The organism is Streptomyces sp. NPDC024687, from assembly GCF_055559055.1.
The window spans coordinates 1-55202 of record NZ_JBVHLJ010000016.1; the positions used below are offsets into that span (position 1 = coordinate 1).

Consider the following 55202-nt stretch of genomic DNA (forward strand, 5'->3'; position numbering starts at 1 on the left):
GCAGCCCCATCGCTTACGAGACAGCACTCGACACAACATCAACTACCCTGGCCCAAGCCGCATAGCCCGTGTCCAAGATTCCGGGTCAAGGCCCGTTCTGCCCGCATCAGGCCGGCACGTACCGCCACGCGCTGCGAGGCAGCGTTAGCTGGTCGGACTCGGGCGATCAGCGGGAGGTCGGGAACGTGGCGCGATACCCAGTCGGTCACTGCGGTCGCCGCCTCGCTGGCGAATCCCTGGCCCCATGCCGAGGCGGCGAAACGGTAGAAGAGGTTGAGAACGTTCATGCCATTCAGGTCCATGGGCTTGACCCCGCAGAACCCCAATTGCCGGGCAGAGTTGTGACGTCGGACGACCCAGTACCCGTATCCGCAGCTCCGCCATTGGTTGTTCCAGCGCTGATAGAGCTCCTCGGCCTCTTCAGACCGGGCGAGGGCGTCGGAGGGATTGTGCAGGCAGGTTGCGGGGTCACTGTGGATCGCGAAGATTGCATCGATGTCGGCTTCGGTCGGACGCCGCAGTGACAGTCGAGCGGTCGACAGCTCTTCGCCTGCCAGGTCCCATTCGCTCATACGAAGATCGTAGAGCCATGAAGATGGCGGCGATGTGGAGTCCGGCGAGGTAGATAGTGGCGGACTCGCTCTCGGCCTCAGTCGTTCAGTACAGCCCCCCACACACCCGCCCTCCGGGCCGCCCGGCACCGTCGGACGCTGGTCCAGCCTATAGGCACCAACGTCACCCAGAACCGGAGATATGGAACAGGCACTCATCAGGCAGGGAGCGCGTCTCTCGATAGCGGCGGAGATCGCCCAGGACAGCGGCAGGAGCCCCCGGCGAGTTCCTCGAACTCGCCGGGGGCTCTCCTGGCCCGGACGTCCTCGGGCGCCCGGGGCCGGGATCAGCACCTCGGCAGCGGGTTTGTCTCGTCGTACACGTCGCTGTCCTTCACGAAGCCCCAGCCACCGTGGCTATAGTGAGGCGTGTCGGCGAGCGTGTAAATCCAGCGGTTGGGGTGCGGGCCGCCGCCGCCGGTGGGGTCACCCTCGTACCGGCAGGTGAACCAGTTGACGGTCCCGTTAAGGTAGCCGACGGTCTGCCCGGCCCACTCCACGCGGATCCCCGGCCTGTTCCTGCAATACCAGTGGCCGTCGACGCCGTCAAAGTTGCAGGAGGCCGCCGCCTGGTTGCTCCCGGCGGGCTGCGCGACAGCGGCACTCGTCATGGTGCCGACGAGGGCGAACGCGCAAGCCAGGGCCCCCACGAGGCGCCTTGCGCGGGGTGAGGGCAAAGTGGACTTCTTCATGGGCACATCCCGGAAGTCGGTGACCTGTGGAGTGCTCCCAACCTCACAGACCCGAGGGCGAAACACCATCAATTCGAGCAGGGTCGAAAGGGGTGTCGTGTGTCTTGAGAGCCCCGTGCGCCCCCAGTTCACTCACGGCTGCCAAGGGGGAAGCTCCATGCGTTCCGTACGAAGAACCGCCCTGCTCGCCTCCGCCGCACTGCTGACGGCCCTGTTGCCCGTCCTGGACGCCTGCCTGGACCCGACGGGTCGCGTCCCGAGAACTCATCCGGCATCTCAGCCGCGCTGAAGCGGATCTCTGTTAGGACGTTCCAGAGCCTTCCCCGCTGCTTTCCTCACCGGACGCGGCTGCGGAGTGGGAGCAGCAGCAGGACCTCCTGCGGCTGCTGGCCAGACGCTCCGTTTGCCCCCTATTTCCGGGCCATTGGGCCCGGGCCGTCAGAAGGGCCTTGCCCCACCAGCACCACCTTGGCCAGATCGATCATTGCGTGGGTTCTGTCCGGGGCTGAGACTGCTGCTGGCGGACAGTGACGCGATGACGGGGTCTTGGTGAAGCGCATTCATTTCACGGCGGATGACCTGGCGCGGACCCGGGTGGCCACGACGATCGGTGTGGCGGCGGAGACGTTCGACAGTGTGCGGTTGTTGAGAGATCGCGACGCCGGTCTCGCCTTCCGCCGCTGGCAACTGTCGGTGCGTGGACGGCTGGACCATCAGGCTGGCCCACTAGCCGCGTTAACGCCCGCGCGTGGTCCGCTGCTCGACGCCATGAGCCTGATGGGAGACACCGCCTCCCTGGACGAGGCTGTCGACGACTTCCTGGCGGCACCTCGAACTCTGCTGCGCATTGAGTTAGAGGTTATCGACTTTCACCCTGCACACCGGTCCTGGGCCCGGAATCTGATCGACGGTGACCGGGAAGCCCGCCTCCAGGTGGCCGCCGCGCTCAGGGCCTGCCACGGTGTCACCGTCGCCCCCTACTGGAGCAGGGTGCGCTCTCACCTGAGCGAAGTCCGTGCCGCTTACGTGAGCACGATGGCCAACGGCGGGGTGGGACAACTCCTCACCACGCTCGGCGGGCCGCTGGCCCGCTGGCGACCGCCAGTACTCGAAGTGGTCCACCCTCACGATGCGGACATCCACCTGAGCGGGCGAGGTCTTGTCATCGCGCCCACGATGTTCTCCACACCGCAGATCGAACTACTGAATCCGCCACTGGACCCTGACCGGGCACCCACGCTTGCCGTCCCCGCCCTCAGTGGAACGTCCCTCGACACCGCGCTGTGGGAGGGCATCGGCGAGTCCCCCGCCCAGTCGCTCGACAGCCTGCTGGGACGTACCAGGGCGGCGGTGATGAGGGCAGTGGTCGACGGATGCGGCACGACGGAGCTGGCCCGTCGTCTAAACATCTCGCCGGCGACCGCGAGCCACCATGCGACGGTGCTGCGCAATGCCCGCCTGGTGACCACCCGGCAGGAAGGCAAGGCGGTCCTCCACACCATCACGTCACTGGGTATCGCACTGCTGGAGCAGAACCACCCCTTCGCCTGACGGGCGTGTCCCAAACTGGTTCGCCAACGTTTCGACCCCAGTCGAAGCGCGGCCGGACCCGCGCCAGCCCCGGCAAGCTCTCACGGCTGTGGCCCTGAACGGTAGGTCGGTCAGGGCCACAGCCGTATTGGTGAGAGCGAAGGGCGCCCGCCGGGCTTCAGCGCATGGATCGGCAGGGCGGACCGTCCGGACTACTCCTCTACGGCCTCGCCGTCACGTCATACCGCGGGCGAGAAGAGAGTGTTCAGTGGTGGTGGCCACCGTGGTGGTGGCGGCCGTGGTGGTGGCGGCCGCCCCAGGACGCGTCGTCGATGAAGCGGCCGTGCGCGTTGCGCAGGGTGGCGGTGTCCGAGTGGTTGTCCCACACGTAGTTGCGGCGGTCCATGTAGAGGTCGCTGTCGGTGTCGCGGCCCTCGCCGGTGTGGATACGGACCGTGGCGCGGCCCTCGATGCGGTAGTGGTCGAAGGTGTAGGTGTGGCCGTCCTCGTCCGTCAGGGTCCAGCTGTCGAGGTTGACCGTGCGGCGCGAGGTGTTGGTGAGTTCCACCCACTCCTTGTTCAGCGAGCGCCGCGAGCGGTCGTCACGGCCGGGTGAGTCGTACTGGACCGCGCTGATCTCCACCTTCGTGCGGTCGGACCGGGCGTGGTCGGCCGCCGACGCCGGCAGCGTCACCGCCCCGACGATCGCGGCGGCCGCGAGAGCTGCGGCGGACAGGCGACGGGCGGTCACCGTGGAAGAAGACACAAGGCCCCCAGGCTGTACAGCACCCGCCTCGTTCCCGGCCCCTCGTAGCGGGGCAGAGGAAACGGGCTGGTGCGGTGTGCGGGTGGCGGCCGGTCGGCCGCACAGCCACACCATGGCCGTGCTGTGCAGGTTGTGAACGCGATACGGGCGGTCCGTTACGTTTCATCCGCATTGCTATGACTGTCGCTTGTAACGTCCATTCATGCGGCGTATGCGCACAGTTGACGCCCCGCCATGCAGACGCCCCCGTACGGGCCTTGGCCGCCCCGCCTTCTCACCAGGACGCGCCGCCCCAGAAGCTGCGCGGCCGTCACCCGAAAGTGCGTAACAGCCCTCACCCTCTCCGCCGACGCCGGTGCCTACGAGTCGCTGGTCAGGACCCTGCCCTGGGTGGAACGGCGCGAGATCGGTGGGACTTGGGGAACGGCGTTGCCTGCCAGAAGAACAGAACGAGAAAGATCCAGACGAACCAACCGGGTATGCCCACGGCGCGCACAGGCGCCTCTACTGGATCGAGCCCGCCCTCCTGGAGGGCCTCAAGCGTGCCTTCGACCTCGCTGAAGCCCGCCCCGACCTGCTGCGCCGGGAGCCGGCCGACTCCTGAACAAAGGCGGCGGAGCTCACTCTCCAACAGCTGATCGCGGGCCGGGGCCTCGAGCGGCGTCCCGGCCCGGGTGGTCAACGGCGTACGGCGCGGCCGGCGCTTCATCCCGTACGGCGGGCGGTGCCGTGAGGGCGGCACGGATCGCGTTCTGCAGGGCGAGGCTGGCGACCCGGGCCCGCTCGTACCGGGACGATTCCCGGGGCGGCTTCCCATCGGCGCCCGCGATCCACCAGCGGATGGGCCCGGCGAAGTCCGCGGTGTAGGAGAGCTGATCCGGGGCCGGAATCCGCCGGCCCTTCTGCGGCACGGTGAGCTGACGGCCGTAGCGCTCCAGGGCCCGGTCGGCGATGTGACTGTCGATGCCGGGCACACAGGCGCGGCCGCGCAGAGTCTCCATCAGATGCCGTCGCGCTTCGGCCAGGACATGGCGACGGGAGAAGATGCCGCGCACGGTGAAGACGATGGCGGCAACGTCGACCGTGGCGAGCGCGGTGTCCACCAATGGGTGCCGAACGTCGCCCCGGACAGCAGGGTCTGTCCGGCACATACCAACGGCCCAACGGTGACAGCTTCCTTGAAGGTCGCCGACTGGAACCAGGCATCCCCCTCGAAGGTGGCCGAGGAGCCAGGACGCCGGTGGTTTAGGAGGGGCATTGCTCACGCCATTGAGTTGCCGCCGAAGCGGACAGTCGCAGATCGATGCTGCTCCGACCGGGTGGTGCAGACTACTGCCTGCGTCGGGCTCCCCTGGCGATGGACAAGATCAGGACTATGTTCCCCTGCTGACTGCATCGACTGAACACGGTGAAGCATTGCGGGGAGACGGCATGAGGTACAGCCCTGGCTTGATGGCCCGCGTGAGCATGTTTGCGGCGGTCCTCGGGCTCGTCGCAGCGTGCGGTTCGGGGGGAGGGGCCGACAACACCGAGGAGACCCCTACTCCTTCGCGACCAAGCCCCACCCTGACGTCGCTGTCCCCCTCGCCGTCGCCTTCCGGCAGTTCCTCTTCCTACAGTGGCGAGTCGATCTCTCCGCCCGCCCCCGTGCCGTCGAACACGGGCCCCTCGGATGACGGAGGCGCGGGCGTCACTCCGCCTGACGAGACTCTGCCTCCGGCCTGCCCCGGTGATCCGGCGTGCCCGCCGTCACCGGACGGTACGTGAATGAACCAGGGCCCCGTTCTTCAGCGGGGCTCGAACGTCCAGAGCCACCAGCGGGGACGCCCCCGACGGTGCTGATCAACATCGTGGTCGCGCAAGCGTCGTTCATCGCCGCGCTGATGTTCTACGTGGGGGTGATCTACACAGGCGCGTACTACGGTTACTTCCACCTCTCACCGTTTGCGCTCGGCTTCGGCTTCGGTGAATTCGTTCTGAACAGCCTGCACTTGGTGACGTTTCCGGTGCTTGTGGGCGCCGCCGCGCTCTGCTTCGTCGTAGCGGTCGTCGGACATCGGCCGCAAAAGGGACTCCACGGTGCCCTGATGCGCAGCGCCGGACGGGGGGCGTCGGCTCTGGCCCGCCACTATCTGGTCGTCGTGGCCGCAGGCTTGTTTCTGCTCGTGCTGTGGTGGCAGTGGCAGGTGCTTCTGCCATACCGCTGGGTGGGCCCCCTCCTCGTCGGTTTCGGCCTAGTGCTCGGAGTGGTACGGCAGGCTGGCCTGAGCCGCCCAGGGAACCCGTGGGAGACGGCTTTACTGGTTCTGGCCGCCGGACTGTTCCTACTCTGGGCAGTCACCCTTGTCTCCGGCCAACTCGGCGAACGGAACGCCAGGAACGACGCGCGCAACGTAACTCTGCGCACCGGTCTGGTGGTCCACAGCGCCCAGTCACTCAGCCTCTCGTCGTGGGCGCCCGGCCTGCGCCACCGGGATCTCGGTGCGGGCGTCCACCTTCGCCACCGCTACGAGGGCCTGCGGCTCATCGTCGAGCGCGCCGGGCGTTATTACGCCGTGCCCATCGGCTGGCAGGCGCGAACCGACCACGTCTTCATCCTCAGGGAGGGCGAGGGCGTGCGCATCGAGCTCACGCCCGGTGTGCAGTAAAGAAGAGCCCGATTCACAGCCAGGGTTTCACGATCACTACCCGACGCCGTCCGCCTCCCTGCGGACGCGTACCACGGTCGGGAGTACCACCCGTCGGAGCAGCACCCACAGCTCTTCCGGCACGAGCGGCTCCACGAGAGCCGTAATGCACGGTTCAACGAACGATCACGCCATGAGAAGCGACGTCTAGCCCGATGGCGGTACGGCAGTGCGGCGGGCCCCAGCAGGTGGCCGCCCTTGCAGCCCGCGCCCAGGCCGAGGGTGTACCGCGGTGGATCGCGCGGCGGCACGTGCCGGGGCCCGCGGGCCCGGTCACCGTCGCCCTCGACCGGCGTCTGGGGCGCGTGGACGTGTGGGGACCGCACGCACCCGTCGTACGAATCCGAGCGCCGCACGGTTTCCAGCCCGATGCCGCCAACTCGTCCAAAGGCCTGCGTCTGACCGTCGGCGATGTTCCGGCGCAGTTCAGCCTCAAAGGAAGCGGCGCAAATCCAAGAGTTCCGTGGAGGTACGGCTGCCCGAGCGGCACTGGGTGCTGCGGCGGGAGAGCGCGCTCACTTCGTGGCTGCTGTGCGGTGAGCGGCCGGTCGCCCTGCTGACGTGTCCCCCGCGCCGCCCGGTGCTCGCGCCGGGCACGCTGCTTCGCCCGCTGGCCGAGGTGCCGTACGAGAGCACCGACCCGCTGGATGCCGTTATGGCGCACGTCTTCGCCGTCGCTTTCGGATTCGGGGACGCGACGGGCATGGCGAGGTTGCGTCCGGAGCGGCGCCCGACGGTCGCCGGGGGCGAGCCGTTCGCCACCGACGCGGCGTGGGACCGCCCGTGGTTCAGCAATCTCGGCAGCGGCAGCAATGACAACGAGCCGGGTGGCGGCAACGGCTGGGGATGGCGGCGACGGCGTGGATTCCGGAGGGAGCGACAGCGGAGGCGGCGACGGCGGTGGAGGCGACTACGGTCCGTCTTCAAAGATCATCGGCTGGTGGAGCACGGTGGGGTGATACGCGTCATGAACTCACCGATCAGAAGTGGGAGTTGCTCGCGGCTGGTACGACGGTGCGGAGCCCGGGTGTCGGGGCAGCGTTGAGTGGACGCTGCTGTGGATCGAGAACACCGCTACCCAGCTGACCGAAGGCCGGCCGTAGGCCACGGCGCCCAGCGGGCTGACGGTCAGGGTGTGTCGCCGGAGTAGTAGTAGCGGGTTCAGCCGCTCTCCGGTGCCAGCCTCTCCGCGGCCGCCGTAGGCTGGGGCAGGCGCGGCGTAGGCCAGGCTGGTTCCCACGCCCAGGCTGCCCAGCGCTCCGCGTGCGCGAAGACACCGGCACGGTCGGCGAGCATCGCCAGCACCTGGGCGCGGGCGTCGTCGACGGCCTGGTGCTCGGTGTCGGAGATGATGCCGAGGCGGCGCACGTGCGCGTACTCGTCTTCGTCCTTCCACGCCCAGCCGGTGAGGTCGGGGTGGATGAGCAGGTCCACGGTGAGATCGAAGGTGTCGAACCCGGTCTCAGTACGGCGGGTGGGGTGCTCGAAGTTGACGTACCAGTTCCGCAGTCGCCGCCCGGCGCCGTCGGGGACGAAGAAGGCGTTGATGCTGAACCAGGCCGCTGGAGGCTTCCACAGCAGCAGGTCGGTCTCCTGCCACACCGCGTCCGCGAGCTCCCACCTGCCGGTCGCCATCGCCTCCGAACGCCTCTGTGCGAACCGAGCGGTCCCCGTCGTCACGGGCCTTCGCGTACAGGGCGGGCCAGCGGGCCTCCGCCCCGGGCGCACAGGCGGTCAGCAACGCCTCGTCGATGTCAGCGAGAACCCGCAGTGCCTGCTCGGTCCACACCCGGCCCGAGCGGTGCACGTCGCGCCGTACGACCGTCTCGCCCGTCTCGAAGCTTCGCACCACGTCCTCCTCCGCCGGCCAGGCCGGGATGTCCGGCCAGGCATGCCCACCTCAGCGCGCACCGGCCGGAGTGGGCAAGCCGCCGTCCGGGGCAGCCTGTCCAGGGTCCCCTCGGGCTCTCCCACTCCCCCAGAACACGCACTTCCGGCCGTACGTGCCGGGTAGCCTCCGGGCAGAGGCGGCTCGGGGGAAGCCGTCGCTGTCGGTGAGCCGGTTCGGCGCCGATGTCAGGCGGCCTTCCCGGGGCACGGTGAGTTGGCGGCTGTGGCATGCCAGGGTCTGGTCGGCCGGTCCGCTTTTCCTGCTGGGTATGCCTCCGGTGACCGATCATGACCACGGGGTGCAGCTTGTCGCGCCAGGACGGCGTTTGGTCCCGCTGCGCTGATGGGAGGGCGGGACCAAACGAGGTGGGTCAGCGTGCTTCGGACATCGACTCACCGGCGTAGGGGTGCACGGTCTTGTCGAACTGTGCCGGATCAAGCTCGTGCGCCATCGCAGCGAGCAGACGGAACAGTTCGAGAAAGGCTGGCTTGTCCATCTTCACTTTCAAGTGCATCGCGATGTGCACCGGATCGTCATACGGGAGCTTCGGGGGCTGCCTCTCCCCCGCAGCTTCCTCTACACCGGATTCCTCGCTGTCGCGGGGTTCGGGGACCGCCGCGTCGACTGTTGGGTGATCATCGAGCTGCTCGTCTGAGGCGGTGGAGCTGGCCGAGTTTTCCGGCTCGTCTATTACGTCGTAATGGCCGTTCGCCGTGCCAGCGTGGCTCTCGTCTGCCGGTGTCTCCGTCGTGCGCTGCTTCTTCTGCCGACGCGCTTGCTTCTCGGCTTCCTTGCGCTCGCGTTCGTCCTTCAGCTCCCTCAGGGCGTCTTGTTGCTGCTCAAGGGGCTTGTTGCCGACGGCGCGGAGCAGGTCGATGGGTTCCTGGCCGATACGGGCCTGAAGTTCGGGGGACAGGTTGAGCAGGGCAAGACGCTGAGATACCCAGCCCTGGGAGCGGTGAAGCCGCTTGGCCAGGGCGGTCTGGCTGCCGTAGATGGCCAGGAGCCGTTGGAGGGCGTGGGCTTCGTCCAGCTCTCCGAGGTCTTGGCGGTGGATGTTGGCGACGAGTGCGGACTCGAGAAGTTCCTCGGAGGTGCTTCCCTGGTCGTCGCTCACCATGATTTTGATGGTGGGGATGCCGGCTTCGCGGGCGGCAGCCAGGCGACTGCTGCCGTCGATGACGACGTGGGTGGTGTCCGTTTCGAGGTCTGCTGCGCGGTCCGGGTTGGCCTTGGCGTAGGCGTCGCGGTTCATGACCGTGATCGCTTGCTTCTGCCCGTGGGTCTTCAGGCTGCCGGCGAGGTCGGTGAGATCCCCGAGGGCAGAGCGGGGGTTGTCGGGATTGAGGCTGATGCGGTGGACGGGCAGTTCAGTCGGTGCAGCGATGCCCTCGGTGGGTACGCCTGTGGCAGCTGCGACGGCTTGGCGGCGCGCGCTGACGCCCTGAGCCTGGCCGCCGAAGCGTCCTGCACCCAGCTTGTCGGCCTTGCTCATGAGATCTCCCGGGCCAGGGCGCGCATGCCGATGGCCTGCTGTGACTTGGGGGCGTAGGACAGCAGGGGCTGCTTCATACGAACAGCCTCTTTCTGCTCCTTGAGGTCTCCGATGAGTCCGACGACCCGCGGGTCCTTTATGTCGACCCAGCCTTGGAGGGACGAGGTGGCGATGTAGCCGCGGCGGCCGTCGTAGAGGTTGACGACGATCCCCAGGTAGTCGATGTCGATCTTGAGGTCGCCGCGGAGGTCGTCAATCTGAGTGGTGAGGAGTTCGTAGGCGTCGGCGGAGCTGTCCTCTGCCTGGACGACGATCAGCGCGCCGGATTGGCCGGGTGTCTCGCCGTCGCGGCGGCGCCCATAGTAGGCGGCGGCGTCCATGCTAAGGCCCAGGCTGGGCGGACAGTCGACGAGGATGACGTCGTAGTCGGCTTCGAGGGGGGCGAGGGCACGTTCCAGGGCGGCTTCGCGGGCGCGCACTGCTGAGAGGCGTACGTCGAGCAGGAATGCGTCGTTGCAGGCGGGCAGGAGGTGAAGTCGGCCGCCGAAGTTTTCGTCGTCGATGGAGACGATGAGGTCGCGGAGGTCTCCCTTGGGATCGCCTGCCATGTGGTTGGTGAGGCTGTCCCCGTTCATCGGCAGGGGTTCGGCGCCCAGTTGGTTGGTGAGGTGGCACTGCGGGTCGAAGTCAACGAGCAGTACGCGCAGTCCGGGGCCGGGAAGGTTCTCGATATCGAGGGGGTCGTCTCCTGCCGGCTCGGAGTCGTCGGCTCTGGTTTCGCTTGCTCGGAGAGCCTTGGTGAGCGCTTTGGCGACGCGTACGGCGTGGAGCTTGTTGGGGTCCTCCGCCAGTGCTTCGCCGGTACCGGCGGTGATGGCGGTCTTTCCGACGCCGCCCTTCTGGTTGCAGACGACGATGCGCCGAGTGATTGCTGGGCGCTCGACGTGCGGGGCGGGGTTGGCGTCGAGCCACAACTGGACCGACTGGGCCAGACCCTGAATGAGGGAGACCCGGCGGTCTGCGGCGATACTCCGGAACGTCTCCCACTGGCCGTCGGGCAGGAAAGTGGAGAAGGAGTCGGCACCCGCCGTGTCGATCGTGGCGGGCGTTGAGGCCAGGCTGCACCAGTCGGTGATGCCCTGTTCGACGGCGGCCTGGATCTCGACGCCGTGCTGGGCGGCTCTGATTTTTAGGTTCTGCCGGAGCCATCCCGGCAGTTTGGAGACGACCTTCTCGCGGTCGCTGGAGGTGGCTGGAGAACTCATGGGGGACACCTTACTAACGCTCATGATCCTTTGCTGCATCGACACGTTAGCTATGCATATCTGTTGGTGCGTCAGCCACCGCCGCAGCTGCTGCCACCTGAGCCATTACGGCGTAATAGCCGGGCTGCGACCGCCAGGAGCGGCGCTCCCCTATTACGGCGTAATAGGGGAGCCGCCCGCACGCTTCCTGCCGACCGTCGCAGCGCTGGCAGGAAGCGGAGCGGCATGGAGGGAGGCGCGGGCGCACAGAGTTAGCCCGGCACGGCATCTGGTGGGGGAGTCCTCAACGAGGAAGGGATGATCACGGGTGCAGACGATTGGTCAGCTCTGGCTGGGGTGTCGTCAACGGTGCTGGCGCTGGCAGCGCCGACCGTCGCCGTGAGCGCGTTCCGGTTCGATCACCGCCGTGCACGCCTCGAAATTGCCCGGGCCCTGCATCATGACCTGCCACTGGTGAAGTGGCCGCAGCTCGCAAGACCGTGGGGAGCCTTCACTACGGCGAGTTCGGCGCTCCGTCCGCCTCTGCTGACTGGAGCCAGGCCCTGACGTCCTACTTCACCTTGCTCTGGTGCTTCGAACGGATTGAAGCAGGCCGTACTGCCTTGGTCGCGGGCAGTCCGTACCGGGAGGCGCGTGAGAAGGAAGCAATCGACTACCTCGATGCCCTGGTTGCCTGCCATGTGGCCGAGGCCGAGTACGCCTGTGGTTTCACGGTCGTACGTCGCAAGCTTGCTGAAGCCTCTGCAGAGGAGCTGTCTGATGCCGCATCGGCTGCTGGTTTCGGGAGGCTGCTGTTCGCTTGCAGGAACGTGGGTTAGTCGATCGCGCCTACCGCGCCGCTACATGTCTGGGTACTGGTTGTCCCTGCCCGTGCCATCGGCGGCCGCAGGGCTAGGAACACAGGCCGATCCTCGACTCACTGCTGTGACTGCCGGTTGGTGCAGGTCGCCTGCCCACCGTTCCATGTGGCTTGGCTCACGGCATCAGTGAATCGCGTCATGGGTGGGGGCGCCGCAGGCAGGCGGCAGGTCCCGGAGTGGCATCTGCTCTGCAGCGGACCTGTGGTTATCCCCAGGAGGAAGACTGAAGGTGGCAGGCTGCCCGGGACCTGCCGCCGATCGGCAGCCTTGATCCATGCCTGTATTTCTCAGACCACATCGATTGCATCGGTTACTTCTGTTCCTGCTGGCGCTGACGCTCGGGGTCGACACGTTGACGGTCGCCGCCCGGCCGGCGCACGCGAACGCGGTGGCCGCCACCGATCCGGTGCGCGAACTGGCGCGCGTCGCGGAGCCTCTGCGTTCCACGGAGGCCGGCGCCCCCGGTAGCGATCTGCGCCCGCTCGGCCGCATGATCGGCTCGGCGAAGATCGTCGGGCTGGGTGAGGCTACGCACGGCTCTCGGCAGTTCTTCACGATGAAGCACCGCGTCTTCCGTTACCTCGTCGAGGAGCAAGGTTTCACCGCCTTCGCGCTGGAGGCGCCTTGGTCCACCGGCCTGGTCTTCAACGAGTACGTGTTGTATGGGAAGGGCGACCCGCAGAAGCTCATGCGGGAGGAGTTCCAGAGCTCGTACCGGATATGGAACACCCGCGAGTATCTCGATCTGCTGAGGTGGATGCGCGCCCACAACGTTCGCCACCCCGACCGCCCCGTGCAGTTCATGGGTGAGGACAACGGCTACGCGGGACCTGAGCTCTTCGACGCGGTCACGGACTATGTGTCCGTGCACCACCCGGAGCTGCTGCCGGAGTTCCGCTGCCTTTACCGCGAGCTCCGGCCGACGGGGAGCGTGGAGCAGACCGTCAACGAGAACATGGCCAAGCCCGTCGCCGAGCGCGAGCGGACGGCCGCGGATGTGCGGCGCGCCTACGAGCTGCTTCAGGCGCAGGGGCCGGACGGGGACCGGCAGGCGTACGAGTGGATCCTCCAGCACGCCAGGGCGATCTCCCAGACCGGCACCCTCTATGCGTACTACGACTTCTCCGACCCAAAGAAGATCGCTCGGGCCATGTTCTACCGCGACCAGATCATGGCGGAGAACACTGTGTGGCGGCAGCGGCACACCGGCCACCGGATGCTGCTGTCGGCCCACAACGGCCATGTCTCCTACGAGTCCGACAACCCTGAGCAGTATCCGAAGACCCAGGGGGAGTTCATACGCCAGACGGTCGGGGCCGAGTACGTGAACATCGGTTACACCTTCGGGCAGGGCTCGTTCAACGCGATGGATCTGACAGATCCGGATGCGCCCTACCGTCGCTTCTCCGTGAAGCCGCTGGGCGCGGGCAGCAACGAGGAGGTGCTGGAGCGAGTCTCACGCCGGGACTACTACGTCGATCTGCGGGCCGTGCCCGAGGCGGCGCGAGACTGGCTGATGGCGAAGCGGCTGACCTGCTCCATCGGGAACGCCTGGCCGGAGGACCCCCACCAAACCTCGCTCGGGCGCCAGTTCGACGTGCTGATACACCTCCATCGCGTCACGGCCGCGAATCTCCTGTCAACGAACCGGGACTGAAAAGTCCCGGGCTTGCACCACCGATCGACTGTGATCGTTCGCCGGTGCTGAGTCCGCCAAGTCGCAACGGCGACAGCTCAGGAGGGTCGGGGACTGGCAACGGCGCCTGGACGTGCCGTCGTCTCAAGAAGGGAGTAGTTCGGCCGCCGCGGCGTAGGCGAGCTGGGCGTCGACGGTAGTGGCCGCCGGCCGTGCCGTCGTGCGCTCGATCTTCCTCAGTGCCCGTACGGTGGCCAGCACGTAGGTTTCGAGGCTGACGAACTGGGTGGGCGTCTCGCAGTGGGGGAGTACCGCATCAATCTGGTCGAGCCAGAACGTCACGTCGTCGTCATCGTCCAGGGCTGCACGGTGTTCGAGAAGCCGACGTGCTACCGGCGCCAGAAGCACATGCCGTCGTGACGCCTCCTCCTCCGCCCGGCGCTCGGCGGCGGCTCGGGCCGCTGCCTGCCGCTCTGCGAGGAGAACCGCCTCAGGAGTGCGGCGCACTGGCAAGGACGGGTTCGCCGGATCGGTAAGCGCTGCGGCGCGCAGTCGCAGAGCCTTGTTGTACGCAGCGCTCGGTGCGTTGACTGCCAGTGCGGAAGCGAGCTCAGCCCATTCCGCCTGCGCCGCCCGTGCGTCCTCGATCGCCCTGGATTGGTGCACGTCCGCTTGCTGGCGTAGGTATTCCCACAGGCGGACGCGTGCGATCGCGGACGCGCGGCGGGCTTCCACGCTCTTCAGGGCGTCCGCGTGAGCCTCGAGATACAGCAAGGCCCCGAACAGTTCTTCATCCGCCGGCATGCGGTCGAGATCCCCGTCTTCGGCCTGCTCTTGGAGCTGTCGAAGCTGGCCGATGACGGCTCCGGTGTCGAGATGCCCGACCCGTACCGGGGCTTTGAGCAGCGGTTTCGTCGGGCCTTGAGCTGAACGAGACATACATCGGAGTGTGCCCCATCGGGGGATTCACATTCTGTGAAACCAGAATGTGGTGACCCTTTTGCGTCTTTTGTTACTGAGGACTTCCGTTGCCCAGGCAGCACTCGAGTTGGCCAAAGTCTCAAGGCGATGACATCGCTGTGACTCGCGGCCGCCCGATTCGGGTGGACCCTGCGAGGCCCACCCGAATCAGCAGAACGGTCGGAACTCCTTGAAGTGGGGCGTCGGGCGGGGGTCGGGCAGCCGGTAGGCGCCGGTCCTTGGTCGACCGCTGGCCGGGTCGGTGGTCCCGTCGGCCAGAGCGCCCGGCATCGGACGCCACCCCAGATTGGTCTCGAAGTACGCCACGGCAGCACCGACCGATGGCCACCAGACATCGTCGAGCAGCACGATGCCGCCAGGTCGGACGATCTCGCCCAGGAAGTGGAGGTCGACGAACACGTTGTGGAAGTGGTGGCTGCCGTCGACGAACGCCGCGTCCGCGACGAAACCCGCGTCGGCCAACCGGGCAAGGAAGCGCTGCGATGGTTCGGTCACCAGCTCGGCGATGTCGTCCAGGCCGGCGCTGCGCAGCAGCTCCCACCCGACACCGTCGTACGCCGTGTACTGGAACGGGTCGATCACCACATGCCGAGGCTTCGGTGAACCGGTCCGCAGCAGCGCCTCGCCGATCGCCAGCGCCGAGCTGGCGTAGGCGAGCCCGATCTCGACGACCGTGCCGACTCGCTCTTCCATCAGAAGGTCACGTACTTGATCACAGTCGCTCTCCGGCAGCGTGACGGAGGCGAAGTCCAGACCGCCATCGGGCCGTCGCGGCGGCCCGTGCTTGGTGAGCTCGCGACGTACGGCGGCCACTCGGTCCGGCCACTCGCCTCCGGCTCCGCCCGGTTGCACGGTCGAGTTCACCAGCCACACTCCTTCTGGCTGAAGGCACAGGACGTGGTCAACAGTGACACTCAGAGCGGCCAACTGAAGCGCCCCGTCACACCTTTTGCGGCTGAGTGCATCAGAGTCGCGGGGGCTTCTGCTTCGAAACGCTGCGGTCACCACGTGGCCGTTGGAGCGGAAGGGCATCGCGCAGAAGGACGCCTACGGAGATGGCGGTTGCGCGTTCAATTGATCATCTGAGGTGAGCCGTTGTGCGCTGGCGGGAGTAGAAGTGTGTGCGGCGCCGTGTGTCGCAGACTGGCGAGAGCGAACCGCTCGCAAGACCCAGGTTCCTGCGGCCACGGTGGTGGTAGCGGCCAGGCCTCCGAGGAATTCTGGCAGTGCGGCGGCGAGGAGACTCATCGGCCGTTCCACCCGGACTTGTACGCCGCTGAGGCTGCAGTGCGTTCGGCCTGTAGCTTCCCGAGCCGCTTGAGTTTGCGTCGGACTCGTTCGCCCAGAGCTACCGCATCGGTCTCCGTGACGGCTGCGGCTGCCTCCGCCCAGGTGGCCACTTCCGGGCGTGTCCAGGCCACGGCGACCTTCCGCTCCTCTAGGGAGAGAGCGTTGAGGACAGCGCTCAACCGAGAGTCGTCTGGTTCGGCTCCAAGTGCCAACTCCTGAGGCGATGGACTTCCGGTGATCAGGTCGTACAGCGTTATCCCGTCTCCGAGGGGAGTATCCAAGAGCAGTACTCGCGAGCCGCCGGTCCTTCGTCGCCACAGCGGCGTCAGCTGTCGGTGAAGCGCCAGGGCCTCAGTGCGCAGTTCGGCGACTGCCGACTCGTAGGGAAGGCCATCGGGGGTGTCCAGCGCGAGTGCCCAATTCCCCAGGAGGGCCGTGGATACAGCCTCCCGCCACCGGCCGCCCTGCCGCAGAACCAGCACCCGGGAAGCGAAGCGGTCTATGGCGTTGCTGTCGCCCGTCACCGCTGCCTCCCGTGCCCAGACGGCTTGCATCACGTCAGGTGCCGGGCCGTCGTAGCCCGGGGACCGACCTGTGAACTCGGCAGGAAGGCTGGCGATGCTCAGCTTGTAGAGCCGTCCGTTGGCGCAAATCTTGAAGCGGTGGGCAGCTGGCGAAGCGGTGGCAGGCCCGTCCTCTGGGCCCTTGGAATGAGTGTGCGGGGTTGATGACTGCTCGGAGGCCATGCTGGGCTCCCTCCACTGACGGCATCAGCATCACCCTTCGGTCCCCGGAGGACAGCCCAACGGCAATAAATCTTGTCTGCGGTCGCTGAACCTGGGCCGCTTTGGGGTCCTGGGGTTCTAGCGCCGTCTATTTGGGTCGCCGTTCGACGAACGGGACTGCCACTGTGGTCCGTATGAAACCTCCTCCCGACATCGTGCTCATCTTCGATCGCGACGGGGATCTGCTGGTCTTCGAATCCTTCGTCCACGCTACGAACTGGATTGAGGCGATTGACGTCGATGAGGGGGAGTACACAGCGGCGTACTCACCGGATGGTGGTGTGTTGGCGCTGACTGCCCCCGAGGGCCCGGAGGGATCGGTTGTTCTGGCTAGGACCGGCAGCGTGGACCTGGGCGATCTGGAGCAGAGGGTGGCCGGCTACTGGCGCCGCCACCAGGTAGGTCAGCCCACACGTGACCCGCTCCAGACAGCGTGGTTCTTGATCGAGAGGGACCATATGCCGCGCAGCGGATGGCTGGGTCGGGTCATCGCCCTGCTGCGACGCGGAACAGCTGGGACCGATCCCACTCCATCGCCCCATAGGGACTTCACCGCGCAAGGCGACGGTAGCCGATGAGGGCTACGGCTATGCCGACGAAGCCGAGGAAGTACTCGGCCTTGCGCTCGTAGCGGTGGCGCAGGCGGCGGCTGGCGTTGGTGTTCTCATTCGTCGGGCGCCAGAGCCATCTGGAGATTCCGTCGGGCGTCCAGAGCTTCAGCCTGGGTCGGTGCGCGGTGGGCGCAGGTGGAGGCAGCCGGGGCAGCTGGGCAGTGGCTGCCCCCGGCGTCTTGGGGTTCTGGTCAGACTGTGCGTGTGGATCCCGCGCTGCTCGGTCAGGTCCGGCGGAGCCAGCTCCGCACCAGGCCGGCCAGCCGTCGTCTGCTGGATGCCCGCGCGGGCGAAGCGGTACTGCGCTGGACCATCCCGCCATACGAGCCTGACCGGTGAACCGCACTACGACTGGAAGCGCGCCAGAAGAACACAGTTGAGGGGGATGGTTCGGCGCGGCACACTCGCCCGATGAGCCACAGCACGCAGCCGGGCCGCTGGGACAGGCCCTGGTCCCGGGCCGACCTCGCCGAGCTCTTCTCCGTCAGCCGCGCCACCGTCTGCCGCGTCCTTGGACGCCACCAGAACGCAGCCACGCCGTCGACCTCCGGCGGGCAGTGACGTGCTGCCCTACGTCTATCAGGTCACCAAGTACGACCCCGCCGACCGCGACCAGTCCGGGCGCTACGCCGGAACTGAGCCCGCAACCAGCGACCATGGACCGGTCGAAGGCGCCTACGTGCAGGCCGTCGCCGCCTTCGCAGAGGACTCGGGCGTCGACCAGTTGGCCGTCCGCGAGCCGGAGATCGGTGGCTTCGCTCACTTCGGCCTGGAGCCGCCGGTAGACGGCTACGGTCTGGCAGGTCTCTTTCCGGCCAGCCTCGCCGGGTTCCACGACGGTGCGCTGGTGCCAACCGCGGTCGGCCTGGAACTCGTCCGGGCCATGCTCCGCGGCAACGGCGCCTGGTGCCGCCTGGAGGCGGAGGGAGCGTTCGCGGTGCACGTCGGCTGGGACCAGTACCTCTACGTCGGCAGCAGCCGGCCCTGCGAAGAGGCGCTGGCCCACACCCGCTCGCTCGGGCTGCTCCCCGAACGCCTTGACGCATCGCCGTACGACTTTGCCCCCGACGACCCCGCGTACGTGCAGCGTCCGGCGGACGCCGACTTCTGGGCCCGCCTGCACTGGACCGTCAGCGCCCACCGCGCCACGTACTTGGAGGAGACCTACGCCGCCAACGCCTCCCGATGGCACCGCCTCACCCGCGACAACATCGAGATCGTGCGCTCCCAGCTGGCCCCACGCTCCCAGTTGGCGGTCTGGCCGGACCTGCTCACCGACGTCGACACGGCCTTGGCCGCTCTGCCCGACGAAGGCCTCGTGGAGGTCGTCTGGGAGGACAAGGACGGACAGATCACGAGCACGGTCGTGGACGAGACGCAGTTCGAGGCAGTGACCTCCCAGCTCGCCAGCGCGCGTGCTGCCGGCGTCGTATCCATGTATGCCGGGGAAGATCTCCCCCTGTTCACCGCTGTACTGCCGGACAGCGACGGTGTCCTGCGCGCACGCTGGCAGACTGATCCGACGCCAAGCGACCGGGACTGGGCCTTCATGAAGACCCTGCGGCGCGGCCAGGTCGTCACGGGCACGGTGACGACCATCGCAAGCTTTGGCGTCACCTTCGTGGATCTCGGCGGCTTCACAGCGATGATCAATATTCCGGAACTGTCCTGGCGTCCGATCAGCCACCCGTCCGACGTCGTCAGCGTCGGTCAGGAGATCACAGCCGAAGTCCTCGATGTCGACATGATTCGGGAACGAGTGCCGCTGTCACTCCGAGCAGTGCAGAAAGACCCGTGGCCGCAGCTAGTACAGAGGATCGGCCAGGTGATCACCGGACCGGTCACCAAGATCATGCCCTTCGGCGTCTTCGTACGCATCGAAGACAGAGAGGACGGCTTCCAGGGCCTCGTACACACCAGCGAGTTGGCTGCACCGTCCGGAGACGTCGTCGAGGTCGGCGACGCCCTGACGGTGAAGATCATTGACGTCGATCTCGTGCGCCGTCGTATTGCCCTGTCACATGTCCAGGCCCTTGCCTCCTCTGCAGAAGGTCAGCCGCGCGACTGACGACGAGAGGAAGCCGATGCAGGCCGAGTTAGGCTCAGGTCCCGCAGAGAGCGGCGCAATCCGCGGCCGAACAGCCGGGCCAACTGGCGTACGGCGATGCGATCTCGGTCGTCAGGCTGCACCGGCGGATTCCAGTGGTCGTCGCAACACGTGATCTCTGACGTGTTGCACAGCAGGTTAAGCAGTCGTCCGGTCGCGATCACACGTCCGCGACACCGCGGTGCGCAATCCGCGGCTGCCGGCCCGCGTCCTGGCCGGGCTGCTGCACGAGCGCGACACGGCATGCACAGCGGTCACCAACCCGGTGATCCCGGTCCCCGTCCTGCACCGCATCCTTACCGCAGCCGCGGCAGCCCGGCGCTGACACTGATACCCCGCACGAGGGCCGTGGCGGTCCGGCACTGAACCCGGCACGCCGAGCCAACCACCCCTCCGCTCCAACTCCGCGATCACCCGCCGCGCCCGGCTGGGCCGTGCGAATTGGCTGGTCGGCAGTAGGGCCGGTACGGGATGCTGCACGCGTGATCGAGCGAGAAGCCGCCGTTCGGGCAGTCGAAGAACAGCTGGAGCGTGACTATCAGCAGTGGCGGACAGTGAGTGTGGACGCGATGCGGATGGTTGTGGTCCATGTCGAGGAGCACGAGCTGGTGTGGATCGTCTACTGGCAATCCGAGGAGTTCGTACGCACTCTGGATCAGGGGCACATGCTGGTCGGCAATGGGCCGTACCTGGTCGACCGCGTCGACGGGGGACTGCACCGGATCGGCGTCGTCTCCGCAAATACTGGGGAGTGGGAGAGCGACTACCGGGCCCGGATACGTGGGCTGCCGGTGCGCACCACGGTAGACGACCTACACGATGCGCTCCATGGAGTCGCCGCTACGCACGGACGCATGCACGCGGTGCGGACACTGCGCCAAAGGCTGCCGATGCTCTCGCCCGCGGAGGCCATCGAGTACGTGAGCGAACTGCTGACCAACAATGCGCCCGCGCGCCTCGTGGCCGTCGCCACCAAGGAACTCGTCGAGCCCCTCAACCCGGTACTTGCGGTGAAGACCATTCTGAACGGGGCGGTGGTCCGAGCGGGTCAGAGACCCGACGGGTGACTGGAAAGCCAGTCGGCATGCCGATCGCGCATCCGGTCCCGTTCCTCGGACGTGGCGAGGAAGACGTCGGCGCCACCGTCGTAGGGGGCGCCGATTCCGGGGGCGGGCCATCACCTGCTCCAAGTACCGGGGAGCCGGGCGGGACGCTGCGGGTAGCGGGGGCCGGGGCGTGCGGGCGGGGCCGGCCGATCCGGCGGCGCGGGCGAGGGATGAGCACGACAGTTCCTCCAGTCGTCGGTGGACAGCGCGGCGCCTCGCCGACGTCGTGCTGGTGTCGGCGGGGCGCCTCAGGTGGTGCGTTCGGCCACGCGGCCTGTCCGGTCCTCGCCCGGCCCCCGGCGTACGCGGGTAGAGCGAGGGTCAGGGCCAGGCAGGGCGTCAGGTCAGCGGCAGGTAACCGCCGTGCTCGGGAAGCCCTTCGCCTCGGCCGCGCCGTGCTCTCTCGCAGAGCGCCTTGGCTGGGCCATGGACGCAGGTGATGTAGGTCCCGGGGTAGATGTCGGGATCATGGCGCTTCATGATTCGCAGTAGTCGGTTCTTGGAGAGCGCAAGCTGTCCTTGGAACTGGGCGCGTTCGCCGGAGTCCTGGAGCCGTGCTGGGTTGACCAGGTTCCAAGCCGCAACTCTCGCGGACCGTAGGCCATCGCAGCCAATGACACGGCACGCAAAAGTCAGAACCGTCGGACAGAGTCGATGCCCGGCGGGCGGGCAGCAGCTCACGCCAGGGTGACGTGCATGCCGCCCTGGGCCAGGACATCGAGGACCACGCCGAACAGGTCGTAGGGCTGGCCGTCCGGTGTCAGGGCCTGGGACAGGTGCTCGCGTGCTGTCGCGGCTTCGCGCCAGAGCAGGGTTGCGGGGGCGGTGTAGCCGAAGGTGCCGCGCAGGCAGTCGTCGAGGGCGGCCAGACAGCCGCCGAAGTAGCCGCCCGGACCGTTCACCGCCTCGCCAAGCGCCAGGTAGAGGCCCGGTTCGTCGGTGACGTGTCGGCCGTCGAGTTCGTAGGCGTGACCGGCCGGCCGGTCACGGTGGGTGCGACGGCAGGCCCGCTCCCGGACGAGGTCGAGCCAGGCTCCGCGGCGCCGGGTGTCGAGGCCGGCCCAGGCACCCTGCGTGTCCGGCGGGCTGGCGAACCACCGCTCCCAGATGGGCCGGGCGTATTCGGGAACGGGCGTGAAGAGCTCTCCGTCGAGCTCCAGGTCGATCCGATCCGTGCCGTAGGAGGATGGGCGCCAGGCGCTGACTCTGGCCCAGAGCGGGCGTTCGGTGAGCGGCTCGCCCTGGTCGTCCTGTATCTCCAGGGCGGCCTGTTCCAGGTCCAGCGCCCGTCGGGTGCCCTTCATCAGTGCCGCCCGCAGCTGATCACCCTGGGCGAGCCCCCGCAGGACGAGCGGGGGCGCCGACTGTTTGGCCGGCAGGACGCGGCCGAATTCACGGCAGGAGCCCAGCCAGCGGTGCCCGTCGTGCACGCGAACTCGGCCCCTGTGTCCCTCGGGTGGGCCTTCGTAGTCGTCCAGGCCGGTGAGTACGAGACTGTCTGTCCCCAGGGGCTGGCCTACGCTCTCCGCGTCCTCCAGCATCCAGGGATCGAGCGTCTCATCGTCCGGCACCAGCCACACTCGGTCGCCGACCCAACCGCGCACTTCTGCCTGTGGAACCCAGCCGAACAGCTCGTAGGTCCCCCGCTGGGGCTCCCCGAAAAGCCCTTCCACCTCGGCGCAGACGCCCCAGGCATGCCCGTGCTCCTCCTCAGCCAGCGTGTACCGCCCGCGCCCGCGATGGCCCTCGTCTTCATGCACGGTGGGAATCATGCCGGGACCAGGTTTCCACGGCGAAGGCATTTCTCGCGTAGTCGGTCGCGATGCCTCAAGGCAGCTGGTCATTGACCACCCGTACACAAGGGTGCGGGTGGCCTGACCCCAGGCGCTCGAGAGGCCCCTGCTGCCCGGCTTCGGCCCGGGCAGCAGGGGCCTCTCCCGTTTGCCCAGAGAGGGAGAGGTCTACTTGCCGCTACAAGACCGTCCCCACTTCCAGCGTGTCCAGCCCGCGCCCCACTCGGCCCATGGGCGAGAGCAGCTTGGCCGCCCGATGTACCTACCAGGCTCCGGCAGTTGGCGAGCGGCCTGAGACGTCGCTCACCCTCGGTGTTGTTGTCCGCGGACAACAACACCGAGGAGTGGCCGCTGCCACTCGCCCCGTTGTCGCCCTATCCGAGTCGTCCAAGGCACGACTGCGGGTTGACGCTGTCCTGAGGGCTGGTCATGGCGTCGACAGGGGCCTGTGTAGAGGTGACCGAGTCGACCTGCGCCCACGCCTGCTCGGGGCGATAGTCGATCTCGGCCAGCAGCAGTCGTGATCGCGTCAAGTCCGGCGTGTCGCCCGTGCCTACGATCGCCAGACGGATAGACCTTCTCTCGACCACATGTTCGGATCATTGATTCGATTCGCATGAGTTCGGGGGTTTTGATGCACATACCGTGGCTCAGGCGCGCTGGCAGACAGGCGCTCACCATGGCGACCGCGGTCGCCCTGCTGTCGGCCGTGCCGTCTATGGCGCAGGCAGACGCATCGGCTGATCTTGAGGTCGAGTCACACGTTCTACCGATTGGCACGGCGACGCCATCGCTCGAGGAGTTGCAGAGCGAGGAAGGCATGGAACGTCTGCGGGGCATTGCCCGCAATGCGGAGCCGATCGCGCAGTTGCCGCACGAGACGGTGGGCCCTGCGGCCTCGTACGCGCGGCGCGCGACCCAGCCATCCCGCACCACACCTGTCGTTTCAACCGCCTCACCGACGCCCATGATCGCGGCTCCGGAACCGGCCCGCACGATGACGCTCGACGAGTGCAAGAAGGGCCTGGGCACCGACAAGAAGTTCTACTTCACGTCCCGGTTCGCGGCCTGTTCGGGTGCTTCGTTCGTGCAGACCTGGCTCGTCAACGGCAGGCCTTCCGGGGTGAGCATGTTCAACGTGCGGGTCGTGGGAACGATCGCCAAGAACAGCCGCACGATCAACTTCAAGTACTACTTCACCGAGATGGAATCGCAGGGCACCACCGAGGCACCTGCGATGAAGATCGACACCAAGGGAAAGATCCCCAACAGCTGGCCCTCCACGGTCCGCTACACCAGGGGAGGCAGCATGCCCGGAACGAAGACCTTCGCCGAACTCAAGGTGCTGCCCCCGTTCAGCGAAACCGTCAACGCCAAGCCCGGCCAGGGCAGTCAAGGAACCACGGATCTGATCGCTGCCATCTACCAGCCGTCCATCACCATCACACCGCCACCCAACGCCCAGCTCACCGGTGACCTCAAGGGCGATCTGTTCTTCCTGCCGCCGCGCTGGGACGCCGCCAAGTACCTGGCCAACTCCACCGGCGGCGGCAACCCTGATAAGCGGGGCGCGGCCTCGTTCGCCTACATCGGGATGCTGAACTACAGCGCGAAGGCCGGCGCCAAGGAGCGGGCTGTGGCTCAGCACGTCAAGACGGCGTTCACGAAACCACAGGACACCAAGCCGTACATGTCGGCGAAGAAGGTGCCCGGTCAGACGCCCGACAAGCCGTTGCACCGAACGGTCAGCAAGACGCGCAAGGACGACAACCGCAAGGCGGCGGTCAAGCAGTGCAAGCGGTACTGGGGCGCCAACTACACGCACGGCGGCACGCGCGAGTGCGACGAGTACCCCTTCGCCACCACGTATGAGGGCGCCGCGGAGCACGACTACGACGCGGACGCGAAGAAGTTCAACTTCTCCGTGAAGCCCATAGCCAAGGAAGACAACGGTGCGGGCGGCAGCCTGTTGCTCAGCTTCTACGCCAAGAACCGGGTCATCGACGGAATGGAGGACGGCTTCATCGTGAAGATTGTCTCCTGACGTGCCGGGGGCGGGGGCGTCGAACTGTCGGCGCCCCCGCCCCCGGGTCGCGTTCAGGCCGTTGCGGGCCAGAACTGCACGAGGTACTTCTCCACGCCTTCGCCCGTACCCTCCTGCTCCGACAGTGCCGCAGCTTCCCTGCGCCCGGCACAGCTCACCCGGACTCGCCAGGAGCCTCCTGAATCGGCAAGCGTGATCACATCGTCGGCGCGTCCCAAGTCCATGGACCAGACAGCCACTTCGCCGCTGGTGGACTCGAAGGGAGCCTCGGCCTGCTCGTCCCACCCGGAAGGATCCTGCTCGGGCGGTTGTCCGTCCCAGACCTCTACGGTGACCGCAGCGGTATGGGTGTGGCCGCCACTGTAGATGTCGAGACGCCCCGGGAAGTCGTTAAGGAACACGCCCTGCTCGAAGTCGTCAGGGAAGGGGAAGGGCAGGTCACCGTCATCGGACTCCTGAAGCCCGAAGCCGTGATGCCCCACATCCGCATCAAGGTGTTGCTGCCGGACAAGCTCAGCCATGAGGGCTCCTTGAGCATGACAAACGACTGGTCATCCCGTGATCCTAAGTCGGCCCCTCCTGAGAGCACAGTGGCATCGCCTTCCGGGCGATAGGCAGCCGTTCTGACGGCCAAGATGGCTGATCTCGGCAGAAGGCGGACTGCGTTTCCCCACCCCACGTGGGTGCAGGATTCACGGTACGAGGTCTGATGCGCTGGAACGCATCAGGTGGTCGAGGTCCAGAACACACGAGGCCCCCGGCCACCCCTCACGCCCGGAGGGGCGGCCGGGGGCCTCGTGTGTGGGGCGTGTCTTAAGGATCTTGCCCCCAGCATGTCCGGGCGGTGGTCCCGCAGCATGTCCGGGCGGTGGTCCCGACTTCCGTGCTGCAAAGCCCCGCGTGCTGCCCGCGGTCTCTAGTGTTGTGACCGGATGGGTTCGCCGGGTTGGTGGACGAGGAGCGGCCCCTGGTTGGCACGGGAGGCGGGCGATGAGTGACAACTACCCGCACCTGCTGTCTGCACCCAGGAGGACGGGCAGGCTCCGCTGTCGCGTCGACCGTTAACGTCGTTAATACTGCTGCAAAAGCTGAGCCAGCAGGAGCAGCAGCCGGCCTGTCCTGCCAGCAACCGCGCGGTCCGTCCACCCTGGTGTCCGAGGACGACGAACCTGTCCGGGTAAAGGACATCGTCGTTCGGAGCTCCGATGCCGGCGACGTACAGCCCGCCGTAGGCGATGAACCCGTTGTCGGCCGCATCCTCTCAGGAAGCCGACCGCACGTTCCTCGCTCTGGTTCCTCAGGACGGCGCCGACGTGCTCGGCCGACGTGCGTTTTTCCAAGCGTGCGGATTGACACTGATCGAACCCGAGACGCCTGGAGCTGCCTGGGGATGTCCAGTCACCGACGTCTTGCCCAGAGGCATCCCAGAAGCCCGGCCCAGCTGACTGGCCGGCCTCAAAACGGCGGCTTGGCTGGAGTGCCGGAGCCCCCGGAGGACGATCCTCCTGGGCCTCCACATGTTCATCCGGCCGTCGCTCTCACGTCGGGCCCTGTGGTTGTGCCAACTGGCACAGCCCCTCTCTCTATCTCAGATGCCGGTCCTCCTGGCGCGGGCAGCCAGAGCGTCGCACAGGATGCTGTCGGGCGTGCGTGCCATGCGGAGCAGTTCCCGGATCACTTCGGCCTTGTCCCAGCGGATGCCCGTCTGTTCCCGCAGGTCCAAAATCCAGTGGTCGATCTCCCGGGACTCGCCCGGGTCGAAGCGGACTGTCGTCGGGATGGCGCCTTCCGCCTTCGGAGCGGGCCGCGGAGCCGTGTCGTACGTCGTCGTCATACCTGACCCAACGAGAGTCGGCACAACAGGGATTCTCATCTCACCCTGCAAGGGGCAGGCCTTGCCGGATCATCCACGGTTCCGGCGCCGCTGTCCGCAGCTCGGCTAGTAGACCTTCCGAGTGAGCGAGCGCGGCGACTGCGGTGTCCGGGGATGCGGCGCCTCTACCGTGCGGACCATGGACGACACCAAGATGCCTGAGCCCTTGCGGCAGGCAGTTCACCAGCTTGTCTCCGAAGTGGTCATGAACTGCCAGGAGGTGCTGCGCTACACCGAGCCGGACATCGCACGCGACTGGAAGCGCATGACGATGATCCGGGCCACGGACGCCTCCGACACGATGGACATGGCGTCCATGCTGATCGCCGCCTACTGTCAGCGCACCGGCATGGCCATGGACACCCTCGCGTCGCACCTCCAGACCCGCCAGCAGCGCAGCCGGGCCGCAGGCCCCAGGGACGCGGACCGGCAGGAAGTCGCCGGAATGCTCGGCACGCCGCGTCCCCACGATGACGACCAGGACGCACAGATGTGGTTCTCGGTGGACCAGGGTTATGCAGGAGACGGGCTGATGTCCGAGCCCGATGAGCAGCGGCTGTTCACCGAGGCGTGTCTGCACGGACTGCGGGCCCGGTTGTGTGACGACGTCGAAGCGCTGGACGGCTACCTGCCGCCGCACGTCGCGGCGCTCGCGCGGAAGGTCGCTGGGGTGCTGGAGGTGCAGCAGCCGGCACCCGCGTGACGGCGGGGTCGCGGCGTCGTTGGACGGTGCGACCCCCGAGCCGGGCCCCGGGATGTCATGGCTGATCCCCCAGGGCCCGCGGTGTCCGAGGCGGGTCAGATCTCTCCGGCCGCCGTGGCGGTGAGCCAGTCGGCGGCTTCGGTGTCGGTCAGGATGAGCACCCGCGTCTGGTGGGCGGTGCCGTCCTGCATGGACGCGGCCCGGGCCCGCCGCGTGCTTCGTGGAATTGCGGTATCAGGCGGAAGGCAGGCCCGGTAGGACGATCCCCGTGTATGCGGCGAGCACGCTGCCCAGTGCTCCACTGACGACGGGAGAGTTGAGGATGCCCAGGATGGAAGTCCCCCACCGCTGGAGCCTGCCGGGGTCGGGCGAGCCGCTGGCGGCCTCGGTTTCGATACGTGTGGCGAGCTGGGTGAACTCGATGACGTCGTCTTCCGGCAAGTCGAGGATCGGTGCGGCTTGACGCAGGGCGCGGGCGAGCATGACGACCGCCGCGGGGTCGATCCCGTCCTTGTTGGTTGTGGCGTTCATGGTGAAGTCGCGGCTGTTCGCGGCGATGTTGCCGGTGTTCTCGCCGATGTGGAAGGTGATGTTGTCGCCAGGTTTTGGCTGGTTGACGTGGTCTTGCACGCTTCCTCCTGCCAGGGCGCAGCTGGCGCCCTGGGGTGTGATGGCGACCGTGGCGGGGTCGGTTTCGATGGCTTCGATGAGATCGTGCTCTGCCAGGTAGGAGAGCACTTGGTGCAGTTCCGTGCCGGTGATCTCGGCTCCGGCGAAGTACGAGCCCGGCGTCGCGAGGAACAAGGTCGGGTTGATGGGACTCTGGTCGCCTGCGGTGTCGTAGAGCCACCGCAGGAAGGCGTCCATCGTGTGGCGCAGTCGGGCAGCGCGGTCCTTCTGAAGGTTCTTCAGCCGTTGTACGGCGACGACGCCTTCATCGGTGAGGTGGACGTCGGTGGCTCCAGTCATGTCGCGGGCGATGTTCACCAGGCCGTGTTGCTCGAGTTGGAGAGCGAGGACGGTGGGATCTTCGTCTTCGAGCTGGTGTTCTTCGACGAACCGGGTCACGTCGACGTACTCGGCTGGGCGCTGTTGGTGGTTGGTGTCCAACCAGATCAGCAGTTGTGCCAGGTAGGCGCTGCTCTCGATCGCCCCGCTGTGGCTCAATGCGCCTCCAGATGTGCTGCTTTCGGCCTGGATCTGCACACGAGGAGGGTTGCGCCGCGCGGCCTGCTCCAAGCTCTTTTTCAAGCCTCCGACGTATGCCTTCGAGAACTTGTCGAAGTCACGGGAGCTGATGCCACGGGCCACGTTGCCCTCCTGTCTCAGGTGTCTCACAGCAAGCGTACGGAAAGGGTCTGACAGTGAGCCGTCCGCTTGTGTGTCTCCCGTTCCGCTCGCGTACTGGAAGAATCTTCGTCAGGGCTCTTGGTTCTGGATCCCTTGCTCTACCGCTTCCAGGGCAAGACGTTGGACGTCGGGTGAGTGGGTGAGGCTACGGATCGTGGACAAGACTGCGTCCGTGATACGCCGCACTGCCACGCGGTCCGCTGCGGGGGCCTCGGCAGCCGCCTGAAGCTCACTCGTCTGTGCCAGCAGCGCCTGCTGTTCCCTGGCCTCCGGGGTCAATGCCGGGGTCAGCTGCCGGATCAGGCTGACCACTGCCAGGATCTGTGCTGAGTCGGAGGCGGCCTGGGTTGCGGCGTTCTGGGTGACACTGGTGCTGTTCGCCGCGATGTTGCCGTTGTTCGTGGCGATGTGGAACGTCACGGGGCCATTGTCCCTGCGGCGGATGTATGCAGCGACGTCGCCGCTGTAGCCCTCCACGCAGTCCTCACCGGCCGCAGTGATCTCGGCCAGGACCGGGCCGGCCATCTGATCGAATGTGCCGCCGCCGCAGATCAGTCCGTGCTGCTCCAGGTATGCAGATGCTCGGTCGATCTCGTCCTCGGTGAACCGCACGCCCTGGTCCACAGACAGGCCGTCGTCCGCGAGCACGTCCATCACGTTCGGCATGGGCTCGCCTGGACTTCGTTGCTGTTTCTGGTGCCACAGCCACATCAGCAGAGCCCTGCGGGACGCGTTCAGGTGAAGCACCGCGTCGGGGGACGGTGTGGGCGTCAGCAGCCTCCCGCTGGTGGAATCCCGGTCTGCCTCCTGCAGAACTTGGTGCACCTGTCTGCAGGTCTCACTCACGTAGCCGTGCAGGTCAGTGGCGTGCTCATAGAGCATGACGTGCCGTGGGACGTCCATTCTCCAGCTGCCGTCCTGGGCTGTGCCATACGAGCCAGACATGAACGGTTCGTTGAAAAGGGAATCCGGGACCAGGCGGAGGATGCGGGGATCCATCTGCGGGAGCGCCCGCTGAAGGTCCTCGGATGTAAGGGACACCCGGGTGACCTCGTTCGGCGAGCGAGGAGCGTTCCGCCACAACGTGATCATGTGGTGGAGCGCCTGGAGGAAGGGCTCCCCCAGGAAGTAGCGCGCTTCGTCCAATGCCCAGGCCGCAGCGACCGTCAGCTTGATCCGGGTGTCCTCCGTGAGGATGCGGGGCACTGCCGTGGTGAAGCCGTAGGAGAGCCCCACCGATCCGGAAGCCCCGATCCGCGGAAGCGAGTCGAGCACGGCCCGGGGATCCGTTATGCCAAAGGATTTCGCCCTGTGCTCCACCCATTCCCACATCGGCCAATGGCCATCAGGATCTTCCCCCTGCTGGGTGCCGATCATGGCGAGCAGCATGAGTTGGTGCCGCTCAAGTTGTACTTCCGTCAAGTCGCGCACGGACATGTTCTCGATGTCCCCCGATGAGGCGATGTGGTGGTACTGAGGGACGCTAGCGGACGAAGCCACAGCCCCTCGCCATCAGGGCACGCGGGTCACCGCACCAGAGGTGAACCACTGCTGCCCGTCGGTGCCGACGCCGATCACTGCCATCGAGGCGGGCAAGGCGTCCAGCGTCTCGTGCAGGTTGGGGTCGGTGAGGCGGAGCAGATCCGGGAGCATCGGTAGAGCGTGACGGTGTCGAAGCCCCCTGCAATGCTCTCCAGCGGGAGGGCTGGACCCGGCGGTCGTCGAGTGCCTGACAGGGACGGAGTCGGGCGCGGCAGGACGGCTAATGTGTGCGCAGTCGCTTGAGGAACGTCCTGACCAGGGCGTCCAACTCGGAGTCCTTGGCGGTTTCTTCCACCAAGATCCGCTCGATGTGAACGAACCCGCTGTTCCGCCAGTGCCGATCTCTGGTGCCGTCAGCCGCCAACCGGCCGCGGTGATGTGGTCCGTCGACCTCGATCAGGCCTGCCTTGCCTTCGCGGACGACCAGGAAGTCGGGTGTCCATGTGTTGCCGACCCCTACGCGTCCCAGTGGCAGAGGAAAGATCGCGATAGTGGCGTCGGCGGGGAGGGCGGCTTGGGCGCGCTTGAGCGCCTCATAGACCCGTACTTCCTCGCGGGAGTCAAAAACGAATCCGTCGCGTCGCAGTTCGGGTTTCGGATCGGTGACGCGCGCGGCATGGTTCGTGGCGGTGTCGGAAGTGAGCCGCCCCTGAAGGGCTGACCTCCAGTCTGGGGCCACGTCTGGAAGCGCAGGCCCGACGTAGACGGAATGCGCTTCGACGCCGTTCCGCTCGGCAATCGGCAAGAGAGCGTCCCGGATCCGCACAAGCAAGTCCTCGGTGAAGCGGTCCATCAGCCATCCGGGAACCAGAAGGCGGGCATCCATCCAGTCGCCGAACCTGTTGCCAGGAGACCACTCAATGCCTTCAACATCCAGTAGAAGGGCTGCCGCCTGAACGTCTCCTTGATCGTGAAGGAACCAGGCCGTCTGCCCGAGGACGGTCTCCTCTACAGAAAGCGCCGCCTCTTCGCCTGAGGCCTTACCGACGTCTGAAGTCACCGCTCAACACTAAAACCCCGGCCTGACATTCGAACCCAGTTGCCGGAAGTGCCGATGGTGATGCGGCACTTCCGGCGCGCGCGCCACTTACCGTGGGGCCGTGACGACGTCTCCCGACAACGATGCCGAGCCGGTGCCGGTGCGGGTCGTGCTGCCCGCCGATCCGGTGCTGGGGCAGGAGCCGCAGGAGGTCGTCGCGCGGCTGTGGAGGCGGCGGCAGCGACCGGGACGGGCGTCAGCCTCCTTCAGGGCTACGTGCTCAACGTGTACGGCCCTGACGGGACCAGATTGCACCATTACCAGGGAGAACTCCTCTTGAGACCGAGACTCTTTACGTCCATCCTCTAAGGCCGCCCGCTGAGGAAACCCTCAACCCTTCCTCTGGAAATCGCCGACCCCGCGTACCGTGATCCCGGCCGGGACATCATGCACGACATGAACCCCGCACCCGCCGCCGACTGGGCCCAGAGGCACCTTCCCGCCCTAGGCCTCGCCCTCGCGGCCCTCGTCCTCGTCGGCGTCCTCCTGTCCATCCTGAAGGACGCCGGCGAGACCACCCCGGATGGCGACGACCAACGCCCGAAGCCCACCCGCTGGCAAGTTTTCCGCGCCGCGCTCGGCGGCCTCGCCGGCGCCACCATCTTCGTCCTCCTCTTCTGGCAAGGGCCCTGGTGGTTCGACAGCCTCCACATCCGCAAAACCAACCTCGGCCCCGCCGATGGCGTCGTCATCACCGGCTTCCGCACAGGCCTCGTCGCCCTCGCCGCCGGCCTCATCGCAGGCGCAGGGCTCTACTACACCCACAAAAAACACCAACTCGAACAACGACAGTTCAAACACACCCAGAAACAGTTCGACGAAAGCCAGAAGCAGTTCGAGAAAACCGTGCTCGAAGCCCAAAGGCGCGACGCACAGCAGGCCGAACTCACTCGAGAAGGGCAAGTCACAGGCCGCTACGTCGAAGCCATCAAGCTTCTGGCAGCCGACGGCGTTCATGAAAAACTGGGCGGAATCTACAGCCTCGAACGCATCATGAACGACTCCGAGAGAGACCGAAACACCATCGTCGAAGTACTAGCCGCCTTCGTCCGGCAGCGACTGAACGGAGACGCAGCCGAAATTGAGCACCTCCGTGACAGGGCAAACGCCCGGGCAATTGCAGAAGAACGCGGCGACCCCATCGACCCCGAAGAGCCGCCTATCCCCCTCGTTCCTCTTGCAGAAGACATTCGAGCAGCCCTCAGCGTTCTCAGCCGCAACTGGACCGAAGGAACCTCGACTCCAGACCTACGCAGCCTGGACCTGTTCCACTGGGACGCCAGCGAGGCGCAACTCAGAGGTGCCTACATGTTTCAAGCGCACCTTATGGGCGCGAAGCTAAAAGGTGCATCACTAGAAAATTCTCAACTACGGGATGCCCAGCTATACAAAACAAACCTGGAAGGAGCGAACCTCTCCGATGCCGTATTGGAGGAGGCCACTTTGAGCTATAGCACCCTGAACAAAGCCCGGCTCGAGCGCACAAAACTTCGCGACGCTCATCTACAGTTTTCCAAGGCGCGCCAAGCCCACTTCGTGGACGCTGACCTCACAGAAGCGTATTTGCAAGGTTCCGTGCTTGTGGGCGCAACGTTCGAGGGGGCGACCCTCACTGGAGCCCGCCTACGGGACGCCGATCTGGCTGAGGCAGACCTAACCACCTCGACCGGCCTGACGGTTGACCAGATTTGCCGAGCGCGCATCTACAACGACACCAAACTGCCTGCTGGCATCGCCGACCACCAATGGGTCAAAGATCGCATTGCGGTATGCGATGCAGCCAAAGCAGACCGCAAGCGTCCACGGGAGTGGGAGAGGCCGACCGAGCCCGAAGAACGCCAGACCGCAACAGGGCAGTCAGGTGACAGCACCTGACCGTCCATCACCGCGCCAGGTGCGAGGTGACGGGTTGGTGTCAGTGGGTGGCAGTGACGGCTCGTCAGGCTGGGATGCTGTCGCTGGTGGGGCATTGAGCGGGGGCGTGGTCATTGTCGTGGGGCTGGTACACCCCGCTCCGCTCCACTGTCTTGAGAGCGGCACTTCTGACCAGTACGGCGTCGGCCGACCCGGCGCCACGCGTACCGGCAAGGTCAGCGGCCGGCCCCGACCAGAAGGGCGACCATGATGGACCGCGTTCGCCTCCGCCACCTGGTCCCCGACGTCTCGGACCATTGGCGTCCGAGAGGCCTCGCTGGCATGTCGAGTCACGAGACGATCCACTCGCTCCGAGGACCGCAGATGGTTGGCCACGATTCTTCGAGCCACCCCATACAGCCAAGGCAGCGCCTTGGGTGGGATGTCATCCTCCGCCGCCACGCGACGGCGAAGACCTCCGCAGTGATGTCCGGTGCATCATCCGCGCCTACACGCCGATTCGCGTACTGCAGTACAGAGCCATAGTGGTTCGCATACAGCACGCTGAACGCCTGCGGGTTCTGCACCGGCACTCCTCTAAACGAGGCATGTCCTCTTCTTGTCCGCCTGGCTCCTGCTTCTTACAGGCGACTCGGACGAAGTTCGTTGCTGAGTGCCGGGACTCGGTCGCGTTGCCGCCGTTGTCAGTGGCGGCCACTACGGTCCGCACCATGACGTCGACTCCCAACCCCAACCCCGCGCGGTGGCTGCTGGAGGTCACCGCTGCCGCGGCCTCCGCGGCCCCGGCCTCCTTCGAGCAGCAGCGGCAACTCCTTCGGTCCGTCGCTCAGTTCGACCAGCCTTCACGGACCTGGTGGGCGTATATAGGTGCGCTCGACGTCCGTGCGCTCCGCATCCTGGAGCGCCTGTTCGAAGCCGCCCGGCGTTTCGGCACCGAGGTCCGTGTGCAGGTCATCGCCGCACCTGACGGCTGGGCGGGGCCTTCTTTCAGTGACGCTGGCGAGCTTGCGGACCTGGTGACGGCCCGGGCCGACTGCGGCCGGCTGCTGGGGCAGCTCCACCTTTCCTGACACATGGGAGGAACTGCGGAGTCCAACGGCCACGTCGCTCAGTCATCGGCCGGAGCGCGTCGTGTCCTGCCCTTAGTGGTCGGGTACCGCTTCGGCAACTGGCCGCGGCGGCGGGGGAGGCTGTCGGGTGGGCAAGGTGAGCCGGAACAAGAAGGAGCGCAGCAGGGACGAGTCCCAGCAGCGGATGGCCACGGGCGCCGCCCGGGCCGCACACCGCCTGCATAAGCAGACCAGGCGCTCTCTGGCCGGTAACCCGTGGGTGCAGACCATGCTCGCCTCATCGAGACTGTGGGGTACTCCACTAGCCTTCTCCCACCAAGGGCTGCATGGCGCCCTGGGACTGGAGGGGAGAAGAGGCGCATGCCCAGCTGGGGAAAATCGATCATGGTGACCGAACCGGCGAACGCAGTCGTTCGGCTGGCACGCTACCTCGCTCCCAAGCCGTACGGAGGGTGGCGCCTGGGGGAAGATCCCATGGCTCCGCTGTACTTCGTGCTGGGGGCAGGATTGGTGTTCGGCCTGGGCGGCCGTGGTGTGGGGGTGCTTGCGAGTGATGTCACGGGGCACGGCGTAACGACTGAGGCGTGGATCGGCTTTGATCTGCTGCTCATCTGCGCCGTGATGGCGGCCTACGGTCTGACAGAGCGATACGGCATCCGGTTCCCCCCTGGTGACGACACACGTACGGCCGCCGTCCGGATTATCGTCACTCAGGGCAACGCCGCTTGGAGAGCCCTGTCGCGCAAGAGGCGGAGACAGCACAAGCAGACCGTGCGTGCGCTGAATGCGGCGGCACGTCTCCTGCTGATCGATTCAGGTGATGAGCGGTCGAAGCTGATGCTGACTCAGCACGCGCAGACACTCAGGGAGCAAGCTACAGCCGCCGACTAGCTCCGTGACGCTGTGATGGAGGAAAGACAGCCAATGGGAGCGCCCGCTAGCCCGTTGGGCGCCCCCATCTGTGGAACTGCAGACGAACGCGTACGTCTCAACCTGCTCGCCCGTGGCATCGTGGTGAGGCAGTGCTTCGGTTGCATGGCCTTTGCTGGCGTGTCAGAACAGCAAAAGCTGCCGCATGTCGCCGTTCTTGGAGCGGATAAGCACCTGGTTCCCGCCGGCCGTCTCTCGCTCGACAAGTTCCATGAGGGCGACTGCGCGGCGGATCGACTCCGTCAGTGAGATGCCTCGCTCGTCCTTGTGCTTCTTGAGGAACGCGGCAGTCTCAGGGTTGATGTTCACGCTCAGCCTGGTGGTGGTGACTGTGGTGTCTGTCGAGTTCTCCCTAGGCATGCCAGGCTCCTTCATCAAGTCGAAGATGCCGGCTCAACAGCGCAGTGAGCGCCGGTGCCGGCTGCAGGCGAGTGAGATGTGTTGATCCTCAGCCCTCACTCCGGCTCGGACGTGTGCGTGCTAGCGGGGTGTCGCCTGCCCATGCCAAATCACCCCTCTGCGGTGAACCGCCAACTTCAGCAATCAGTGCATCGATGCCTTGACGGTGAACCGTCAAGGCCAGTGCTATCAGTGCGTCGGTGCGCTCTGCGGTGAACCGCCAAGTTCAGTGCAACCAGCACATCGATGACTCGATGATGCCTTCTTGCACATCGGATGTCAAGTAAAAACCGGGTTTCTGCTACATGAAATGTACCCTCGATGTACATCCGATACACATGTAGAGCGGTGATCATGCGCACTAGAGGTTAATAAGATCCACACAGGGTGTGATATCCTTGCCCCCAAGCGCCGCTTGGGGGCTACCGAGTCCGCTACGTCCAGGGGCCCGGCCGGGCACTCATCGAAGGGACAGCCGCATATGACGATCGATCAAGGTCCGTCACGCGAAGCGGTTTTCTGTCCGTTCCTGCGCCTGCGCCCTTCGGGCTCCCGCGTCCTGGTGAGTGTGGAGACGGACTTCACCTGCCCCCGGTTCCGCGCCCCCGACTACGTAATGTGCAACGCGCTGGGGCTGTCCGAAGTGCCCGGCGTCTCGGAGGAGTCCCTCGAGGAGATTTCCGTACAAGATCTCTGCGACGATGGCGACGAGTGGTCCGAGACCGACGTGCCGAATCTGCCCAGCAGGGAGCTGACGGACTACCAGCTCGGCCCGGCGGAGCGTGGACCCGAGTGCAAGCCCGGGGAGGGGTGCCGTGAGCACGGCTGAAGGAACGAGCCAAAATGGAAACGACGGCGTCGAGGAACTCACTGAGACCGTCATCCCGTTGCCGAAAAACACTACCGACGACTTCCTCCGGCTCGCCGACTACGAGGAGCGCAAGGACAAGCAGCTAACCAGACGCAAACTCGCCTTTGGGCTACTCCAGCTTGTAGCGGTGCTTGCGGTGTTTCCGACATTGGCTCTGATCTTTAAGCACTGGACCAAGTTCACCGCTGAAGACTTCCGGGAGCTCAGCCTGATCTTCACTCCGGTGGTGGCGCTTGCCAGCGCGGCCTTCGGCTTCTTCTTCGCCTCCGATAGTCAAAAGTAGCCGTGACCTGTGTGAACGTCCGTAGCCGGTGCGCAGAGCACCGGCTCTTTTGATCCTCAGATGCGGGACATCACGAGTGTGTTCAGCGTTGGGGTCTGGCGGTAGGGCTTCAGACCTGCTCGGTACCGTCCAGGCAGGGCCACGGTGCGGCGACGCTCTGTGCGACTCGGGTGTGTGCCGACCTCCCTGAGCTGACGATGCTCAGGGAGGGCTCTGGCCCGTTCAGTCTCACAGGGGGGTGACGTTGCGTAGGTGGTCGACGAGGGCGGGCTGGGGGAGCGGGATGGTGCCGATTTCGGAGTGGTGCAGGCGAGTGATGTGGAGGTGGATCTGTTCCATGCAGGGTGGACCGAGCAGGGGGGCGGTGGAGCGGTCGCCGCACAGGAAGGCGGGTTCGAAGGGCTGGCGCAGGAGCTGAGTACGCCAGTAGTCGGCGTCGTGGTACTCGCCGCTGTGAGCGTGTTCGAGGAAGAGGCAGTATTCGGCGACCTGGTGACCGGCGCCGGCGGCGAAGCGCCACCAGAAGCGGGCGCCGCTGCTGTCGTCGGCGAGGTGGAGCAGGCAGGCGAAGGCGAGTGCCCCGGCTTTGTCGGCGTACTGGCTGGTGATGAAGTCGTTGAGGTGTGCTCTCCGACTGCGTCGTCTACCCAAGCCCCCGCGACAGCCCGCTCGACTTCCTCCCGTACGCAGCGTCCGGCAAGCCCCAGCCCGGAGGGTTCCGCCTCGGACCGACGCCGGGCCTGGCGAAGCTGGAGGGCGTCCAGTCGATGCTGTGGGCGGTCGACCTGGTGGAGAAGGGCCTCAACCCGGCCCGCCACATCAAGGGCGGCGACGCCGTCCTGGACGAAGGAGAGTAAGGCCGTGGGGGAGATCGACGACGCGATCGAGCGGGCCGACCGGGAGAGCTTCACCCGCCAGCCGCCGAAGACGCTGAAGGGCCAGATCGGCTACCTGATCCGGCAGTTGGGCAGCGCGAAGGCCGTCGCGCAGGAGAGCCGTCGGCTGCGTGAGCGTGGCATCGTCCCCAAGATCGCCCGGCGCGGGCAGCCACACGGCTCGGGCCTGGGCCGGGTGCGGTGGGTTGCCGAGTCCGCCATCGCCTGGCTCCACGGCCCACGCCGTCTACGGATCCGGTGGGAAGCCCGAGACGACATGCACGACGCCTTCCTCCAACTCGCCCACTGCATGACCCTCGCCCGCAGCAATCCAGCATGGTGAAAGGCCCTCTCAGGCGATCGCGTAGTCATTGATGGCTGGTTCGAGAAGGTCGAAGGCGCGTGCCGCTTCCTTCGCGATTATCTTGGCGATCTCGTCGTTGGTGTGCCCGGCCAGGGTCAGGTCCTGGATGCGTTGGAACAGGACGCGGTGCACGGCGCCGAGCAGCCCGGCGACCGTGCGGACGGTGATGTCGTCCGGCTGCGCACCGACAGCCTCGGCGAGGGCCTCGGCCAGCGCCTGCTCGCGCTGGTCGTGCAGGTTACGCAGGCACGCCGACAAGGTGGGGCTGTCGGTGATCATGCGGGAGAAGTCCGGGCCGGCGAATCCGGCGACCGGGTCCTGCGCCGCGACGGCGGCCTCGAAAGCACGACGAAGCGCCGCGAGGGCGGACTCCCCAGGGTGGCGGGAGGTCACGGCGCGCGCCAGCGTGGCGCTGAACTCGTCCTGGTGGTCGAGGGCCAAGTCCTCTTTGCGCGCGAAGTAGTTGGTCACCGTCTTCTTCGCGACGCGAGAGGCCGCGGCGATCTCGGCGATGGTGGTGTTTTCGAAGCCCTGCTCGATGAAGAGCCGTGTCGCATGGTCGGAGATCAGCTGTCGCGTCTCCTGCTTCTTCGCCTCCCGCAGGCCCAGCGGGGCGGTGACGCCGGCTGTGGTGGCACCCGCTGCGGCGCTCGTCGTCGTCTCCATGAGTGAATCTTACCTCCGTAGTAAAAATATGTTTACAGCGTTGATCTCATAGAAGTAATATTACCACCGACGTAAGATCAGCCCGAGGGGCGCGTTCCCGCGGCAGTGCACGGCATGACATCCGCTGACGACCACCCCGAGCTCTGCACACCTGCACACCTGCACACCTCGACATCGCCCCAACCCCGCAGCCTGGAAAAGGAACCCCTCTTGAGGATCACCGCCTCCACCGTCTCCCTCACGGTCGAAGACATCGCGGCCTCCCGCAGTTTCTTCACCGAGCACCTCGGCTACCGGGAACAGGCCGCGGCCGAAGGATTCGCCTCCCTTACCCGTGACGATGCCGCCGTCGACATCGTCCTGCTCCGGCGGGGCATCGACGTCCTGCCGCCCGACCAGCGCGACCGGCACGCCGGCGGACTGATCCTCGCCTTCACCGTCACCGACCTCGAAGCCGAGGAGAAACGACTGCGTTCCGAAGGCGTCGACATCACGATGCCGCTGCGCGAAGAGCCATGGGGAGAACGCCTGTTCCAGGTCACCGACCCCAACGGGGTCATCGTCCAGCTCGTCGAATGGATCACACCAGACCACTCCTGACCCCCTGGCCCCGTACCCACGCCAACCCTTACGGCCCGCACGGCCCCTGCCGACCGGATCATGCAGACCCAGAAGAGAGAGCACCGCATGCGAAAGCTCGTGTACTACATCGCCACCACGCTGGACGGTTTCATCGCGGGCCCGGACGGCGCCGATCCCTCGGGCCCAAACGGCTTCTGGCCGATCCCTGAGGACTACATCCAGCACCTTGTGACGGAGTACCCGGAGACCTTGCCTGTCCAGGCCCGGGCGGCGCTGTCCGTCACCGCGCAAGGCACGCACTTCGACACCGTCCTGGAAGGACGGCGCAGCTACGAGATCGGTCTTAAGGCCGGCATCACCGATGCCTACCCCCACCTACGTCACCTGGTCTTCTCCCGGACCCTCACCGAGAACCCGGACCCTGCCGTCGAACTGGTCGCCGGCGACCCTGCGGACAAGGTGCGACAGTTGAAGCAGGAGGACGGCAAGGACATCTGGTTGATAGGCGGCGCGGAACTGGCCGCTGCCCTGTACGGCGAGATCGACCAGCTCATCCTCAAGATGGCACCGCTGACCATCGGCGCCGGGATCCCGATCTTCTCCCACAAGGCCGCTTTCGATCCGCGCGGCTGGGAGCTCACCGGCCACACCGTGCTCGACAGCGGCGCGGCCTTCGTCACCTACGCGCGCGCCACTGTCCCCGACACCCCGGCCACCGGGAACTGAAGTCATCCATCAAGACCCCGCTGACCGGGGTGCTGGGCACCAGCACCCCGGTCAGCGTCCCACGCTCGCGGGGGCGAGTTCCACGTTCGCGGGCGGGCGGCATCGGTCGCAGTCGGGAGCCGGGCGCTGCTAGCTTCTTCAGCATTTTGAAAGGACCCCTAAAGCGCACCAGTTCCTCTGCCACGTCGGCCACCCGCTCTGGGTCCGCGATAGGCGTGCGTAGTGCCGTGACCACGGTGTAGAGCAGGACGTCGTAGGAGTTGAGCCCGGGCAGGGCGTAGTACCAGCCCTGGCGTTCTCCCCAGTCGAGCCGGATGCCTCCGCGGCCGCTGGTGCGGCTGACGTCCCAGGCGAGCGTCATGTAGGTGGTCAGACCGCGCTCGAGGCCATGGTGGTTGGCGCGGACGACGCCCGGCGGGATGCCCCGCGCGGTGAGGGCGTCGTCGACGGCCTGGGCGTAGGGCCAGTGCGGCATCCCCTGTGGCGTGCCGGGCCACTGTGGCAGGTCAAGCACGAGCGTCACCTCTGCGGATGGGAACGGTTCGGGTCACGAGGCGCGGCGGAAGACGGCGGCCGGGCCGATGACGCCTCGCCCGAACTTCGCGCGGACGCGGTCGACGGCCGTCTGTGCGGCGAGGCGGGTCTCGCGGGCGTCGTCGAGGGAGAGCTGGCGGGCGACCTTGTCGGCGTCGATGAGGTCGTCGCCCTTCAGTACGAGGCCGGTCAGTCGGCCGCGCTGGAGAGCGGCGGCGTCCATCAGCTGGTAGGCCGTCGTGCGCAGATCGTCCTCGTGGCCGGAGGGCACGGCGAGGCGGCGGGTCTTCTCCCAGCTGCTGTTGCCGGCGAACTTGAGGGTCAGGGTGAGGGCGCGGGCGGCTTGGCCGCGGCCGCGCAGCCGGGTCCCGAGCTCCACGACCAGCTGGAGGAGGGCGGCGCGCACGACAGCGCCGTCCAGCATGTGCTCCTCGAAGCGGTAGCGCACGCTCGCGGCGGCGGGCAGGGCGCGGGGGACGACGGGGCGCGGGTCGATGCCGCGGACCCGTTCCGTTGCCGTACGGCCGGCGCGGCCGCCCAGCAGGCGCTGCACCGTGGCGGTCGGGACGGCGGCGAGCAGGCCCACGCAGTGGATACCGTAGTCCCGCAGTACTGCCGCCTGGCGGGGGCCGATGCCGTGCAGGGCGTCGACCGGCAGCGGCCCCAGCCATTGCGTGACTTGCTCGGGGGCGATGGCCAGGACGCCGCCCGGCTGTGGCACCTGAGCGGAGGCGGTGGCCGCGACCGTGATCGACGGTCCGATCCCGACCCGGACGTCGACTCCGAGCCGGGACAGGGCACGGATGCGCAGCACCTCGCCCAGCCGGCCCGCGTCCATGCCGTAGTACGGCAGCGCGCCGCGTAGCTCGACCAGGGCCGCGGTGGGCGGAAGCGCCTGCACCACCGGCGACAGTTCGGACAACTGGTCCAGGACCTGCCGGTAGGACTCTTCCGGCAGCCGGTCCGGGCAGCGCACATGCATCACCGTCGCCGCGCCCGGCGTCCTCGGATCCGCTCCCATGGCACACCCACCTCCTCCCTTCCCACGTTATCGAACTAGAATTCGAACACGCGAGGGGGTGCTGCCCGCGCGCGACAGGAACGGAATGTGCCGTGTTCGACGATCTGCCGCCTGACCCGGAGCGTCTTCTTACGCTCAGGGTGTGGCACGCCATGTGGCTGCAGCGGATCGACACCAAGATCGCCGCTGTGCGGCAGCGGGAAGCCGAGCAGGAACGCGGTCGCCAGCGGCGCCCGCCCGTCCCGGACTGGATCGTCGAACTCGGCATCGGCACCGGCCGCCCGCCCACCCAGCTCCACGCCGGCGACTGCTACGCCGCGGGCAAACGACGCCGCCCCGTCGGCCGGGATGAAGCGCGCCGCCTGCTCACCTCCGGACTGCCCGCCTGCACTCACTGCCGCCCCGACCAGCACCTCGGCATCCTTGAGTAGCGGCTGCACGGGTCAACACGGAAGCCGCGCACGCATATTGCATGGTGCGTCGGGCGAGCATTGCCGTATCAGTCACGGATGAGCTGCTGGAACAGCGGGCATCCGACGGCGTGCCACTCCCTGACGAGGATCTCGCCCTCGATGAGAACGACCTCCGCGTGCCACGGCAGGCAGTCGTGGCACGCCGAGATCTCGTAGGAGTTGCCGTCCTCGTCGAAAGCCCTGAGGTCGGGCGGCGCCCGTGAGAGGCCACCCGGCGGCATCAGCGGCAGTTCTGCCGCTGAGCTCATGAATAGCGCCTGTTCACCGGGCAGGGCTTCGGCAGGTTTTCGGCAAACTGCCCTAGCTAGCGTTGTTCGGTATGAAGAACAAAGCGAGCCTTGTTGCGGTTGTTTCGCTGTCTCTGATGGCGCTGTCCGGAGGGGTGGCCCAGGCCACCGGGTCCGGTTCGGAAGGTGTGGCGGCAAACCCGGCATGCACGGATCTGCGGAACGGGCGACTGTGCATCAGCATCACGCCGGTGAACCAGCAGGGGAGCATCCGGGTCTCTTACGAGAAGAAGGCGGGCACGCCGATCTACGGGCATCTCGAGTGGGTGAACCCTGCCAACCAGACGTTCAAGTCGCCTGACATCTGGATGTACGCAGGGAACACCTATTCCCAGACGTGGCCGACATGGGTGGGCCCTGGTTGCAACCGTGGAGTCATCTACAACGCGACCGACAGGGAATCAAGCTTTACCCCGCCCGACTGCGTCTGATCGCTGTCCAACGGCGGCTCCGGTGACGTCCGGGCCGCCGTCGAGGGGCACGTGGAGGGCGCGAAGAAATTATGTTGCGCATCCGGTTCACCACACTCGATCTGGGCCGGGTTCGATTGGCCGCGGGCCCGGCGCTGATGTGGGAGACGGTACTTAGTCTGCATTGGCTCCAGCGTGGCGCCGCCGGTCCCGCCGGCGCGGGGTGGCGCCACGCAATGGCGCGCAGACTGTCGCCTGACCTGGGTCTGCTGCGTGCACTCGTTCCGCCGCGTGGGTACATCCCGGACTTCCTGACGCCGTACGGGTGCTCGGCCGATCCTGTGGAGGCAGTGGCGCCGGTGTTGGACACGTCGGTGTCACGGCTCCGCCGCGAGGTCGGCTTGCTGGCGGTCAGTCACGGTGTCAAGGACTCGCTGCGGCCGTTGGCCGAGGGCAGGTCATGCGCGGTTCGACGTCTCGGTGAGGCACTGGTGCGCTATCACGCGGTGGCCGTCGGGCCGTTTTGGCCCACCGTGCGGGACGGAGGTCGCCGCTGAGCGTGCCCGTGCGGCTGCGTTGCTCGCTGACGGTGGTGCGGAGGGGCTGCTCAGCCGTCTCTCGCCGCGGATGCGATGGTCCGGCTCGACGTCGACGTTGGCCGTCGACTATCCAGTGGAGCGGGAGCTCAGTCTGGAGGGCCGCGGACTGCTGCTGGTTCCGTCGTACTTCTGTGAAGGAACACCGATCACGTTGGTGCGCCAGGAAGACACGCCAGTGTTGGTGTTGCCGATCGCTCGGACTCTCGGCTTCGCACGGGATGAGGCGCTGCCCGGTCTGCTGGGGTGCAGCAGGGCTGCGGTGCTGGAAGCGGCCGCAGACGGTGGCAGTACGAGTGAACTCGCCCGCCGTGCGGGTGTTTTGGTCTCTTCGGCCAGCCAGCACCTCACCGTGCTGAGGCGAGCGGGGTTGGTGGTGAGCAGGCGCGAGGCCAACGTCGTGTCCCATGCGGTCACGTCGCTGGGGACGGACCTGTTGCGAGGACGGCAATCGGCCCCGCAACAGGTCTGAGCCCGATCAGCAGTAGCCGATCTTCCTGTAACCGATCCAGAACTCGCCCTTGTTGTTCACGTTCGCGTTCGTACCGATCGAGGGGAGGCGGTTGGCCCCATAGATCCGGCCGCGGAAGCCCTGGGAGACGCTGTTGATGTCGACGTAGGGTTGGACATCCCAGCCGCCGTGGAAGGTGGCCGTGGCGTCGCCGGGGGCCCGCGTGCCGCTGGCGTAACAGGCACTTCCGTTCGAGCGGCGGAGCACGAGATCCCCGTTGTCCTGCAGGACCAGGTAGTACCCACTGTTGCAGATGGCCTGGTTCGTGCCCAGTTGGCTGGAGAACGACGTGCCGATGCAGGTCACCGCCGCGGTGTAGGTCTGCTCGGTGGATGCCTGGGCCGCCGCGACTCCACCGGACGTGCTCACCACTGCTGCGCCGGTCGCAACGATCGCCGTCAAGACTCGTTTCACCGTAGGCATGGTGGATTTCCCCCTTGCTTGTTGATTTCTGGGCTGTGCAACGAGTCTGGCAGCGACTGCTGGTCGCGATCACGTGTTTCATTTCTGCGTGAAACTCGCCTGCCCCACGGCGATGGTTCGGCGACGGGCTCAGTCGAGCGATGCCAGCTGGTTGAGCATTCTGGTTGCCGACACCTCGCGGTGTTGTGCCCGGTACAGTCCCAGCGCCCGTTCCCACGAACTGCGGGCGAGGTCGTCGCGCCCGAGCGCGTGCGCTGCTTCGCCAAGGCGGGCCAGCACGCCCGCCTGCGCGAAACTGTGCTGCAGCAGTGTGAACAGGTCGCTCGCGCTCTGCAGGTGGCGTACGGCCTCCTGGTACCTCCTGGATTCCAGCTCAAGCTCGCCGAGGCTGCGTAACGCGTGCGCGGTGCCATCACGGTGCCCGTGTTCCTCGCACAGGGCCAAGGCCTTCTCGCACCACGCGCGGCCCTCGTCCCGGCGGCCCAGCCTGATGAGACACCAGCCGACGCAGTTGAGCATGTCGGCTTCCAGATGGGGTTTGCCCAGCGCCTGGTACCGGGCGAGTGCTGTGCGGGCGTGATCGAGAGCCTTGCCGGGATTCCGCCTGCCTTCCCATGCCCACGCCAGCGAGTTGTGCGCGTCCGCCTCCGCCGCGAGGTCGCCGAGTTGGGCCGCCAGTGCAATGGCTCGTTCGAGGTGGGACAGCGCGGCCGGGAAGTCGCCGAGCGTGGCGTGGCTGTCACCGAGGCTGGTGTCGGCTCGGACGAGCGCTGCGACGTCGCCGGTGCGTTCGGCGACCTCGCGGGCGGTGGTCCACATGGCCATGTCGTCACGCAGCCGTCCGTACCGCCAGTGGTAGACGGCGAGCGCTCTGGGCAGTTGCCAACTCACGCCGGGCAGGCGAAGACCGACGACGGCGGTCAGCGCCTCGTGTTCCGCCTCGGTCCAGGCCAGTGCTGCGGCCATGTCGCCCGGCCGGTATGGGTTGCTTTCCGGCGAGGGCAACTGGTCGAGAAGGGGCAGTCGGTGATGGCCCATCACCTCGGCGCAGGCGATCGCACTGTGCAGGTAGTGCTCGACTGTCCGGCTGAGGGCGGTGTTGCGTTCGGCTTCGCCGCACTTCTCGGCCGCATAGAGCCGTACCAAATCGTGCAGGCGGTAGCGGTCGGGCACGTGTTCGTCGACGAGATGGGCGTTGGTGAGCTCACGCAGCAGAACTGGCGCGGCGGGGCCTGCGACGGCGATGGCGGCCTGTGTCCCGATGTCCGGGCCCGGCGAGATGGCCAGCTGGCGGAACAACCGAGCCGCTGCCGAGGACAGCGCCGCGTGGGAGGTGTCGAGAACAACGCGCAGATTCGCCGGAGGACCGCCCGCGTCGAGTGCGCTCAGCCTGGTTTGCGTACTGTTCAGCTCGGCTGCGAGCCCGGTCAGCGATGCCTTGGTGGCGCGGGCGATCACGATGCCGAGCGCCAGCGGCAGTCCAGAACACCAGTACAGAACGGCCGCGACAGCGTCCGGTTCCGCCGCGAGCCTGTGCACGCCGAGGCGGTGTGCGAGCAGGTCGCGTGCTTCGGAGCCGGTCAGTGGGTCGAGCGTGATCGGCCACGCGCCGCGGGTGGCGACGAGCTCCGGCAGTCCGCTGCGGCTGGTGACCAGGACCGCGCTCTCCGTGCCACCGGGCAACAACGGGGTCACGTGGCCGGCATCGCGAGCGTTGTCCAGCACCACCAGCACCTTCCGCTCCGCGAGCAGGCCGCGGTAGAGCGCGGCCATGCCGTCGATGTCCGGCGGCACCGCGGCGGGATCCACACCGAGCGCCCGCAGAAAGCCGTGCAGTGCCGTCTCGACCGGCAACGGCGGGGAAGTCGGGTCGTAGCCGCGCAGGTTGACGTACAACTGGCCGTCGGGGAACCGCGCCGAATTGTGGTGAGCCCAGGTCAGCGCGAGCCACGTCTTGCCCGTGCCGCCCGCACCGCCGATCGCGGCGATCATGGTGCCGGCGTCGCGGGCGTGGTCCAGTGCCGCGAGCTGGGTGGCACGCCCGGTGAACCCGGGCGGCGGAGCGGGCAACTGTCGCAGTGCCCCGGCGGCGGGTATCTCCTGCCGCAGCACCTGCAGATGTGCCTGGCGCAGGCTGGCTCCTGGTGAGACGCCGAGCTCGGTGGAGAGCCTGTTCCTCAGCGACTCGTACAGCTCCAGTGCAACACCCTGCTGCCCGCAACCCGCGAGCGCCACCATCAGCCGTGCGCACAGCTCCTCGTGCAACGGCTCATCAGCCACCAGCGCGCGCAGAGCCTGCACCGCGTCGCCGTGTGCGCCGGCGCCGATCAACGCATCCGCGTGCGCGACTCCCGCGGCAAGCCTCTGTTGGGTCAACGTGAGGGCGCGAGGATGCTGTCGCACCGGTTCGGGCAGGTCGGCGAGCACGGCACCACGCCAGCATCTGAGTGCGGCTTCCCAGTCACCCGCGGCGACCAGAGCGTCAAACCTCAGGACGTCGAGCTCATGAATGTCCGCGACGAGCCGGTAGCCCGCGCCTGAGCGCGCCTCGATACGTTCGCCGCCGAGCACTTTCCGCAGCCGCGAGACGTAGCCGTAGAGCAACTCGCGGCAGGTGGCCGGGGGACCGTCTCCCCACAGCACGTCGATGATCTCCGCCTGGGACACGATGTCGTTGCACCGCAGCGCGAGTACAGCGAGCAGACTGCGCTGCTTCGCCCCTCCCGCCTGCACGACCTGACCGTCGCGCCGCACCACGAGCGGTCCGAGCACCTCAACCTGGCATCCCGCCGTGGCAGCCTCACCGGGTCCCTCCAGGCCGACCACCAAACCGAGCATCCGCAACGACGCGGTGTGAGGGCGATCAACCTGGCCACACTCGATCGCACGGACCGTGCGGACGCTGACCCCGGCTTGGTCGGCGAGCTGCTTTTGAGTGAGTCCGGCTCGCTTGCGATGGGCACGTAATGCCGCGCTGAACGACGCGAGTTCGTGGTCCACGCTCAGATTCCCCCAGATGCCCGGCCGCAGTGGACAGTTCTACTTCACACGACGGCCCTGCAGCCCGCGCTGTATGCCTCTTACACCAAATCTGTGTGCCTGTTTGCGCATGCCCTGCAAGTGGCCCGCCGCCAACTCACCTGACCTCGTAGAGCACGAAGCGCGGATGCAGGAATTGGAAGTCCGGCGTTCGGCGCTGCCCCTCCTGATCGGTCAGTCTTCGCACGCGTACCGGCTCGGCCATCGCGCCTCCCAGGGCAAGTTGAACCAACCGCCTCCGGTGCTGGGCCCGGCGCCGACCTAGCATCTCTTGCCATGGACGAAGCCGAGAACGTCTTGGACTGGCTGCAGGCTTGGTACTCCGCACAGTGCAATGGGGACTGGGAGCACGAGTGGGGCATCAAGATCGACACGCTTGACAACCCCGGTTGGTCAGTGCGCATCGACCTGGAGGACACCGACCTTGAAGGGCACGACTTCCTTCGCCAGGACCTCAGACGCAGCAAGGACGACTGGGTCTTGGCCTGGACCTCTGACATGACCTTCCATGCTGCATGCGGGCCAGGCAACCTCACTGAGGCACTCACGCTCTTCCGCGGGTGGGCGGTGGAGAACACCCCGCAGTAGGACGGTCCCAGCTTGATACCTCCAGCCGCAGACGCCACCCCATCCGGTGAACCAATGCGGTCAGAGCACTAGTAGGACTCCGTTAGGTCTGTCTGCCTGCGGTGGTCAAGGGCATGGTGGTCAGGGTCATGAGGGCTGTGTGGACGCACATGAAGTGAACCGTGTTCGGGCGACGTTGGCGTTATTCGTGGCGGATGTGTTCGCCTCGGTGCCGCGTAAGGACCAGCGGGCCAAGGGCGACTGCTATCTGCGGGGACTGATGATGGACGGGCGGCGCAAGTCCATCCAGGCCATGGCCTCGCGATTGCCGGACAGCAATGAGCAGAACCTGCAGCAGTTCGTGAACCAGTCCACGTGGGATCCGGTGCCGGTCCGTCGGCGGATCGCCGAACGGCTGGTGCCGCAGATCGGCCCGGACGCCTGGGCGGTCGCTCCCCAAGGACGGCCGGATGTCGGTCAGCGTCTCCCACCAGTACTGCGGTGCGCTGGGCAAGCAGGCCAACTGCCAGGTCGCGGTCAGCATGCACGCGGTCTCCGACAGGGCCTCGTGCCCGCTGAACTGGTGGCTGTTCCTGCCGCGGGAATGGGCGGATGACGCCGTCCGGCGCCGGCGGACCGGCGTCCCCAACGACGTCGGACACCGGGAGAAATGGCGGCTGGCACTGGACGCTCTGGATGAACTGGCCGGATTGCCGGCGAACGGGAACTCGTCACACGAATCGTCCGGAACCTGGTCGGGCATCGCGACGAACGGGTCACTGCTCTGAGCGCCGCAGGTCCGGGCCCGGTTGGCGTCTGCGACCGTCTCACTGGCAACCCGGCTCAAGGGCGCGCCTCCCCGCAGGGTGTTCTGCGCCCACGAGTATGCGGCTGCCGCCGAAGCGTGCTTGGGGTCGGACGGGGAGAAGGAGGAGTAGGCCCGAGGGGGTGGTCAGGTGCCGGGTGCTCGCCGGCGAACTCACCGACGACGGGTTCGAGGACCAGTTCATCGCGCTGGAGCTCGACAAGAACCTCATCATGGATCTGTGGATCGACGACGCCGGGCGCACCAGGCAGTTCCGCATGCGGGGCGCCACCTACAAGATGCCCGTCAACGCCGGCGAAGAGCCGGCCGTCGGCGATCCCGTCGACATGACCGTCGCCTTCCTCCGGATCAATGAGCCGGTCACCGTCACAACCCCGTCCGCCGGGGACACCACGGACCTGGGCGCCCTGCTGGACGCGCAGACCGGCTGAGCTTGTACGACCACTGGACGTCCCGGCAGGTCAGGCTGTGGCGGATGTAGGAGCGGGCGCAGCATTCGCACGACGTTGTCAGACGTCGTCGGGCAGCAGCGGCATCGCCTCCGTCCACCGCTCGGGATAGCCCCGGTGGCAACCGGCGAGGCACCAGCGGTCCTTGACGTCCTCTCGCTGGGGGTAGGGCGACTGGGCGCTGAGGACTAGGTACACCAGTTCCGGGCCGCCAGCTGGGGCCGCAGGTGATCCGGTAACCCCTCGTCCTCCGAGACGCACCGTGTGGTGGGGCACTAGGCGTTCCTTTCGAGCGGGTTCTACGTCACGTCGACGTAGTCACCGGCAGCGCTGATGGCCGGGGTGGTCGTGGTGCCGGGGAACGAGTAGCGGTAGAAGCCGTCGGCGGTGGCCTTCACGGTGGTCTTCAACTCGCCGGTGCTGGTGGTGGTGACGGTCTTGAGGGTGGTGTAGGTGGTGCTGTTCTTGGGGCGGTACTGGAGTTTCACGCTCTGGCCGCTGTAGCCGGCGTACTTGTGGGTGTTCCAGTTGGCGCGGGAGAGCTTGCCGGTGACGGTGAGGGTCTTGCCCTTCTTGACGGGTTCGGGGGCCGCGTTCGCGGTCAGCTGGGACCTTCGCTGGACCTTGGTGGTGGCGTAGGAGTCGATGGTGGTCTGGACGCGGTCCTTGGAGAAGGCGCTGGCGTAGATGTGCCAGGTGCCGGCCTTCGCGTTGGATACGACGTTGACCATGTCGCGGGTGTCGGCCTTGACCTGGAAGTTCATGGTGCACGTGGTGGTCGTGGAGCTGTCGGCATGGCAGTTGGGGGCGTCGTAGGAGATAGCGCCCGTGCGGTTGTCGCGGGAGGTCCCGTACCACAGCTGCGCGTCTGCCACGATGACGCCGGACGGATCAGTGGCCGTGACCTGGGCGCTGAACTTGGTGACGGCGGTGGGGCCGACCAGGATGTTCTTGCCCTTGTTGACCACGACCTTGGTGATGACCGGTCCGCCATCGGCGTGCGCCGGAACACCGGCACCAGCGGTCAGCAGCAGGGCGGCGGACGTTGTCCCGGCCATCGCCGCAGCACGTATACGCATGTGAGTCCAAATGAGAACAGGGGGCCGGTCAGCAGTGCACTGCGTGAGCGGCCCGGGAGAGTCAGAGAGCCGATCGGCCCGCGTGATCAGACTGTCCGCAGGGACCGAGGGTTGTATGAGTTCGTCGAGGCCCGCCCCAGCGCCGCTCCGGTGTCGTGCAGTGGAAGTAGGCAGCTTGCGGGTTGTCACCGATGCCAGCACGACGGCATGGGACGCGGTTGCTGCCAGCATCCCGCGCGGCAGCGACGGCTGACCCAGTCGCGAAAGAAGCACCCGTGGTCACCCGGATCTTGATCGAGACGTTCGCCGCCCGGATGTTCTCTCCACAGGGCGTCCGTCGGGCCTTGGCACTGCGGACACACCGCGCCATCTGCAATCCACTGATCAATCATGGGCGCATGATGACGGCCCGATCTACTTACGTCCTGCGCAGTGACTGTGCACCGTCGAGGCCGCGCCGTCACTTTCCGGCGAACGGACGCTGCCCGCGGGTACAGGGGACGCACCGTTCAGGTGAAGAGGGGGGTGAGGGCTACGGTGACGGCGGCGGCAGGTGGCGCCGTCGAGGCGGGCCAGCGTTGCGGCGCCGACGGCGGCCATCAGCGCGACGTCGGTGACGACTGCGATGGTGAGGAGAACGACGGTCACGGCAAGCTGGGGGGCGGGGATCGGCACCGGTCCGCATCGGGGCGATCAGCCAAGGGGAGGGGCTGGCTCCCAGTCTGGCGGGGCGACCTCGGGCACGAGCTCGAAGAGGGCGTCGACCGTCCACACCTTGCCCAGGTCGGAACTCTTGTTGATGCGTCCGCTGTAGACCAGTGAACAGGAAGGGTCTGACATCGGACACAGGCATGCAGCCAGACGCGCAGGCGCCCTACGCCATCAACTCCCGGACAGCCGCCAGACCCGTGCCCAACTCACGCCAAGATCCTGGCGGCGGTGAAGCCTGCGAACACCCGGGGCCCAGCCTCACAGGCGAGGGCAGCACGGGGCCGCCCCACCACTACGCCCGACTCGGCCCCCACTTGGCGAGGAGGACCTCTGCACGTTCAGTCCCTGCCGTTCGGTCCCTCGTAAACGTGCAGGTCACGGCAGTAAACGACGCCAGCAAGGGACCCAAGGGACTCTAGTTGGGAATTATGAACGAGTCATGTGTGCGTGTACGCGCGGGCGTATCTGTTGAGGTATCCGTACGTAGGTGGCTCATAATTGGAGTTCCCGGTCCCTACAGTCCCTCTCGGGTACCGCATCGGCTCCTGAGCTGCGGGAATGTCCAGGGACTCAAGGAGGGTCCAGCCTTCGGGGCCGCCGTGCTCAGGCCCTGCCCGGAGGGCAGTAGCAGCGGGAACGGTGTGGTGAGGGATCGGCGCTATGAGCCCCAGGCAGGAAGTGCCCGCCATCCGGGACTGCTTGAGTCCCTGTGCCGTCGATGCTTCTCCAGGGCTGCCGATAGAGGAATCACGGTCCCTCGAGACACTCTCATTTAGGGCATTGCGGTCACATGTCGCGCATTCTGGTCTCTCTTCAGAGACTCAAGGGACCGTAGGGACCCGAAAACAGATACGGCGCCACGCGGGGGAGCTGCGACCTGTCCCCGCTCGGGGGACCTACACTCTCTTCCGAAAGCCAGTCCCTACAGTCCCTTTGGTCCCTCACTTCAGCACGCGCCCGCCCCGCCGGGTCGGCCAGGCAGGGACCGCAGGACAAGCCCCTTACCGAAGGACAGACGCGTGCCCGGCCCCGACGTGACGAGAGTGCCCGCCACTGAGCGGGCGGTCGCACCCCACGCCGTGGCCCGCTGGTGTGCCGAACAGGGCTGGCCGGTCCACCCCTTGGCGACCGGACGCAAGACACCCGCCGCCAACTGCCCGGACTGCAAGGACAAGCACCACCCGCCCGCGGGATGCGCCTGTATCCCCGCCGGCCGCCCCTGCCACGGATTCCACGCCGCGACGACCAGCACGACGCGCATCGACGCCTGGTGGTCCGCTCACCCTTCCTGGGGCGTCGGCGTGGCCTGCGGCGGTGCCGACCTGGTCGTCATCGACATCGACGCTCACGCCGCACCGGTCCCGGACCGCAGCCGGCTTCTGCCCGGGATCGCCATCCACGACTCCGTGAATCTGGATGGCCTGGCCTCCGGCTTCGACACCCTGGCGCTTCTGGCCGCACTGCGTGGCCAGCCCAGTCCGGCGGACGACGACAGCACGCTGCGTGTGCGTACGCCCTCCGGCGGACTGCACGTGTGGTACCGAAACCCCCACCCTGCCATCAGGTTCCGCTGCTCTACCGGGTCCAGCACCAAGACCGCGCTGGCCTGGCAGGTTGATGTCCGGGCCGACGGCGGTTACATCGTCGCCCCCACCACCCGTACCACGCACGGCACTTACCGGTGGGAGGGGCCCTCCCATCTGCCTGCGCCACTGCCCGAGTGGCTGGGCGAGGAACTCGTGCGGACCGGACACACCATCCAGCGGCCGTCAGCCTCGTCCCGGCCCGTGATCCCGCGTAGCCGCAGACCGAGGACGCCCGTGCGCGCGCACCGCGTCCTGGACCCGCTGCTGCTGGAGGTCACCGACTGCGCCGCCCTGCCCGAGGGGGCCGCCTTCACCGAAAAGCTCAACAAGGCCGCCTACACGGCCGGAGGACTGGCGGCCGCCGGGCACCTCGACGAACACACCGCGCGCACCCTGCTGCGCGAGGCCGCCGAGACCGCGCGCCCCTGGCAAAGCACACGCAACGAACGCATCATCGACGACGCCCTCGCCGCCGGGTCCGCCCGCCCGCTCCACCTCGAAGGACGCTCATGAGCAGCGCCGAGACGCCGCGCTTCGACGCCACCGCCGCTGCCCAGCAGATGCTGGACCTCGAACAGACACACCAGCCGCCGACCGCCCTGCCCGCCCAGGCCCACACCTCCCCCCTCGCCACGCCGACACCGTCCTGGGCCTTGCCGGCACCCCTGCCCGCAACCCTCACCGACCGCGGCAACGCCAAGCTGTTCGTCAAGCTCTACCGCGATCAGTTCCGCCACGTCGAAGGCCTGGGCTGGTTCTGCTGGGACGGCTACCGCTGGAAGCGCACCGGCGGCGAGAAGGCCGCTCTATGGGCTGCCGGCGAGATGGCCGAGGACATGCCCGACACCGACCCCCGCGGAATCTTCAGCGACCGCGAACTCCACCACCACAAGAAGCGCACCCTGTCGACCACCGGCATGAAGGCCCTCCTCACCCAGGCCAAGGCATCACCCGACCTGTCCGTCGACCCCGACACCCTCGACGGCGACCCCTACGCTCTGTGCACCCCAGCCGGCGTCGTCGACCTGAACACCGGACTGCTGCGCAAGCCCGACCCCACCCGCGACTTCCACTCCCGCGCCACCAGCGTCGCCCCCCAGCAGACCGAGACCCCGCGCTGGCACCGCTTCCTGCACGACACCTTCGGCGACGACGCCGAAGGCCAGGAAATGATCGACTTCCTGCACCTGCTGCTCGGCTACTCCATCACCGGCGATGTCGGCGCCCAGGTCCTGCCCTTCCTCCACGGTCACGGCAAGAACGGCAAGAGCGTCCTGCTGGACGTCATGATCCAGATCCTGGGCGACTACGCCGACGCCGCCCCGCCCGGCTTCCTCATGGACCGCGGCGCGTTCTCCGAGCACTCCACGGAACTCACCGAACTCCACGGCCGCCGGCTCATCGTCTGCAGCGAGCTCAAGCCCAACGACAAGTTCGACGAGGCGAGAGTCAAGCTCCTGACCGGCGGAGAGAAGATCAAGGCCCGCAGGATGCGCCAGGACTACTTCTCCTTCAGTCCCACCCACCACCTGTGGCTGCTGGGCAACCACCGCCCCGAGGTCAGCAACGGAGGCTTCGCCTTTTGGCGCCGCATCCGCCTGCTGCCCTTCGAACGGACCGTCCCCGACCACCGCAAGATCGACAACCTGGCGCTCGAACTCGTCCGCGACGAAGGCCCCGGCATCCTGCAATGGCTCATCGAGGGCGCCCGCCGCTACCTCACCACCCGCGACAACCTCGAAGGCCCCGACCGCGTCCGTATCGCCACCAGCGCGTACGCCAACACCGAAGACCACATCGGCCGCTTCCTCACCGAATGCTGCACCCGCGACATCGACGCCCAGCCCGACCTCCGCGTCGAACAAGGCCTGCTGTACACCGCCTACGCGTCCTGGTGCAGCACCGGCGAAGGCATCCGCCCCGCCGGCACCCGCGCCTTCGCCACGCGCGTCCGCCAGGAAGTCGGCCTCGCCTCACCCACCGACATGATCAAATCCAACGGCCGCAAGTACTACCCCGGCCTCGCCCTGCTGGACACCCCGTCATGAACCAACCCCCGCGCCCCTCCGACGAACTGCCGCCCACCGGCCCCGGACCGCGGCAGGACCAGCAGCGCCTACCCGGCCTCATCCGCCCGACTTACCATGGAGCCGCAGGGCCACGTCCAGCAGCGGGCGGCTCACCACACCACGAGGCGGGCCGCAACCGGGCCCAGCAGACAAAGGAGGGGCTACAGCCATGAGCTCGCTACTGACCGAGGGCGATCTCACCCACGAAGAAGACATCGTGTGGCTGGAAGACCCCGAACACCTCGACTACGTCCGCCAAGCCCTCGACAAGACCCGCCGCCGCAACACCAAACCCCCCTACGCACGCGACGGCCGCATGGTCGGCTACGCCCTCCTCGACGGTCAGGCCGAACCCGACCCCGACAGCGGCCTGTACAAGCGCCGCGTCTTCTTCCTCCTCCCGCACGACCGCGACAGCCTCCCCGGAGGCCTCTACCGCGAAGGCGCCCCCGGCGAAGCCGTCGACCCACGCACCATCGAGGTGAAGAAAGTGGGGGAGAAGACCCCACGCTCCCAGAGCGGGCCGGCCGCCATAACCGGCTCCCGCTCCTGACGGTCTGCAGCTACCAACTCAGGTGGCGACGGGGGAGAGCAGATGATCAGCGACATCGCCCGGATCGCGACGGCGGTGGGTGTGCTAAGGCCGATCAGCTCGGCTCCGGACGCTTTGGCGGGGGAGTGCGCACTGTCAGCGCCCGCCGCCAAGCCGTAGCCGCAGCCACCGGTGTCCCCACCGAGGGCGTCGCCCCGCCCACCGAGCTCCCCGTCCACCGCATCAGCCCCAACCCGGACAACCCACGCTCCGCTCTGTGAGACCTCACCGACCTCGCGGGAAGCCTGAAGACTCACGGCCAGAAGCAAGCCATCACGGTCATGAACCGCGATGGCTACATCAAGGCCAACCCGCAGCGCGAAGCCGACCTCGACCCAGACACACCCACGTCGTGGTCGACGGCAGCAGCCGCCTCGCCGCCGCCCGCATGGAGAACATCGCCCGTTTCCTCGACTTCGTCTCCAAGAGCATCGCCCGCGCCGCCGAGCAGGCCCGCGAGGTCCTTTACACGAAGCCCGAGGCCCCCACGGACAGCACCCTCTGAGCCACGCGCCGGCCCCGTGCCGCCGCCGGCCGCATCAATGGCCACGAGGCAGAACGCAAGAAGAGCAATGACCCGCGCCATCGGCCCCGCCGAGCGGCCGCCGCCACCCCGCCCGTGCTGCGCAAGATGGTCGCCGCCACCGGCACGGCGCTCGGCCGCCGGGACGTCGCCATTGTTGGCGACAGTGCACCGTGAACGGCATTTCTGATCGCGCACCAGCGGCAGC

At 67.1% G+C, this 55202-nt stretch carries 58 protein-coding genes and 5 pseudogenes; 33 read left to right on the top strand and 30 right to left on the bottom strand.

The features are described 5' to 3' along the window. Positions 1-38: 38 nt before the first annotated feature. Positions 39-572, bottom strand: a complete 534-nt coding sequence (locus tag ACZ39I_RS39135) for a GNAT family N-acetyltransferase (RefSeq protein WP_467250116.1) — start codon at positions 570-572, stop codon at positions 39-41. Between the two features lie 326 nt (positions 573-898). Next, positions 899-1303: a hypothetical protein gene (locus tag ACZ39I_RS39140; RefSeq protein WP_467250118.1), complete on the bottom strand. Its 405-nt coding sequence runs from the start codon at positions 1301-1303 to the stop codon at positions 899-901. Between the two features lie 157 nt (positions 1304-1460). Here ACZ39I_RS39140 and ACZ39I_RS39145 point away from each other — a divergent pair, with 157 nt between their 5' ends. Together ACZ39I_RS39145 and ACZ39I_RS39150 are read left to right on the top strand one after the other, a co-directional pair. Next, on the top strand, positions 1461-1592 hold the full coding sequence (locus ACZ39I_RS39145; protein ID WP_467250120.1) for a hypothetical protein: 132 nt from the start codon (positions 1461-1463) through the stop codon (positions 1590-1592). Positions 1593-1852: 260 nt separating this feature from the next. Then, on the top strand, positions 1853-2854 hold the full coding sequence (locus tag ACZ39I_RS39150; protein WP_467250370.1) for an ArsR/SmtB family transcription factor: 1002 nt from the start codon (positions 1853-1855) through the stop codon (positions 2852-2854). 244 nt (positions 2855-3098) lie between these two features. Here the strand turns inward: ACZ39I_RS39150 and ACZ39I_RS39155 are convergent, their stop codons facing one another. Beyond that, positions 3099-3584 carry a lamin tail domain-containing protein gene (locus tag ACZ39I_RS39155; protein ID WP_467250122.1) on the bottom strand — a complete coding sequence of 162 codons (486 nt, stop codon included), beginning with the start codon at positions 3582-3584 and terminating at the stop codon, positions 3099-3101. A 635-nt stretch (positions 3585-4219) separates the two neighbouring features. Next, positions 4220-4702 carry a hypothetical protein gene (locus tag ACZ39I_RS39160; protein ID WP_467250124.1) on the bottom strand — a complete coding sequence of 161 codons (483 nt, stop codon included), beginning with the start codon at positions 4700-4702 and terminating at the stop codon, positions 4220-4222. Positions 4703-5434: 732 nt separating this feature from the next. On the opposite strand from ACZ39I_RS39160, the gene ACZ39I_RS39165 reads away from it, so the two are divergent. Beyond that, entirely contained in the window at positions 5435-6247 is an 813-nt protein-coding gene (locus ACZ39I_RS39165; protein WP_467250126.1) for a hypothetical protein, read from the top strand. Positions 6248-7447: 1200 nt separating this feature from the next. On the opposite strand, the gene ACZ39I_RS39170 is transcribed toward ACZ39I_RS39165, so the two are convergent. From ACZ39I_RS39170 to ACZ39I_RS39180, 3 genes are all read right to left on the bottom strand, one after another. Further along, a complete protein-coding gene (locus ACZ39I_RS39170; RefSeq protein WP_467250128.1) occupies positions 7448-7921 on the bottom strand; it encodes a ribonuclease FAU-1 family protein in 474 nt (157 codons plus the stop codon). A 626-nt stretch (positions 7922-8547) separates the two neighbouring features. Then, complete coding sequence (locus ACZ39I_RS39175; protein WP_467250130.1) at positions 8548-9672, bottom strand: ParB/RepB/Spo0J family partition protein; 1125 nt, start codon at positions 9670-9672, stop codon at positions 8548-8550. Then, positions 9669-10937, bottom strand: coding sequence for a ParA family protein (locus ACZ39I_RS39180; RefSeq protein ID WP_467250131.1), 1269 nt, complete (start codon positions 10935-10937; stop codon positions 9669-9671). Before ACZ39I_RS39180 ends, ACZ39I_RS39175 begins: the two co-directional genes overlap by 4 nt. A gap of 458 nt (positions 10938-11395) precedes the next feature. Here ACZ39I_RS39180 and ACZ39I_RS39185 point away from each other — a divergent pair, with 458 nt between their 5' ends. Together ACZ39I_RS39185 and ACZ39I_RS39190 are read left to right on the top strand one after the other, a co-directional pair. Next, positions 11396-11755: a hypothetical protein gene (locus ACZ39I_RS39185; RefSeq protein ID WP_467250132.1), complete on the top strand. Its 360-nt coding sequence runs from the start codon at positions 11396-11398 to the stop codon at positions 11753-11755. Positions 11756-12071: 316 nt separating this feature from the next. After that, positions 12072-13454 carry an erythromycin esterase family protein gene (locus ACZ39I_RS39190; RefSeq protein WP_467250134.1) on the top strand — a complete coding sequence of 461 codons (1383 nt, stop codon included), beginning with the start codon at positions 12072-12074 and terminating at the stop codon, positions 13452-13454. A 123-nt stretch (positions 13455-13577) separates the two neighbouring features. Here ACZ39I_RS39190 and ACZ39I_RS39195 read toward each other — a convergent pair whose 3' ends face one another. From ACZ39I_RS39195 to ACZ39I_RS39205, 3 genes are all read right to left on the bottom strand, one after another. Then, the gene (locus ACZ39I_RS39195) at positions 13578-14372 is read right to left on the bottom strand and encodes a hypothetical protein (RefSeq protein WP_467250136.1); all 795 of its coding nucleotides are present in this window, start codon (positions 14370-14372) and stop codon (positions 13578-13580) included. Between the two features lie 189 nt (positions 14373-14561). After that, the gene (locus tag ACZ39I_RS39200) at positions 14562-15278 is read right to left on the bottom strand and encodes a class I SAM-dependent methyltransferase (RefSeq protein WP_467250138.1); all 717 of its coding nucleotides are present in this window, start codon (positions 15276-15278) and stop codon (positions 14562-14564) included. A 380-nt stretch (positions 15279-15658) separates the two neighbouring features. Beyond that, positions 15659-16450 carry a hypothetical protein gene (locus ACZ39I_RS39205; protein WP_467250140.1) on the bottom strand — a complete coding sequence of 264 codons (792 nt, stop codon included), beginning with the start codon at positions 16448-16450 and terminating at the stop codon, positions 15659-15661. A 173-nt stretch (positions 16451-16623) separates the two neighbouring features. On the opposite strand from ACZ39I_RS39205, the gene ACZ39I_RS39210 reads away from it, so the two are divergent. From ACZ39I_RS39210 to ACZ39I_RS39230, 5 genes are all read left to right on the top strand, one after another. Continuing rightward, a complete protein-coding gene (locus ACZ39I_RS39210; RefSeq protein ID WP_467250142.1) occupies positions 16624-17067 on the top strand; it encodes a hypothetical protein in 444 nt (147 codons plus the stop codon). A 444-nt stretch (positions 17068-17511) separates the two neighbouring features. Next, complete coding sequence (locus tag ACZ39I_RS39215; RefSeq protein WP_467250144.1) at positions 17512-17661, top strand: helix-turn-helix domain-containing protein; 150 nt, start codon at positions 17512-17514, stop codon at positions 17659-17661. A 1-nt stretch (position 17662) separates the two neighbouring features. Next, on the top strand, positions 17663-19168 hold the full coding sequence (locus ACZ39I_RS39220) for a S1 RNA-binding domain-containing protein (RefSeq protein ID WP_467250146.1): 1506 nt from the start codon (positions 17663-17665) through the stop codon (positions 19166-19168). A 220-nt stretch (positions 19169-19388) separates the two neighbouring features. Then, entirely contained in the window at positions 19389-19532 is a 144-nt protein-coding gene (locus tag ACZ39I_RS39225) for a hypothetical protein (RefSeq protein WP_467250148.1), read from the top strand. A gap of 157 nt (positions 19533-19689) precedes the next feature. Continuing rightward, complete coding sequence (locus tag ACZ39I_RS39230; RefSeq protein WP_467250150.1) at positions 19690-20274, top strand: YrhB domain-containing protein; 585 nt, start codon at positions 19690-19692, stop codon at positions 20272-20274. On the opposite strand, the gene ACZ39I_RS39235 is transcribed toward ACZ39I_RS39230, so the two are convergent. From ACZ39I_RS39235 to ACZ39I_RS39245, 3 genes are all read right to left on the bottom strand, one after another. Then, a complete protein-coding gene (locus ACZ39I_RS39235; RefSeq protein WP_467250372.1) occupies positions 20256-20369 on the bottom strand; it encodes a DUF3885 domain-containing protein in 114 nt (37 codons plus the stop codon). The genes ACZ39I_RS39230 and ACZ39I_RS39235 overlap by 19 nt on opposite strands. Before the next feature lie 621 nt (positions 20370-20990). Beyond that, complete coding sequence (locus tag ACZ39I_RS39240; RefSeq protein WP_467250152.1) at positions 20991-22085, bottom strand: barstar family protein; 1095 nt, start codon at positions 22083-22085, stop codon at positions 20991-20993. A gap of 395 nt (positions 22086-22480) precedes the next feature. Further along, complete coding sequence (locus tag ACZ39I_RS39245) at positions 22481-22639, bottom strand: hypothetical protein (protein ID WP_467250154.1); 159 nt, start codon at positions 22637-22639, stop codon at positions 22481-22483. Positions 22640-22785: 146 nt separating this feature from the next. Between ACZ39I_RS39245 and ACZ39I_RS39250 the strand changes: the two genes are divergently transcribed. Then, positions 22786-24150: a NucA/NucB deoxyribonuclease domain-containing protein gene (locus tag ACZ39I_RS39250; protein WP_467250156.1), complete on the top strand. Its 1365-nt coding sequence runs from the start codon at positions 22786-22788 to the stop codon at positions 24148-24150. Positions 24151-24203: 53 nt separating this feature from the next. Here ACZ39I_RS39250 and ACZ39I_RS39255 read toward each other — a convergent pair whose 3' ends face one another. Then, entirely contained in the window at positions 24204-24671 is a 468-nt protein-coding gene (locus ACZ39I_RS39255) for a hypothetical protein (RefSeq protein ID WP_467250158.1), read from the bottom strand. A gap of 1067 nt (positions 24672-25738) precedes the next feature. After that, positions 25739-25984, bottom strand: a complete 246-nt coding sequence (locus ACZ39I_RS39260) for a hypothetical protein (protein WP_467250160.1) — start codon at positions 25982-25984, stop codon at positions 25739-25741. Between the two features lie 178 nt (positions 25985-26162). On the opposite strand from ACZ39I_RS39260, the gene ACZ39I_RS39265 reads away from it, so the two are divergent. Continuing rightward, positions 26163-26726 (top strand): hypothetical protein, encoded by a 564-nt coding sequence (locus ACZ39I_RS39265; protein ID WP_467250162.1) that lies wholly within the window; start codon positions 26163-26165, stop codon positions 26724-26726. 234 nt (positions 26727-26960) lie between these two features. Here the strand turns inward: ACZ39I_RS39265 and ACZ39I_RS39270 are convergent, their stop codons facing one another. From ACZ39I_RS39270 to ACZ39I_RS39285, 4 genes are all read right to left on the bottom strand, one after another. Then, the gene (locus ACZ39I_RS39270; protein ID WP_467250164.1) at positions 26961-28037 is read right to left on the bottom strand and encodes a hypothetical protein; all 1077 of its coding nucleotides are present in this window, start codon (positions 28035-28037) and stop codon (positions 26961-26963) included. 108 nt (positions 28038-28145) lie between these two features. Next, positions 28146-29513 (bottom strand): hypothetical protein, encoded by a 1368-nt coding sequence (locus ACZ39I_RS39275; RefSeq protein WP_467250166.1) that lies wholly within the window; start codon positions 29511-29513, stop codon positions 28146-28148. Positions 29514-29588: 75 nt separating this feature from the next. Then, entirely contained in the window at positions 29589-29729 is a 141-nt protein-coding gene (locus tag ACZ39I_RS39280) for a hypothetical protein (RefSeq protein ID WP_467250168.1), read from the bottom strand. Between the two features lie 109 nt (positions 29730-29838). After that, entirely contained in the window at positions 29839-30618 is a 780-nt protein-coding gene (locus tag ACZ39I_RS39285) for a hypothetical protein (RefSeq protein ID WP_467250170.1), read from the bottom strand. 435 nt (positions 30619-31053) lie between these two features. On the opposite strand from ACZ39I_RS39285, the gene ACZ39I_RS39290 reads away from it, so the two are divergent. The 3 genes from ACZ39I_RS39290 (at position 31054) to ACZ39I_RS39300 (ending at position 34493) form a co-directional block, all read left to right on the top strand. Next, a complete protein-coding gene (locus tag ACZ39I_RS39290) occupies positions 31054-32532 on the top strand; it encodes a pentapeptide repeat-containing protein (RefSeq protein ID WP_467250172.1) in 1479 nt (492 codons plus the stop codon). Between the two features lie 710 nt (positions 32533-33242). After that, positions 33243-33602, top strand: coding sequence for a hypothetical protein (locus tag ACZ39I_RS39295; RefSeq protein ID WP_467250174.1), 360 nt, complete (start codon positions 33243-33245; stop codon positions 33600-33602). A 360-nt stretch (positions 33603-33962) separates the two neighbouring features. Next, complete coding sequence (locus ACZ39I_RS39300; protein ID WP_467250176.1) at positions 33963-34493, top strand: hypothetical protein; 531 nt, start codon at positions 33963-33965, stop codon at positions 34491-34493. A 162-nt stretch (positions 34494-34655) separates the two neighbouring features. Here ACZ39I_RS39300 and ACZ39I_RS39305 read toward each other — a convergent pair whose 3' ends face one another. After that, positions 34656-34892 carry a ribbon-helix-helix domain-containing protein gene (locus ACZ39I_RS39305; protein ID WP_467250178.1) on the bottom strand — a complete coding sequence of 79 codons (237 nt, stop codon included), beginning with the start codon at positions 34890-34892 and terminating at the stop codon, positions 34656-34658. Positions 34893-35412: 520 nt separating this feature from the next. On the opposite strand from ACZ39I_RS39305, the gene ACZ39I_RS39310 reads away from it, so the two are divergent. Then, on the top strand, positions 35413-35760 hold the full coding sequence (locus ACZ39I_RS39310; RefSeq protein ID WP_467250180.1) for a hypothetical protein: 348 nt from the start codon (positions 35413-35415) through the stop codon (positions 35758-35760). After that, on the top strand, positions 35747-36085 hold the full coding sequence (locus tag ACZ39I_RS39315) for a hypothetical protein (RefSeq protein ID WP_467250182.1): 339 nt from the start codon (positions 35747-35749) through the stop codon (positions 36083-36085). The genes ACZ39I_RS39310 and ACZ39I_RS39315 overlap by 14 nt, the downstream gene beginning before the upstream one ends. A gap of 228 nt (positions 36086-36313) precedes the next feature. On the opposite strand, the gene ACZ39I_RS39320 is transcribed toward ACZ39I_RS39315, so the two are convergent. Then, positions 36314-36736, bottom strand: coding sequence for a hypothetical protein (locus ACZ39I_RS39320; protein ID WP_467250184.1), 423 nt, complete (start codon positions 36734-36736; stop codon positions 36314-36316). On the opposite strand from ACZ39I_RS39320, the pseudogene ACZ39I_RS39325 reads away from it, so the two are divergent. From ACZ39I_RS39325 to ACZ39I_RS39335, 3 pseudogenes are all read left to right on the top strand, one after another. Further along, a pseudogene (locus ACZ39I_RS39325) lies at positions 36709-36942 on the top strand (telomere-associated protein Tap); the annotation flags it as partial. The gene ACZ39I_RS39320 and the pseudogene ACZ39I_RS39325 overlap by 28 nt on opposite strands. A gap of 4 nt (positions 36943-36946) precedes the next feature. After that, positions 36947-37078, top strand: a pseudogene (locus tag ACZ39I_RS39330) (telomere-protecting terminal protein Tpg); the annotation flags it as partial. A gap of 3 nt (positions 37079-37081) precedes the next feature. Continuing rightward, positions 37082-37303: pseudogene (locus ACZ39I_RS39335) on the top strand (IS5/IS1182 family transposase); the annotation flags it as partial. Positions 37304-37312: 9 nt separating this feature from the next. Here the strand turns inward: ACZ39I_RS39335 and ACZ39I_RS39340 are convergent. Further along, complete coding sequence (locus ACZ39I_RS39340) at positions 37313-37990, bottom strand: TetR/AcrR family transcriptional regulator (protein WP_467250185.1); 678 nt, start codon at positions 37988-37990, stop codon at positions 37313-37315. A 210-nt stretch (positions 37991-38200) separates the two neighbouring features. On the opposite strand from ACZ39I_RS39340, the gene ACZ39I_RS39345 reads away from it, so the two are divergent. Both ACZ39I_RS39345 and ACZ39I_RS39350 read left to right on the top strand, forming a co-directional pair. Beyond that, positions 38201-38590 carry a VOC family protein gene (locus ACZ39I_RS39345; protein ID WP_467250187.1) on the top strand — a complete coding sequence of 130 codons (390 nt, stop codon included), beginning with the start codon at positions 38201-38203 and terminating at the stop codon, positions 38588-38590. Between the two features lie 87 nt (positions 38591-38677). Continuing rightward, positions 38678-39298, top strand: coding sequence for a dihydrofolate reductase family protein (locus tag ACZ39I_RS39350; protein ID WP_467250189.1), 621 nt, complete (start codon positions 38678-38680; stop codon positions 39296-39298). Here the strand turns inward: ACZ39I_RS39350 and ACZ39I_RS39355 are convergent. Both ACZ39I_RS39355 and ACZ39I_RS39360 read right to left on the bottom strand, forming a co-directional pair. Continuing rightward, positions 39249-39812 carry a DUF6292 family protein gene (locus tag ACZ39I_RS39355; RefSeq protein ID WP_467250191.1) on the bottom strand — a complete coding sequence of 188 codons (564 nt, stop codon included), beginning with the start codon at positions 39810-39812 and terminating at the stop codon, positions 39249-39251. The two genes, ACZ39I_RS39350 and ACZ39I_RS39355, sit on opposite strands and share 50 nt — an antisense overlap. A 33-nt stretch (positions 39813-39845) precedes the next feature. Then, positions 39846-40853, bottom strand: a complete 1008-nt coding sequence (locus ACZ39I_RS39360) for a DNA polymerase Y family protein (protein ID WP_467250193.1) — start codon at positions 40851-40853, stop codon at positions 39846-39848. A gap of 92 nt (positions 40854-40945) precedes the next feature. Here ACZ39I_RS39360 and ACZ39I_RS39365 point away from each other — a divergent pair, with 92 nt between their 5' ends. After that, positions 40946-41284, top strand: coding sequence for a DUF6233 domain-containing protein (locus ACZ39I_RS39365; RefSeq protein ID WP_467250195.1), 339 nt, complete (start codon positions 40946-40948; stop codon positions 41282-41284). Positions 41285-41352: 68 nt separating this feature from the next. On the opposite strand, the gene ACZ39I_RS39370 is transcribed toward ACZ39I_RS39365, so the two are convergent. Continuing rightward, entirely contained in the window at positions 41353-41574 is a 222-nt protein-coding gene (locus ACZ39I_RS39370; RefSeq protein WP_467250197.1) for a hypothetical protein, read from the bottom strand. Positions 41575-41645: 71 nt separating this feature from the next. On the opposite strand from ACZ39I_RS39370, the gene ACZ39I_RS39375 reads away from it, so the two are divergent. Together ACZ39I_RS39375 and ACZ39I_RS39380 are read left to right on the top strand one after the other, a co-directional pair. Continuing rightward, entirely contained in the window at positions 41646-42044 is a 399-nt protein-coding gene (locus ACZ39I_RS39375; RefSeq protein ID WP_467250198.1) for a hypothetical protein, read from the top strand. 633 nt (positions 42045-42677) lie between these two features. Then, on the top strand, positions 42678-43091 hold the full coding sequence (locus ACZ39I_RS39380; RefSeq protein WP_467250200.1) for an ArsR/SmtB family transcription factor: 414 nt from the start codon (positions 42678-42680) through the stop codon (positions 43089-43091). Positions 43092-43097: 6 nt separating this feature from the next. Here ACZ39I_RS39380 and ACZ39I_RS39385 read toward each other — a convergent pair whose 3' ends face one another. Together ACZ39I_RS39385 and ACZ39I_RS39390 are read right to left on the bottom strand one after the other, a co-directional pair. Continuing rightward, a complete protein-coding gene (locus ACZ39I_RS39385) occupies positions 43098-43544 on the bottom strand; it encodes a hypothetical protein (protein ID WP_467250202.1) in 447 nt (148 codons plus the stop codon). 138 nt (positions 43545-43682) lie between these two features. Continuing rightward, a complete protein-coding gene (locus tag ACZ39I_RS39390) occupies positions 43683-46553 on the bottom strand; it encodes a BTAD domain-containing putative transcriptional regulator (protein WP_467250204.1) in 2871 nt (956 codons plus the stop codon). A gap of 315 nt (positions 46554-46868) precedes the next feature. Between ACZ39I_RS39390 and ACZ39I_RS39395 the strand changes: the two genes are divergently transcribed. The 3 genes and pseudogenes from ACZ39I_RS39395 (at position 46869) to ACZ39I_RS39405 (ending at position 48416) form a co-directional block, all read left to right on the top strand. After that, complete coding sequence (locus tag ACZ39I_RS39395; protein ID WP_467250205.1) at positions 46869-47180, top strand: immunity 53 family protein; 312 nt, start codon at positions 46869-46871, stop codon at positions 47178-47180. 139 nt (positions 47181-47319) lie between these two features. Beyond that, a pseudogene (locus ACZ39I_RS39400) lies at positions 47320-47869 on the top strand (IS701 family transposase); the annotation flags it as partial. 253 nt (positions 47870-48122) lie between these two features. Then, positions 48123-48416, top strand: coding sequence for a hypothetical protein (locus ACZ39I_RS39405; protein ID WP_467250207.1), 294 nt, complete (start codon positions 48123-48125; stop codon positions 48414-48416). A gap of 78 nt (positions 48417-48494) precedes the next feature. Here ACZ39I_RS39405 and ACZ39I_RS39410 read toward each other — a convergent pair whose 3' ends face one another. From ACZ39I_RS39410 to ACZ39I_RS39420, 3 genes are all read right to left on the bottom strand, one after another. Then, on the bottom strand, positions 48495-48632 hold the full coding sequence (locus ACZ39I_RS39410) for a hypothetical protein (protein WP_467250209.1): 138 nt from the start codon (positions 48630-48632) through the stop codon (positions 48495-48497). Positions 48633-48733: 101 nt separating this feature from the next. After that, positions 48734-49513 carry a calcium-binding protein gene (locus ACZ39I_RS39415; protein WP_467250211.1) on the bottom strand — a complete coding sequence of 260 codons (780 nt, stop codon included), beginning with the start codon at positions 49511-49513 and terminating at the stop codon, positions 48734-48736. A gap of 693 nt (positions 49514-50206) precedes the next feature. Next, entirely contained in the window at positions 50207-50353 is a 147-nt protein-coding gene (locus ACZ39I_RS39420) for a hypothetical protein (protein WP_467250213.1), read from the bottom strand. Between the two features lie 890 nt (positions 50354-51243). Here ACZ39I_RS39420 and ACZ39I_RS39425 point away from each other — a divergent pair. The 5 genes and pseudogenes from ACZ39I_RS39425 to ACZ39I_RS39445 all read left to right on the top strand — a co-directional run. Then, positions 51244-52323 carry a bifunctional DNA primase/polymerase gene (locus ACZ39I_RS39425; protein ID WP_467250215.1) on the top strand — a complete coding sequence of 360 codons (1080 nt, stop codon included), beginning with the start codon at positions 51244-51246 and terminating at the stop codon, positions 52321-52323. Continuing rightward, positions 52320-53858 (top strand): DNA primase family protein, encoded by a 1539-nt coding sequence (locus ACZ39I_RS39430; protein ID WP_467250216.1) that lies wholly within the window; start codon positions 52320-52322, stop codon positions 53856-53858. The genes ACZ39I_RS39425 and ACZ39I_RS39430 overlap by 4 nt, the downstream gene beginning before the upstream one ends. 190 nt (positions 53859-54048) lie before the next feature. Continuing rightward, positions 54049-54432 (top strand): DUF6009 family protein, encoded by a 384-nt coding sequence (locus ACZ39I_RS39435; RefSeq protein WP_306971812.1) that lies wholly within the window; start codon positions 54049-54051, stop codon positions 54430-54432. 125 nt (positions 54433-54557) lie between these two features. Then, on the top strand, positions 54558-54692 hold the full coding sequence (locus ACZ39I_RS39440; RefSeq protein WP_467250218.1) for a hypothetical protein: 135 nt from the start codon (positions 54558-54560) through the stop codon (positions 54690-54692). Positions 54693-54847: 155 nt separating this feature from the next. Beyond that, a pseudogene (locus tag ACZ39I_RS39445) lies at positions 54848-54976 on the top strand (MarR family transcriptional regulator); the annotation flags it as partial. Positions 54977-55202 lie beyond the last annotated feature (226 nt).

Coding starts and splice junctions, on each gene's coding strand:
- ACZ39I_RS39135 (WP_467250116.1), bottom strand. CDS start 572: ATGAGCGAATGGGACCTGGCAGGCGAAGAGCTGTCGACCGCTCGACTG.
- ACZ39I_RS39190 (WP_467250134.1), top strand. CDS start 12,072: ATGCCTGTATTTCTCAGACCACATCGATTGCATCGGTTACTTCTGTTC.
- ACZ39I_RS39205 (WP_467250140.1), bottom strand. CDS start 16,450: ATGGCCTCCGAGCAGTCATCAACCCCGCACACTCATTCCAAGGGCCCA.
- ACZ39I_RS39420 (WP_467250213.1), bottom strand. CDS start 50,353: ATGTCAGACCCTTCCTGTTCACTGGTCTACAGCGGACGCATCAACAAG.
- ACZ39I_RS39195 (WP_467250136.1), bottom strand. CDS start 14,372: ATGTCTCGTTCAGCTCAAGGCCCGACGAAACCGCTGCTCAAAGCCCCG.
- ACZ39I_RS39275 (WP_467250166.1), bottom strand. CDS start 29,513: ATGTCCGTGCGCGACTTGACGGAAGTACAACTTGAGCGGCACCAACTC.
- ACZ39I_RS39415 (WP_467250211.1), bottom strand. CDS start 49,513: ATGCGTATACGTGCTGCGGCGATGGCCGGGACAACGTCCGCCGCCCTG.
- ACZ39I_RS39340 (WP_467250185.1), bottom strand. CDS start 37,990: ATGGAGACGACGACGAGCGCCGCAGCGGGTGCCACCACAGCCGGCGTC.
- ACZ39I_RS39435 (WP_306971812.1), top strand. CDS start 54,049: ATGAGCTCGCTACTGACCGAGGGCGATCTCACCCACGAAGAAGACATC.
- ACZ39I_RS39145 (WP_467250120.1), top strand. CDS start 1,461: ATGCGTTCCGTACGAAGAACCGCCCTGCTCGCCTCCGCCGCACTGCTG.
- ACZ39I_RS39310 (WP_467250180.1), top strand. CDS start 35,413: ATGACGATCGATCAAGGTCCGTCACGCGAAGCGGTTTTCTGTCCGTTC.
- ACZ39I_RS39290 (WP_467250172.1), top strand. CDS start 31,054: ATGAACCCCGCACCCGCCGCCGACTGGGCCCAGAGGCACCTTCCCGCC.
- ACZ39I_RS39430 (WP_467250216.1), top strand. CDS start 52,320: ATGAGCAGCGCCGAGACGCCGCGCTTCGACGCCACCGCCGCTGCCCAG.
- ACZ39I_RS39210 (WP_467250142.1), top strand. CDS start 16,624: ATGAAACCTCCTCCCGACATCGTGCTCATCTTCGATCGCGACGGGGAT.
- ACZ39I_RS39180 (WP_467250131.1), bottom strand. CDS start 10,937: ATGAGTTCTCCAGCCACCTCCAGCGACCGCGAGAAGGTCGTCTCCAAA.
- ACZ39I_RS39260 (WP_467250160.1), bottom strand. CDS start 25,984: ATGACGACGACGTACGACACGGCTCCGCGGCCCGCTCCGAAGGCGGAA.
- ACZ39I_RS39300 (WP_467250176.1), top strand. CDS start 33,963: ATGCCCAGCTGGGGAAAATCGATCATGGTGACCGAACCGGCGAACGCA.
- ACZ39I_RS39265 (WP_467250162.1), top strand. CDS start 26,163: ATGGACGACACCAAGATGCCTGAGCCCTTGCGGCAGGCAGTTCACCAG.
- ACZ39I_RS39395 (WP_467250205.1), top strand. CDS start 46,869: ATGGACGAAGCCGAGAACGTCTTGGACTGGCTGCAGGCTTGGTACTCC.
- ACZ39I_RS39280 (WP_467250168.1), bottom strand. CDS start 29,729: ATGCTCCCGGATCTGCTCCGCCTCACCGACCCCAACCTGCACGAGACG.
- ACZ39I_RS39375 (WP_467250198.1), top strand. CDS start 41,646: ATGAAGAACAAAGCGAGCCTTGTTGCGGTTGTTTCGCTGTCTCTGATG.
- ACZ39I_RS39250 (WP_467250156.1), top strand. CDS start 22,786: ATGGCGACCGCGGTCGCCCTGCTGTCGGCCGTGCCGTCTATGGCGCAG.
- ACZ39I_RS39255 (WP_467250158.1), bottom strand. CDS start 24,671: ATGGCTGAGCTTGTCCGGCAGCAACACCTTGATGCGGATGTGGGGCAT.
- ACZ39I_RS39170 (WP_467250128.1), bottom strand. CDS start 7,921: ATGGCGACCGGCAGGTGGGAGCTCGCGGACGCGGTGTGGCAGGAGACC.
- ACZ39I_RS39240 (WP_467250152.1), bottom strand. CDS start 22,085: ATGATTCCCACCGTGCATGAAGACGAGGGCCATCGCGGGCGCGGGCGG.
- ACZ39I_RS39305 (WP_467250178.1), bottom strand. CDS start 34,892: ATGCCTAGGGAGAACTCGACAGACACCACAGTCACCACCACCAGGCTG.
- ACZ39I_RS39350 (WP_467250189.1), top strand. CDS start 38,678: ATGCGAAAGCTCGTGTACTACATCGCCACCACGCTGGACGGTTTCATC.
- ACZ39I_RS39360 (WP_467250193.1), bottom strand. CDS start 40,853: ATGGGAGCGGATCCGAGGACGCCGGGCGCGGCGACGGTGATGCATGTG.
- ACZ39I_RS39175 (WP_467250130.1), bottom strand. CDS start 9,672: ATGAGCAAGGCCGACAAGCTGGGTGCAGGACGCTTCGGCGGCCAGGCT.
- ACZ39I_RS39295 (WP_467250174.1), top strand. CDS start 33,243: ATGACGTCGACTCCCAACCCCAACCCCGCGCGGTGGCTGCTGGAGGTC.
- ACZ39I_RS39215 (WP_467250144.1), top strand. CDS start 17,512: ATGAGCCACAGCACGCAGCCGGGCCGCTGGGACAGGCCCTGGTCCCGG.
- ACZ39I_RS39370 (WP_467250197.1), bottom strand. CDS start 41,574: ATGAGCTCAGCGGCAGAACTGCCGCTGATGCCGCCGGGTGGCCTCTCA.
- ACZ39I_RS39140 (WP_467250118.1), bottom strand. CDS start 1,303: ATGAAGAAGTCCACTTTGCCCTCACCCCGCGCAAGGCGCCTCGTGGGG.